Origin of the sequence: Tepidicaulis marinus (genome assembly GCF_000739695.1) — a bacterium.
Taxonomy (GTDB): Bacteria; Pseudomonadota; Alphaproteobacteria; order Parvibaculales; family Parvibaculaceae; genus Tepidicaulis; species Tepidicaulis marinus.
Genome location: NZ_BBIO01000015.1, coordinates 1 through 55,860 on the forward strand (window position 1 = coordinate 1; position 55,860 = coordinate 55,860).

Consider the following 55,860-nt stretch of genomic DNA (forward strand, 5'->3'; position numbering starts at 1 on the left):
CAGAGCCCGTCTTCGGCCGCGCCGGGCGTGCCTTCGTGGCCTTCGTCCAGCAGCACGGCCACGGCGTCGTTCCCGCTTTGATCCGCAAGCTCCACTTTGGCGCGCAGTTTGTAGAAGAAGAGGCGTTTGAGAATCTCCTTGGCGCGGGCCGCTTCGCAGTCGGCCAGATAGCCGTCCCCGTCCTTGATCAGGAACAGATCGAAGAGAAACTTGCCCTGCGGCGTTTGCAGCAAGGTGTAGATAGCGCGGTCTTCGCCCACGATATCCATGTTCTGCGTCAAAAGCCCTTGCAGGAAGGAATGGGCATCCGGTCCGGATATCCGCAGAATACCGCGCTCCGGCAAGAGGCAGGCACGAGAAGCCATAAGTGTCACCTTTCCGTTGGCCTTCAGATTTAGGCTCCCTTGCGCCCGGGCGCAACGGGGTGACCGGATTGTGAGTGCTATCGCAGCGCTTGGCACATGTTCTGCGACTTCGTATAACCGGTGAGCTTCTGGGGGTGAAAGAAGTCGATGCGTATACTCTTTATCAGCTCGAGTTACTTGGGCGATGCGGTTCTGACCACCGGCGTGCTGGCTCATTTGATGGCGCAGTATCCCGGTGCGCGCTTCACCGTGGCTTGCGGGCCGGGGCCGGCGGATCTTTTCCGCGCCAATCCCCGGGTCGATCATGTTCATGTGATGCGCAAGAAGCGCCGCTCGGGTCATTGGATCGACCTTCTGAAGGAGGTCTGGGCGCAGCGTTGGTCCATGGTGGTAGACCTGCGCGGCTCGGCGACGTCCTATGTGCTGCGCACCTGGCGCCGCCGGGTGCTGCGGCCCAATCATTCGCTTCACCGGGTGCCGCATATCGGCTCGGTTCTGGGGCTCGATCCGCCGCCATGCCCCACGGTCTGGCTGACGAAGGAGGCCGAGGCGCGCGCCGCCGAGCTGATTCCGGACGGGCGCACGGTGCTGGTCATCGGCCCGACGGCTAACTGGCCGAAGAAAATGTGGCCTTCGGAGCGCTACGCGCAATTTGCGCTGCAGATCACGGCGCCGGGCGCCCCGCTCGAGGGCGCGGACATCATGCTTCAAGGCGGGCCCGGTGAGCAGGATCAGATCGGCCCGATTTATGAGGCGATCCCGCAAGAGCGGCTGATCGATCAGGTGGGCTCGGACCTTGTGACGGCAGCGGCTTGTTTTAAGCGCGCGGCGCTTTATGTCGGTAATGATTCCGGCCTGATGCATCTGGCAGCGGCGGCGGGCGCCCCGACCTTGGGTCTTTTCGGTCCGACGCAGGAAAATCTCTATGCGCCTTGGGGCGAGCATGCCGCTTTTGTTCGCGGGCCGCGCTGCCTGGAGGAAATCGAGGCCGACCCCGCCTTCGACCGCAACAGCCCCGATTGCGCGATGGGCGATTTGACCGTCGAAGCGGTCTATGATGCGGCAATTGCATTGCTTGAGAAGACAACAGGAAAGGCCGGCCCCCGATGAGCAAAAGCTACGATCTCGTGATCCGCGGCGGAATTATCGTCAATCATGACGGGCAGGGCCCGGGCGATGTGGCGGTCAAGGATGGGAAGATCGCGGCGATCGGCCAGCTTGGCGCGGTGGATGCGGGCGCTGTGATCGACGCGCAGGGCCTGCATGTGCTGCCCGGGGTCATCGACAGCCAGGTGCATTTGCGTGAGCCGGGAGCGGCCCATAAGGAAGATTTGGAATGCGGCGGGCGCGCCGCCGTCAAAGGCGGGGTGACGGGCGTCTTTGAAATGCCCAACACCAAGCCGCCGACGACGACGCCCGAAGCGCTGGCCGACAAAGTCTCACGCGCCCGCCACCGCATGTATTGTGATTTCGCCTTCTATGCGGGCGCAACGACGGAAAACGCCAAAGAGCTTCCGGAGCTGGAGCGCCAGCCGGGCTGCTGCGGCATCAAGGTTTTCATGGGTTCGTCGACCGGCAATCTGCTCGTGCCGGACGATGATCATGTGCGTGAGGTGCTGCGCAATCTGACCCGCCGCGCCGCCTTTCACTCCGAAGACGAGTTCCGCCTGCGCGAGCGACGCCCGCTTGCCGAAACCGGCAATGTGCACACCCATCCGGTTTGGCGCGATCATATCGCCGCCATCCAGTGCACCGAGCGCCTCGTCCGCCTGGCGCGCGAGGAAGGCAAGCGCATTCACGTCCTGCATATTTCAACGGCCGAGGAAATGGACATTCTCGCTGCCCATAAGGACATTGCGACGGTGGAAACGACGCCGCAGCATCTCACCCTTGTGGCGCCCGATTGTTATGACGAAATCGGCACGCTCGCGCAGATGAACCCGCCGATACGCGATGCCCATCACCGGGAAGGCATCTGGCGGGGCGTGGCCGCGGGCATTGTCGATGTCATCGGCTCCGACCATGCGCCTCACACGCTGGAAGAAAAGGCCCACACCTATCCCAATTCGCCCTCCGGCATGCCCGGCGTGCAAACGCTGGTGCCGATCATGCTCGATCACGTAAATGCAGGCCGGCTGACGCTGGAACGTTTCGTCGATCTGACCTCGCACGGGCCGAACCGGATTTTCGGCATCGCCGGCAAAGGCCGTCTTGCGGTCGGCTATGATGCCGACATCACCATTGTCGATATGAAGAAAAAGCACACGATCGAGAATAAGTGGATCGAAAGCCGCGCCGGCTGGACGCCGTTCGACGGCAAGACCGTCACGGGCTGGCCCATCGGCACCATCGTGCGCGGCCACAAGGTCATGTGGGAGGACGAGATTCTGGGCACGGCGCCGGGCGAGCCCATGCGCTTCCTCGAAGCGCTGGGCGCGTGAGTTAGGCCAAGACAACACCTATCACTGTCATTACCCGCATGAAGCGGGTAATCCAGGCGGCCTTTCCTGGTTACGGGCAATGACAGAGGAAAAGTGTAGTGTTTGCGGCGTTCAACCGGCCTCAGCCGTCATAGCCCGGGCCGAGCGGCTGGCCGTAGGAAAATTCGACCACGCGTCCGTCAGGGTCTTTAAGCGCGCAGAAATAGCCCACCGGCGGGGGAAGGTCCCGGGGCTCCCAGAAAAGATGCGCCTTGCCTTTCTCGGCAATCTTATCGACCGCCTTCCGGCTTTCCAGCGCAAAGCCGAGATGGCTCATATCGTGCTCGGGCTGAGGATCGGGCTTGCCGCCCGCAATAAGCACGAACACGAATTCATGTTCCTTGCCGGGCTCGGCCAGCCAGATCACGCGGATGCCGTCATTTTCACGCTCATGCACATTCTCCATGCCGCAAAAGCGCATGTAGAAGGCCGCCGTTTTGTCGATATCGGCGGTATGAAAGGCCATATGGGTGAAGGCCGGGCGGAAAAGGGCGCGTGTTCCTGAAGTTTCGGTTTCATTCATGAAGATGCCTCCGGGTTTGAGGAATCCCCTGCCGCCTATAGTCTAACAGCCCCTGGCAGGTCCGGCCATTCCAGGGGGCGGGGAAGACCCAAAACGCAAGGCGCTTTGCGTGACTTGACCGTGGCGGCGTTTTGGGGTCGTGTGAGGGCCAAATTCGCGGGGGAATCCCCGTAAAACGGGGGCGTGAAGACCCCCAGCATATAAGTCTAGAGGGATGGCATTGATGAGCGAGACGTTCCGCGCGCTGCTGGTGACGAAAACCGATGACGGGCAAAAATCCGAGATCGTGGATTTCAATGAAGCCGATTTGATGGACGGCGATGTCTCCGTCGATATTGCTGCTTCCACGATCAATTTCAAAGACGGGTTGGCGCTGACCGGCGCCTCGCCCATCATCCGCAAGCCCGCCCTTATTCCGGGCATCGATTTTTCCGGCACCGTGACCGCCTCGGACAATCCGGGTTTCAAGCCGGGCGATAAAGTCGTGCTCAATGGCTGGGGCGTCGGCGAAGGCCATCATGGCGGCTATGCGGAAAAAGCGCGCGTCAAAGGCGACTGGCTGGTGAAACTGCCGGAGGGTCTTTCCCTCGAGCAGGCCATGGCCATCGGCACCGCCGGGTATACGGCCATGCTCTCCGTGCTCGGCCTTGAAAAACAGGGCGTTAAACCCGGTGACGGCGATGTCTTGGTGACGGGCGCGGCCGGCGGCGTCGGCTCCGTTGCGATCGCGCTTCTCTCCAAACTCGGCTACCGGGTTCTTGCTTCCACGGGCCGCGCGGCGGAAGCCGATTATCTGAAAGGCCTCGGCGCGGCGGAGATTATCGACCGCGCGGAGCTTTCCGAAAAAGGCAAACCCCTTGGCAAGGAGCGCTGGGCGGCGGCGGTGGATGCCGTCGGTTCCCACACGCTCGCCAATGTGCTCGCGCAAACCGCTTATGGCGGCACGGTGACGGCGTGCGGTCTGGCGCAAGGACCGGACCTGCCCGCCACCGTCATGCCTTTCATCTTGCGCGGGGTGAAGCTCATCGGCATCGATTCCGTTATGGCGCCGAAAGCCAAACGCGAGGAAGCCTGGTCGCGGCTTGCCAAGGACCTCGATCTGAAAAAGCTCGACGCGATGACGGCGAAGGCCGGGCTTGCCGATCTGCCGAAACTTGCCGGGGATATTCTGGCCGGCAAGGTGCGCGGGCGCATGGTAATCGACGTCAAGGCGTAAGGCATTCAACAACAAAGAAACGAACCTTGGGAGGAAGAGGCCATGAACAAACCGGCCTTTCGCGATCCGCGATATTTGGAACGGCGGGTGGAAGTGACGCGCCGCGCAGACGGCTCGATCATTCTGGTCAATCCTCATGAGCTGAAGCCGCGCGCGGCAAATCTGATCGAGCCCTTGCGCCGCTGGGCCGAAGAGCGCCCGGATCAAACCTGGCTCGGCAAACGCAAAGCGCCTGCGGCGGGGGAGAAGTACGGCCCCTGGGAACTGCTGTCCTATAAGGATGCGAATGCCAAGGTAAACGCAATCGCCCAGGCGCTGCTCGACCGCGGTCTCGACCAGACGAAGCCGGTGATGATCCTTTCGGCCAACTCCCTCGAGCATGCGCTTCTAACTTACGGCGCCATTCTGGCCGGCGTGCCGGTGGCGCCCGTCTCGCCATCCTACAGCCTGATCAGCAGCGATTTCGACAAGCTGAAATATGTGGTGAACCTCGTCGAGCCGAAGCTCATCTTCGTGCAGGAGTCTGCACCTTTCGCAAAAGCGCTGGCCGCGCTCGATTTGGATGGCGTGGAAGTCGTCAGCGTCGATGGTGAGGCGGGGACGCCTTTCGCCTCGCTCGTTGAAACGCGCCCCTCAAACGATGTCGAGGAAAGCTATGCGCGGCTCAGCGATGACATGGTCGCGAAATATCTTTTCACCTCCGGTTCCACCGGCATGCCAAAAGCCGTCATCACCACGCAGCTCATGATGTGCACCAATGCGGTGATGCCCTCGAGCGTTGTCGATGAAGAGCCGGACCGCGTGCCCGTCATGCTCAACTGGCTGCCTTGGAACCATTGTTTCGGCGGCAACGCGATTTTGAACAATCTGCTCACCTCCGGCGGCACGATGTATATCGATGGCGGCCGGCCCGTGCCGGGGCAGTTCGAGGAAACGCTGCAGAACCTGCGCGAGATTGCGCCCACCTCCTATTCCAATGTGCCTGCCGCCTACGGCATGCTGGTGCCGGAGCTGGAAAAAGACGACGATCTGGCGCGCAATTTCTTTTCCAACATCCGCACGCTTGCCTATGGCGGGGCGGCGCTCAGCCAGGACCTTTACGACCGCATTCAGGAAGTCGCGGTGCGCATTACCGGCGAGCGGATCGTCTTTTCCTCCGGTTATGGGGCAACGGAAACCGCGCCCACCATCATGAACGTGCATTGGGAGACCGAGCGCATGGGCCTTCTCGGCCTGCCGCTGCCGGGCATCGAGCTCAAACTCGTACCCACCGGCTCCAAGCTCGAAGTGCGCGTCAAAGGCGATTGCATCACCAAGGGCTATTACAAGAACCCGGAAAAGACGGCGGAGGCGTTCGACGAGGAAGGCTTCTACCGGTTGGGCGATGCGGCGAAATTCGTCGATGAGAACCGGCCCGAAGAAGGGCTCGTCTTCGACGGGCGTGTGGCCGAGGACTTTAAGCTCTCCACCGGCACCTGGGTAAGCGCGGGGCGCCTGCGCGTGCAAGCCATCGAGGCGGCGGGCGGCCTGTTGCAGGACGCGCTCGTGACCGGGCTCGACAAGGAGTATATCGGCATTCTGGGTTTCCCCAATATTCCCGCCTGCCGCAAATGCGCGGGCGATGAGAATCTTGCGCCGGAAGAGCTGATCACCCATCAGGGCGTGCTCGAAAAACTCGGCGCAGGCCTTGCCAAGCATAACAGCACGAATCCCGGCTCCTCGACGCGGGTCAGCCGGGCCATGCTGATGAGCGAGCCGCCTAGCATCGATGCGGGCGAGCTCACGGATAAAGGCTATATCAACCAGTCCACAGCCCTTGCGCGGCGCGCCGATCTGGTCGAAAAACTCTATGCGGACCCGCCCGGCAACGACGTGGTGGTTGTCGGTAAGTAACGCCGGGCAGGGTGCGCCTGAGGGGCGGATGTAAGGCAAGAGGAAGAGACCGGGCATGGAATATCTGACGCTCCTGGTGAGCGGTATTCTGGTCGGCGTGGCGGTTGCCGCCCCCATCGGCCCGGTCAATCTCATCTGCATCCGCCGGACGCTGAAATATGGGGCGGTGAATGGGTTTGCCTCCGGTTCCGGCGCGGCGCTAGGCGACGGTGTATTTGCGACCATTGCCGCTTTCGGTGTGACGGCGGCGATTGCTTTCGTGAAGACTCATTCTTTCTGGTTGCAGGTGCTTGGCGGGCTTTTTTTGATCGGGCTCGGCATTCGCACTTGGCTGGCGCATCCGCATCTCGATGACAGCCTGCCGGAAAATGCTTTGGGCGATCTTCTGCCTGTCATCGGTACGACATTTTTCCTGACCATCACGAACCCGGCCACCATGCTGGGTTTCATGGCGATTTTCGGGGGCATTGCAGGCTTTACCGTGGGCAGCGAGGATTATGGCCGCGCGCTCTTGCTGGTGGCCTCGGTCGTTGCGGGATCGGCGCTTTGGTGGGCTCTTTTGACCGGATTTGTCGGCTTCTTCCGCAACCGGATGAGCGACCGGATGCTGGAAATCATCAATCACGTCTCCGCCGGGCTGATTATTCTGTTCGGCCTCGGCGTGAGCGGGCGTGTATTATGGGAACGGTTCCTGTGAAGAGCCGCAAGAAAACGAGGGAGCGGAACGAATGAACGGTGCGGAAAGTCTGGTACAGACGCTGGTGGATTCTGGGGTGGAGGTTTGCTTCACCAATCCCGGTACCTCGGAAATGCATTTCGTCGCGGCGCTGGACAAGGTGCCCGGCATGCGCGCCATTCTCGGCCTTTTCGAAGGTGCGGTGACGGGCGCTGCCGACGGTTACGGCCGGATGGCGGAAAAGCCGGCGGCAACGCTGCTTCACCTCGGCCCCGGGCTCGCCAACGGGCTTGCCAATCTTCACAATGCCCGCCGCGCCTCGACGCCGCTCGTGAATATCGTGGGCGATCATGCGACCTATCACGCGCAATATGACGCCCCGCTGTCCTCGGACATTAAGGGCTTTGCCGCGCCCGTTTCAGGCTGGGTGCATTCATCAAGCCATCCCAAATATGTCGCCGCCGACGCCGCCCGCGCGGTTGCAGCGGCCCGTCAGGCGCCGGGACAGGTGGCGACGCTTATTTTGCCGGCCGATACCGCCTGGCTCGAGGCGGACGGTCCGGCGCCTGCCTTGCCCGTGGCAGGTCCCGTGCCTGCCGGTGAGAAAGCCGTGGCGCGGGCGGCCGGCGCGCTCAAGAATGGCAAGAAAACGGTCATCCTCATCCGCGGCGAAGCGCTGAAGGAGGAGGGGCTGCATGCGGCAGGCCGCATCGCGGCGAAATCCGGCGCGCGGCTTTTGTGTGACACATTCACTCCCCGTATCCAGCGCGGGGCGGGGCGGGTTGCCATTGAACGGCTTCCCTATTTTGCCGAACAGATCGAGGAAAACCTCGCCGGTACCGAGCAGATGATCATTGTCGGCTCGAAGCCGCCGGTCTCCTTCTTTGCTTATCCCGGCAAGGCAAGCTGGCTGACGCCGGAAGGCTGCGACATTCTCATGCTCGCCCATGCGCATGAAGATGGGGTAGGCGCGCTTGCCGCGCTTGCCGAAGCCATCGGCGCGCCGAAAGAGCCTGCCCATGTCGCTCCGCTCGAAAAGCCGGAGCTGCCCACGGGTAATCTCGACAGCTTCACGGCGGGCCAGATCATCGGCCACTATCTTCCCGAAGGCGCGATCGTTTCGGATGAAGCGGCCACCTCGGGCATCGGCCCGGCGATCTATACCGCCAATGCCGCCCCGCACGATCACCTCTCGCTGACCGGGGGCTCCATTGGCCAGGGTCTGCCGGTGGCCACAGGCGCGGCGGTTGCCTGCCCGGACCGCAAGGTTGTGTGCCTGCACGGGGATGGCGGGGCGATGTACACATTGCAGACGCTGTGGAGCCAGGCGCGCGAAGGGCTCGATGTGACGACGGTGATCTTCGCCAACCGCTCCTATGCGATCCTCAATGTGGAACTGATGCGGGTGGGTGCGGAAAATCCGGGCCCCAAAGCGCTTTCCATGCTCGATCTGCATAATCCCGAGCTTGATTGGGTGAAGCTCGCCCAAGGCATGGGCGTCGAGGCGATGCGCGCGGAAACGGCGGAAGAATTCGCCGACCAGTTTTCCCGCTGCATGCGCACGAAAGGCCCGCATCTCATCGAAGCGGTGGTCTGAGCCAGGCATCGCCGCAAAAGAAAAGAGCGCCCTGGCCTTTGCCGGGGCGCTTTTCATTTGGGCGGATACCGCCCGGCTTAGTGATGGGTGCGCTGAAGCGTGAATTCGCCGTGGCGGATCCGGTCTGCCAGATTCTCGGCCATGTCGGCGACATTATCTTCGCCCAGCACATCGACCATGTCGCTGAAAGCGGCGTAAAGCGCGGCACTTGCCACGATGTCGGCGGAAGCGCCGGCCTGCAGCGCTTCTTCCCAGGCATCGAGCAAAAGGTCGAGCGCCAGCTGGCGTTGCTCGTCTTCGCTCGGAAAGAGCGCGTCAGCCGCTTCGGTTTCAAAATCCGCGTCGTCCAGATCGGACAGAAGGCTTACGCGCGTGGGTCGGGTCTTAGACATTAAAACGGGTGCTCATTTTTCCAGTTTGCAAGTCGGACGGGCCGCACCCTCCGTATGACACAAACGCTGCCGGGATCGAAAAGGGACCGGCAAGGCTTGCAGCTTTGTTTTGTTGTAACACAAAATTTTGGACTTGCGCGATGAAAGATAGGAGACGGTTAACCTCTCACCCGGCGGTGTGCAAGGGGCGGCAAGTGAAAATCCGTTTGAGGCCGCCCGGTTATGGTTAAGGCCGGGAGATGGCGGAGAGGCGGGCGGAGAGCTTTGCTCCCTCGTCCAGAAGCCGGTTGATTTCCGTCACCGTCTTGCCCGAGCAGCGCCCATGGGCGATCCGAGCCTTGTGATAAGCGCTATTGAAATGGCCGACCAGCAACTCGCGGGTCTGTTCATCCGGCTCGGTGGCTTTCAGGAGTTCGCGCATTTTTTCGCGCCAAACCTGGCCTTCGCTGCCATCACAGAGGTCGCGCATATAATGAACGGAGCCCAGAATCTCCGCGACGCGCAGCACATCTGCCCAATAAGCCGCCGCCCTGCCGGACTTGCCTCCCGTTTGGGCATAGGCGGCCGGCGTAGCGCCGAGAAGGGCGCAGGCAACAAGCGCCTGTGTCAAAAAGACACAGAACACACGGGCCGGTGAGCGGCCATTGGAGCCGCAATGGGACAGGGTTCGGGCGCAGGGCATGGCAGGAAACGGGCATCCTTTCCGTTTTGCGAATTCTCAAAGCTTCGTGAAGCAGGTGATGCAGAAACGGGGCCAGAGGCAGGCTGTGAGATGAGGCCCGGTCAGTTATCCTGCGGCGCGGCCATTTCGTCGGCCAGATGCGGCGAGGCCTCATAGCGGCGCGTATCGAGGAGATAGGCAAGCTCGGAGAGCGCATCGAGTATTTTTTCCATATCCCCCTCGTAAAGAAGGGTGGGCAGGAAACGGGCGAGTTCCAGCTCGAATTCGCGGTGCTTGGCCAGGCCGCTTTCGGTCAGGCGCAGTTTGACGCTGCGGGCATCGTCGGCGTCTTTCTCGCGCATGATGAGGCCGCGCCGCTCCATATCGGCAATGAGCGCGGAGGCGGTGGGTTTGCGGATCGAGGCTTCGACGGCCAGCTCGCCCGCCCGTTTCGGCCCGCGTTTCAAAAACATCAGAAAACGGTATTGCGGCACGGTGATGTCGTGCCTGCGCGCAAGCTGCTCGAATTCGCGAAAGAGAAAAACCACGGCCCGGGCCGCGAGGATGAGGCGTCTGTCGATCTGGTCTGCCATCGGCCCCGCCTTGAAGAAAGCCTGCGGTGAGGAAAGCGGGAACCGGTGCTGCCGGTCCCCGCGTGTTTGTTAGAAAATCGAATAGCCGCCGTCGATGATCAGCGTCGTGCCGGTGTGATAGGCTGAGGCATCGGAGGCGAGATAGACGGCCATGCCGCCGAAATCTTCCGGCTCGCCCCAGCGGCGGATCGGCACGCGGGGGATGACCTTTTCGGCAAAGGCGGGGGCGGCCTGCGCCTGCGAGGTCATGTCCGTTGCGATCCAGCCGGGCAGAATGGCGTTGGCGCGGATGCCGTGACGGGCAAATTCCACTGCTGTCGAGCGGATCATGGAAATGACCGCGCCTTTCGTGGCCGCATAGGCTTGATTGCGGGCTGCCCCTTCAATGGCGGCAAGGCTGGCAATGCCGACCAGCGATCCGCCCGGATCGCCGTTCTTGGCCCGCTCGACCATGTGGCGCGTGCCCTCGCGCAGCGTCCAGAAAACCCCGTCGAGATTGACCGAGAGCACCTTGCGGTAAACTTCCGTGGACATTTCGGTGAAGGAGGGCGCACCGTAGCCGATGCCGGCGTTCGCGAAGATGGAATCGATGCGGCCCATGGCGGCAACGGTTTCCAGCATGCCGTCGACGACTTCCTGCTCGTTCGCCACATTCACTTTGCGGCCATAGGCGCGCACGCCGTGCGCTTCCAGTTTTTTCACCGCGTCCGCATTGCGCTCTTCATTGGTGCCCCAGATGGCCACATCGGCGCCAGACTGAGCCAGCGCTTCGGCCATACCGAGCCCGATGCCCCGGTTGCCGCCGGTGACGAGCGCGACCTTGCCGGTCAGATCGAAAGGTTTGTAGGTCATGAGAGCCTCCCTGATTGGCTTCTTGTTTTCATGGCAGTTCTGAAGGCAGGACTATAGCACTGCAAGGGCGCTTGCCAGCAAGGAAGGCGGGATTAACCGGCGCAAATGCCCCTTCCGCAGGGGCAGCGGGCCCTTGTGCCGTGAGGGTATGAAGCTCAGGAGGATTTCAGGAGGGCGGCCAGATCGTCCACATCTTCGCTGGCGAGCAGCGCGTCGATCTCATCCTGCTCGCAGGTCATGTTATGGCCGTTGATGATGGCGCTGGTCAGGTCGATATATTGGCGAAGCTGCCCCGTCACCGCGGAGACCGTGCTCTTGGTGCGCACCTCATCGCCCGCCGCGATCGCCGCTTCGATGGCTTTCAGACCGGCAAGTGCCGTCGCGTCCATCTGCGTGACGAGGTGATCGAAAGGCAGGCGGTAGCGTATAGGCGCGTTTTCGTAGGCCAGGATCGCCAGTTCCTTGTCCTGAAAGCAGGAATCACGGAAATGGTCTGCATAGCTTTTCGGCCGCCACTCACGCGCATCTTCCATGCATTCGGGAATATCCGCGACCATGTCGAGCAGCATGACGATTTCGTTGAAATGATTGAGGTAGTCCGTAGCCAGAAGAGTGTCTTCGTGAATGTTCTTGCCGCGCGCGACTTTGCCGAGCGTGCGCGGATAGCCGATCCCGCCAATGGGGCGGGCGGAATCCGGCTGTGCGGTGCTGGCGGTCTGTTTGTCTGTGCCGGTCAAGACGCGCGGGCCCCCGTTTTGAGCATGCCTCCTCATAGCCCGCGGCCGGCCGGTGCCGGCGCGTGCTTCCTCGCGCCGAGACTAGCGGTCAGTGGTTAACAATCATTTCGCTGAGAAATACAGGAAATAACCGTTTCAGCGGCTGTGACGGGGGCAAGGCCGGGCGCGGGCGCGGCATCCTGCCCGGCGGCCGGTGAAGAGGTGCCGGGTGGGATATTTTGGCTGATTTCTGCGCCCAGCCTGCCTTCCTCGCGCAGCTCGGCGCATTGGAAATAGGGCTTGAAAGAGAGTTTTTCGGCATCCGTGGCAAAGGAACAGGAGAAAACCGATGTGCCTTTTTGAACGAGCAGACTGTTGCCGAGGGCGGTGCGGATCTCATAACCGTTAACAATGAGATCGCTGAGGTTTTTATCCGTCAGCACGAAGGGGCCGTTGCGGGCGCCGATCTCGGCGGCCTTCGTTTCAGGCGTCAGGAGGAAAAGGGCGAGGGCGGGAAACATCGCCCGCCGGAAGGCCGAGCGGCCATAATCGTTTTTACGCATGCCGTGAAATCCGCTTCCGCTAGCTTGCTGCGCAGTCCCGGCACAGGCCGGTAATCTCGATGACGCGCTTTTCCTGTTTGAACCCTTCCGCCGCCGCCACTTTTTGCAGTGCCTCGCCGATGGCCGGGTCCGCGATCTCTTTCGCGTTGCCGCAGGACCGGCAGATCAGGAATTGGCTGTTATGGGCACCCATGCCGCCCAGGTCCTGATGGCTGCAGCCGATATAGGCATTCAATGATTCGATGCGGTGGACAAGCCCCTGTTCCAGAAGAAAGTCGAGGGCCCGGTAAACGGTAGGCGGTTTCGGATTGTCGTGCTTCTTGCCGAGGCTGGCCAGCACGTCATAGGCGCCGATGGGCTGGTGCGAACTCCAGACGATTTGCAGCACTTCCTCGCGCAGCGGCGTCAGGCGCACCCCGGCCTCGGTGCAGAGCGTGCGGGCCCGCATCATGGCGTCATCCACGCAAAGGGAATGATCGTGCGGGGTAAAAGCGGCGGCTGCCGGTTTTTTCGCGGTCGAGGATTTGGGCGCCAAAACGTCTTCCTTGCTGTTCTACCCCCTGCGGGCTGCCAGTATAGCATAAAGCGCGGTTGGCGCTTTTCAGAAGCGCCATCACAGGATCGTGGCCCGGCGGGTGCTTAGATGCGCGCTGCCGGCGAATCTCCTAATCTTGCGCCCATGTGCGGCCGCTTCGTCATCACAACCCCGCCTCAGGCGATGAAAGAGCTGTTCGGCTATGCCGAGCAGCCGAACTTTCCCCCGCGCCGCAATATCGCCCCCACCCAGCCCGTGCCCGTCATTCACACGGGCGAGGGGCACACGCGGGACGGGGCGCGGCATTTCTCGCTGATGCGCTGGGGCCTTGTGCCAAGCTGGATGAAGAAATTTCCCGATAGCGTGCTCATCAATGCGCGGGCCGAAACGATTCTCGAAAAACCTTCCTTCAGAGGGGGTATCCGCCACCGGCGCGCGCTCATTCCCGCCGATGGATTTTATGAATGGGACATACGCACCAAGCAGCCTTATTTCATTCACCTTGAAAGCGGCGGGGAAAGCGGCGGCCCCTTCGCCATGGCCGCGATCTGGGAAGATTGGATGGGCGCGGACGGCGCGCAGATCGAAAGCGCGGCGATCGTGACCGTGGCCGCCAAGGGCAGGCTTGCCCCCATTCATCCGCGCAGTCCGGCCATTTTGGATGAAAGCGCCTGGGACGCCTGGCTCGACACGGAAAATACGCGCCCCGACGAGGCCGTGAAGCTGCTTTACGAGCCCGGCGCGCCGGCCCTTGCTTTCCATCCTGTCAGTACCCGCGTCAACAAGGTCGCCAATGACGATGAAAATCTGACCCTGCCGGTGGACGCGGACAGAGGGCCGGGCCAGCTAAACCTTTTGTGACGGCTTTATGTGAGGAGCCGTTCATTCTTTAAGCGCGCGCGTGATTCTCGTTAGCCGGCTGCCATGCGCCGGGCCAAAGCACGCGAAAATGCCCGAATTGGCTTGAGGAAGCAGGGGCCGCGCGCTTCATACTCCACAGGCCTGCAGCTTTTGGGATATAGTGGAGGCGTTCCGGCCTGCCTCAACACGCCATTTTCAACGGGCGGCCGGCCTATGGAGCCTTGATGGCCGCTGATATCGTTGTCTTGCTGGTGCTGATCGTGCTGAACGGGTTCTTCTCCCTGTCGGAGATGGCCGTCGTTTCCTCGCGCCGTCAGCGTCTGCAGGCGCTCCTCTCGCGCAAGCGCGAGCAGGGCAGCGCCAATACGCAAGGCGTGGAAACGGCGCTGCAGCTTCATGCCGAACCCGGGCGCTTTTTGTCGGCGGTGCAGGTGGGCATCACCTTGATCGGTGTTTTTGCCGGTGCCTTCGGCGGCGCGACGTTGGCCGAACCTTTGGCGGCCACCATGTCGAACGTCCCCATGATCGGGGATTATGCGGGGCCCGCCGCCTTTGCATTGGTGGTTGTTGCGATCACTTATCTTTCGCTCATCGTTGGCGAACTGGTACCCAAGCACATCGCGCTGTCCAATCCCGAAGCGATCGCCTCGGCCATAGCCCGGCCCATGACGGTGTTTGCCCGTGCCCTGTCCCCCGTCGTCACGCTGCTGTCCAAATCGAGTGACGCGGTACTCAGCCTTTATGGCATAAGCGGGCGCGATACATCGGGCGTGACGGAGGAAGAGATCAAACATCTCGTTGAGGAAGGTGTCGCCACCGGCGCCATCGAGACGGTGGAACGCGACATTATGAACCGCGTTTTCGGCCTCGGCGATTTGCGCGTCGGCGACATGATGACGCCGCGCGGCTCCATGATCTGGCTCGATACGGAACTGCCTTACGAAAAGAATCTGGAACTGGTGCGCGAGCATCAGGAATTGCGCTATGGGGTGCGCAAGGGCGAGAACGGCCCGCCCGTCGGCATGGTGCGCATGGAAGATCTTTTCATCGATTTTGATGAAGGAACGAATGAGGCGCTTTTCGCCAACATGTCGCCGCCGCTTTACATTCCGCGCCGCGCTTCCGTTCTCAAAGCGCTCAGTATTTTGCAGGCGGAAAGCAAGTTCATGGCTTTCATCATCGACGAGTATGGCGAGGTGGTGGGCACGATTTCGATGCGCGATATTTTCACCGCCATTGTCGGCGATATTTCGGGCCATGCGGCGCATGAAAACAATGCGGTCGTCAAACGCATGGACGGCTCTTACCTCATCGACGGTGTCGTCTCGGCTGAAGAGGCAAAGCGCGTCCTGAAGCTGAAAAAACTGCCGGGCGACGAATCGAGCGATGTGAACACGCTTGCGGGCGTTATGTTCGACTGGTTCGGGCGGTTGCCGCGCGAGGGCGATTATTTCGCCTGGAACGGCTACCGTTTCGAGGTGGCGGATATGGACGGGCCGCGCGTCGATAAGATCCTTGTCGTGCCCGCGCAGAACCTGCCCATCGGCGCGTTCCGCGACAACCGCCAGGCCGAAGCTGCCGCAGCAGCGATAGCAGCATCGGGAAAAGAAGAGGCGGAAGCGGATGAGGAACCTTCCGCTGAAGAGGGCGGGCAACCGGAAGCCGAGATCGTGCCCTTCCGCAAGAACCCGGGCGGCAATTAAGCGCCGCTTTCTTGCCGTGCTGTGAGTATTTTACCGGGATTGAGAATGTTCTGAGGGTCAAGCGCCTGCTTCACCGCCCGCATCATTTCCATTTCCACCGGTGATTTGATCTCTGCCAGCTCATCGCGCTTCAATTGCCCGATGCCGTGCTCGGCGCTGATCGAGCCGCCAAGCTCGAGCGCGATGGCATGGACGATGCGGTTGAAGCGGTCCCATTCTTTCAAGAACGCGTCCTTGTCCATGCCCGGCGGCTGGCTCAAATTGAAATGCACATTGCCGTCGCCGATATGGCCGAAGGGGACGGGGCGGATGCCCGGCATTTCTTTTGTGACGGCCTCAAGCGCGCGCTCGATGAAGAGCGGCATTTGGGAGACGGGCACGGAAATATCGTGCTTGATGCTGCCACCTTCCTCCCGCTGCACATCGGAAAGATTTTCCCGCAGTGCCCAGAGAGCAGCGGCCTGCGCATCCGACTGGGCAATCGTGCCGTCCCGGGCAAGGCCTTCTTCCATCGCAGCGCCTAGCGTCTCGGTCAACAGCGCTTGAAGGGTCTCTGCCGTGCCGCCGGAAGAAAGCTCGATCAGCACATACCAGGGCGAGGGCGCGCTTAAAGGATCGCGTGTCCCTTCCATATGTTTCGTCACGAAGTCGATGCCGATGCGCGGCACGAGCTCGAAGGAGCTGACAAGCCCGCCGGTGCGCGCCTCGATGAAATGCAAGAGCGATACGGTTTTGGCAAGCTCCGGCACGGCGGCAAAACCAACGGCCTTTGCGCTCGGGCGCGGGAAAAGTTTCAAAACGGCGGCGGTGATAATGCCGAGCGTGCCTTCCGCGCCGAGAAAAAGCTGCTTGAGATCGTAACCCGTATTGTCTTTGCGCAGGCCCCGCAGCCCGTTCCAGATGCGCCCGTCCGCCAGCACGACTTCGAGCCCGAGCACGAGATCGCGCGCATTGCCGTAGCGCAGCACCGCCGTGCCGCCCGCATTGGTGGAAAGATTGCCGCCGATTTGGCAGCTGCCTTCCGAGGCGAGCGAAAGAGGAAAGAGACGGTCTTCTTTTTCCGCCGCTTCCTGAATGGCGGCGAGCGTGACGCCCGCTTCCACTGTCATCGTATTGTTTTCCGCATCGATAGCGCGGATTTTTTTCATGCGCTCAAGGGCAAGAATAATGCTGCGCGCATTGTCCGTGATTTGCCCGCCCACAAGCCCGGTATTGCCGCCCATGGGAATGACCGGTGTTTTCGTTTCATGGGCAAGGGTGAGAAGGCGCGAAACCTCTTCCGTGCTTGCCGGTTTGACGATGGCAGCCGCTTTTCCTTCGTAAAGTCCGCGCCGCTCGCTAAGATAAGGCGCCATCTCGAACGGGTCGGTGACGACATGGGGCGCGCCCACAATCTCTTTTAGCCGGTCTATCAAAGTGTCATCGCTCATGGCGCTTTTCATGGCTTTCGTTACGCGGTGCGGCGATAGGCGCGCACGCCGGTATGAAGATATTGCGCGCGCCCGCTCCCGTCTTCTCCCAGAAAATGGTAGCCCGCGGCAAGGGTGCGGCCAGGATCGCGCCCCAAAAAGAAATCGGGCCCCGCCGCTTCAAGCGGAATGTCGAGCGGCGGCTGCACCAGTGCATAATCGGCGGAGGGTAAGCGTTTGCAGATAAGCCCGCCATTTTTGGCGCGCACCTTCATCTCGCCGAGCCCGCAGGCATAGGTGCCCTCATAGCGGGCCGCATCGATTTTCTCCGGCACCGGTCCCACATCTTTTTCCGGCAGTTTGACGCCCGCAAGCTCCTCGAACAGCGCGGGGAAAAGCTCGTGATAAAGGCCCTTGCCGTCTCCGCCATTCGTCAAAAGCGCAATGGCCGTGCCGGAGGCAGGATGGAACCTGAGCCAGGCCGCCTGGCCGATGGTCGAGCCGTCATGACCGAAAATCTCATAGGCCCCATCCGCCCCCCGCCACATCATAAAGCCGAGGCCGAGAGCATCGATCTCCATGCCTGCCGGCAGGCGGACATTCTCCGCGCGCATGGCAAGGGCGCTTTCGTCGCTTAAAATCCGCGCGCCGTTCGCCGCTATGCCGGGCGCCGTTTCACTGGGCATGTGAAGGCGGGCAAACTCGATGACATCGCGCGCCCGCGCCATGGGCGTTGCCCCGGCGGGGCCGTTCGACTGCGCAAGAAAAGCGACAGGCGTGACGGCGAGACCTTTTTCCGGTGAACCGATATGGCCGATAGCGGTGAGATAGCGCATTGCCTGTTCCGGCAGCGTGGAAAAGGCGGACGTGCCGAGCGGCTTGATGAGCCGCGTGCGCATCGCTTTATCCCAGTAAAGCCCGCTCGCCGCTTCGATCAACCGGCCTGCAATGACAAAGCCGACATTGGAATAGGAAAACATCTCTCCCAGCGGATGCACGTTTTCCTGGGTTTCGAGCAGCGCTACGAATTTTTCGATCCGGTCTTCGCCGCGCCCGGCATTTTTAAAAAGATCGCCTTCGATGCCGCTTGTATGAGAAAGAAGATGGCGGAGCGTGACATGGGCGCTCGTCTCTTCGTCCTTCACCTTGAAATCCGGCAGGTATGTGCGCACCGGCAGATCGAGGGAAAGGCGGCCTTCTTCCACAAGCTGCATGGCAAGGGTTGCCGTATAAAGCTTGGTGATGGAGCCCACTTGAAAGAGCGCCTCCGGCGTTACCGGCACCTGCGTTTCCAGATTGAGGACGCCGGCGGCCGCCTCTTCAAGCGCGCCATCCGAAAAGACCGCGAGCGAGGCGCCGGGCACGCCGTAGCGCCGGATCAGCTCTTCAAGCCGCCCGGTGAGCGCCGGATTTGCGGATGCTTTTGCCGGGGAGCGGGACTGGGACACGCCGATCTCTCTTTTTCGCCAAGCTCTTTGCCTGAATCGCAGGCAGTTGATCCTAGCAGGCCGCGCGGGCCTTGCCTAAACTCATGCCATGATCGACATCATAGACCATATCCTCATCGCCGTGCCCGAGCTTGACGGGCCCGTCGCCGATTACACGAAACTCACGGGCCGTTTGCCCTCTTGGCGGGGCAGCCATCCGGGCCTCGGCTCGGTGAATGCGCTTTTCCGTTTTTCCAACACCTATATCGAGCTTGTCGCACCGAAAGGCGAGGGCCGCTTCGGCGATATCCTGCGCCCCCATTTGGAGAAAAACGGGGCCGGCATTATCGGTCTTGCCTTCGGGGTGGAAGATGCGGCGGGCGCCGCCGCCTTTTTGCGGGAAAAGGGCCTTAGCGCCAGCGATCCTCTGCCCGGTGAAGGGGCGGATGAAGGCGGCGCGCTTGCCCCCCGGCGCTGGAAAAACGTCATGTTGCCGCCGGAAGAAACGAACGGCCTTTTCATGTTCCTCATCGAACAGGAAGACCGGCTTGCTTTACCCTTCGCGCCTTTGGTGAAAGAGGGTGAGGGCCGGGCGGCGGCGGAAGCAATCGATCATGTGGTGATCAACACGCCGGATGCGGATAGCGTCATCGCGCTCCTGCAAGGCAAACTTGGCCTGCGCCTTGCGCTCGACAATACGGTGAAGGAATGGGGCGTGCGGCAGATATTCTTCCGCACCGGGCGCATGACCATCGAGGTGATTTCCTCGCTCGATGAGAAAAAGCGCGCCAAAGAAGACCATTATTGGGGCATCACCTTCCGCTATCCCGATTTGACCAAAGCGCGCGCACGGCTTTTGGAGGCGGGCGTGCCTGTTTCCGATATCCGCAAGGGCCGCAAGAAGGGAACGGTGGTGGCAACACCGAAAGGCGCGACCTTCGGCATCCCGACGCTCTTGCTCGCGCCGGAACGCAAAGACTGAATATCGGGCTTTAAGAGCGCGGCGCGGCGGCGCGGCGCAGCCGGTCGTTGATCGCCTCGCCGAGCCCCGTTTCAGGCACCGGCATGACGGCGATGCGTTTTCCTTCCGCCTGCGCGTCGAGCTCCTGCAAATAGCGGAAGAGATTGGCCGCCGCCTCGCGCAAATCCCCTTGGCGTGACAGGTTGAGCGTCAGCGCCGCGCCTTGCAATGCATCCGGCCCGAAGGCGAGCAGCACTTCATCGCGGTTTACCTCTTTAGCGTTCAGCCGGATCGGGGCTTCGGGCGCATAATGGCTTGCAAGCTGGCCGGGGGAAGAACGCCCGGCTTCACCCTCTTCTTCTGCGGCTTCCGCCAGCTTCATGCCGAGCACCGCCTCGATCTCCGCGCGGGCAATGGCGCCGGGGCGCAGCAAGGTGGGCGGGCCGTCTTCGGGCAGGCCGATCACGGTGGATTCCAGCCCGAGCGTGCAGGGCCCGCCATCGAGGACACCGGCGACAAGCGCGCCTGCCTCTTCCAGTGAGCGGGCGACATGGGCGGCGAGCGTCGGGCTGAGGCGGCCGGAGCGGTTGGCGGAAGGGGCGGCAAGGGCAAGCCCGCTCTCGCGCAAAAGCTTGAGCGCCAAAGGATGCTGCGGCACGCGCAAGGCGACGGTGGGAAGACCGGCGCTTACGAGAAGCGATAAGGGCGTCTCCGCCCGGCGCGGCAAAACGAGGGTAAGCGCGCCCGGCCAGAACGCTTTTGCGAGCGCCCGCGCCCGCGCGTCGAAACGGGCATGGGCCTGCGCCGCTTGCAACGAAGGTAGATGCACGATGAGCGGGTTGAAGCGCGGGCGGCCCTTTGCTTCGAAGATCCGCGCGACGGCGCTATCCTGCGTAGCGTCTGCGCCCAGCCCGTAAACGGTCTCGGTCGGAAAGGCGACGAGCTTTCCCGCGCGCAAAGCATCTGCGGCTTTTTTTATGTGGTCGGCATCCGGCGGCCAGATGGGAAGCGGCATGGGCGTATCAGGGCTTTTTGGCGTAAAGGGCTTGGCGGCGCAGAATGGCGTTCACGGCGGGAGAGGGCAAGGCCCAGGCAAGCCAGGCGATGAAACGGTTGAGGCGGCCTGGAATATGAACGGGCTTGCCCTGCATGACCGCTTTATAGCCTTCCTCGGCAACGCGCATGCTTTTCATCCACATGAAACGCGGCATGGAAGACATGGCCGCGCGCGTGCCCATGACATCGTGAAACTCGGTATAGGTGAAGCCAGGGCAAAGCGCGGTGACATGCACGTTCTCGCCCGTATATTCGAGCGCCAGCGCTTGCGACAATTTGATCTCGAAAGCCTTGGCCGGAATGTAAAGCGTGCCGCCCGGCGCCGGCGGCAGAAAACCGGCAAGTGAAGCCACGTTGAGAATGCGCCCATAGCCGCGTGCGCCCATATCCGGGGCAAAGCGGTGGCAGAGCTCGGCCACGCCCGTCATCATCACCTGGCAAAGCGCGTGCTGATCGGCCCAGCTTGTGTCCCGGTAAAAACCGGCAACGCCGAAGCCCGCATTGCAGACAAGCGCATCGATATTAAGCCCGCGCATGCGCATTTCATTATGCAGCCATTCGGCAGCGCCCGGTTCGGAAAGATCGAGCGTCACGGCATGAACGGTGACGGCAAAGCGGTGCTCGAGATCGCGGGCGATTTCATGCAGGCGCTTTTCCCGGCGCGCGACGAGCACGAGATCGAAGCCGCTGCGGGCGAAGACTTCCGCCAGATCCTTGCCGATTCCCGCCGAAGCGCCGGTGATCAGCGCATGGCGGCCCGTGCCTTCTTTTCGGGCGGTTTCATTGTCTTTTTGTCCGTTCGCCATATCTTCTCCGGTGCATCGCGGCGGGAATTTGGAGTGAATATGCGTTCACCTCAAACCCGCTTATAAGGTGTTCAGCATATACGAATTTTGTCTTGAACCGATCCTTCATCGGGCGCAAGAAACGGGCGTTTGGCCCGAGCTTGTGGGGATTTGCCGGGGTTTGAGAGCGAAATACAGGAGACAGGAATGAGCTACCGCGCGCCGGTCAAGGATATGGCCTTCATGTTGAACGATGTGGCAGGGCTCCAGTCTCTCGTCAGCAGCGGCCTTTACGAAGAGGCGACGCCGGACCTGATCGAAGCGGTCCTTGAAGAAGCGGGCAAGCTCGCCGAAAACGTCATCGCGCCCTTGAATGACGGGGTGGATGCAAATCCGGCCAAGCTGAAAGACAAAGAAGTGACGACCTCGCCCGGTTTTGCCGATGCTTACCGCCAATGGGTGGAAGGCGGCTGGGGCGCGATTGCAGGCTCGGGCGATTATGGCGGCCAGGGCCTGCCCATGGCGCTTGCCGCCGCGCTGCAGGAAATCTGGAACGGCGCCAGCCTTTCTTTCGGGCTCTGCCCCATTCTCAGCCAGGGCGCGGTGGAAGCCTTGAGCGCCCATGGCACGGACGAGCAGCGGGAAAAATATCTCACCAAACTGATCTCCGGCGAGTGGACCGGCACGATGAACCTGACCGAGCCGCAGGCAGGCTCCGACCTCAACGCGCTGAAGACCAAAGCGGTGCCGCAGGAAGACGGCAGCTATCTCATCACCGGCACGAAAATCTATATCACCTACGGCGAGCACGACATGGCGGAGAATATCATCCACCTCGTGCTGGCCCGCCTGCCCGATGCCCCGGCAGGCACGAAAGGCATTTCGCTGTTCCTCGTACCGAAATATCTCGTCAATGAAGATGGCTCGCTCGGCGAGCGCAATGATGTGGAATGTATCGGCCTTGAAGAAAAGCTCGGCATCCACGGCAGCCCGACCTGCGTCATGGCGTATGGCGAAAAAGGCGGCGCGAAAGGCTATCTGATCGGCCAGGAGAACCGCGGCCTCAATTGCATGTTCACGATGATGAACAATGCCCGCCTTCTTGTCGGCATTCAGGGCGTGGCGGTGGCAGAGCGCGCCTATCAGCACGCCCTTGCCTATGCCAAAGACCGCAAACAGGGCCGCAAAGTGGGCTCGCAGCTTGCGCCGGGTGAAATGGACCCCATCATCGATCATGCCGATGTGCGCCGCATGCTCATGAGCATGAAGAGCCTTGCCGCCGCCGCGCGCGGCATTTGCTATGCTAATGCGGTTGCCATCGACCGCTCGCATAAAGGCAAGAGCGAAGAAGAAAAAGCGGCCGGGAAGGCGCGTGCCGATCTTCTGACCCCCATCGCCAAAGCCTGGAGCACGGATGCAGGCGTGGAAGCGGCCTCCATCGGCGTGCAGGTGCATGGCGGCATGGGCTTTATCGAAGAAACGGGCGCGGCGCGCTTTTACCGGGATGCCCGCATTCTGCCGATCTATGAAGGCACGAACGGCATTCAGGCCATCGACCTTGTGACCCGCAAATTGCCGCTCGGCAATGGCGAGGTGGTGAAAGCCTATCTGGATGAGATTGCCGAGAGCGTGGAAAAGGCCCGCGCCTCCAACGACCCGGATCTGGGCATTGTCGCAGACCGGCTGGAAGAGGGCCTCTCGGGGCTCGAAGAGGCAACGGACTGGATGCTCGCCCGCCTCAAAGACGCGCCGAACGACTGCCTGGCAGGCGCGAGCCCCTATCTGAAGCTTTTCGGTACCGTGGCAGGCGGCCATTACCTGACCCGCGCCGCGCTCCTGGCAAGCGGCGAGGAAGGCCCCAAGGTGCTTGCCCGCTTTTTTGCGGAAAATTTTGCAGGCCCTGCAAAAGGGCTCGTTTCCGCCGCGATTGCCGGGGAAAGCGCGCTGATGGACCGGGCGGATTCACTTCTTGAAGCATGAAGGCCGGGCCCGGCGTGTTTGACGCTGGGCGCAAGCTTTTCTATTCAGTACGGGCCGCGTCCTTCAGGGCGCGGCCTTTGACTTTGGAAGGGATGAGAAAATGAGACAGGGCGCCGGCGGCTTGCAATATCCATTCGAGACGGTTCCGGCGCGCGGTGAACTCATCGAAGCGGCCCCCGGCATCATGTGGGTGCGCATGCCGCTGCCTTTCTCGCTCGACCATATCAATCTCTGGCTGCTGGAAGACGGCGAGGGCTGGGCGCTTGTGGATACCGGTGTTGCCAATGACGAGACGATCGATCTGTGGAATTCGATCTTCGAGGAAAAGCTCGGCGGCAAACCCATCACCCGCGTCATCGTCACCCATCTTCATCCCGATCATGTGGGCCTTGCCGGCTGGATCACGCGCAAATTCGGCGTGACGGTGGAAATGTCGCGTACGGATTATCTGATGTGCCGCACGCTTGTGGCGGATACGGGCAATGAAGCGCCGCAAGAAGCGATCGATTTTTACCGCGGCGCGGGCTTTTCCGAACGCGGGCTCGATGCCTACCGCGCCCGTTTCGGCAATTTCGGCGAGCGGGTCTACCGGCTGCCGGATATTTTCAAACGCCTGAAAGAAGGCGACACGCTGACCATCGGCGGGCGGGAATGGGAAATCATCGTCGGCTCCGGCCATGCGCCCGAACATGTCTGCCTTTATTCGGCAGAGGACAAGATTCTGATTTCCGGCGATCAGGTGCTGCCGCGCATTTCCTCCAATGTCAGCCTTCATCCGACGGAGGCCTATGGCAACCCGCTGCAGGACTGGATCGATAGCTGCGCCAAGCTGCGCGCCGCGCTGCCCGATGACACGCTCGTGCTGCCTGCCCATAATGAACCCTTCTACGGGCTCCATGCGCGCCTCACCCGGCTCATCGACGGGCATGAGAAAAGCCTGAAGCGGCTTCTGGGCGAGCTTGCCGAACCCAAACGCGCCATCGATGTCTTCAGCGCGCTTTTCAAACGCAAGATCGGGCCGGATGTTTTCTTTATGGCGACGGGGGAGAGCCTCGCGCATCTCGCCTGCCTTGTGCACCGGGGCCTGGCCCGCGCCGAAAAAGACGAAAAGGGCGTCGTCTGGTACAAGGCGGCTTAACGGGGGCGTCCCTGTTTCGCAGGCGTCACCCGGCGACAAGCTCGGGGTGACGGCCTATAAAGAGTGGCGGGTCTCTTCCTGCCCTGCTCATTGCATCGGTGCGTGCTCCGCGTCAGAGTAAACTTATGACCACACTGCTTGAAACCCACGAGGCCTGCCTCGCCCATGAGACGCCGCAGGGCCATCCCGAATGCGCCGCCCGGCTGAAAGCCGTTCTGGGCGCGCTGGAGGCGCCGGAATTTGCGGACTTAACGCGCATTGCCGCGCCAAGGGCCGAAACGAAGGCGCTGGTGCGCGTGCATTCCCAGGCCCATATCGATGCGATCCTCTCCATGGTGCCCGAAGAAGGCTTTGCCCGTATCGATGCCGATACCGCCATGTCGCCGGGCTCGGGCGAAGCGGCTTTGCGCGCGGCGGGGGCGGCCATCGATGCGGTGGACCGGGTCATGGCGGGGGAGGCGGAAAACGCTTTTTGCGCCATCCGCCCGCCGGGCCACCATGCTGAACCCAACCGGGCCATGGGCTTTTGCCTTTTCAACAATGTCGCCGTCGCCGCCCAGCATTTGCGCGCCGAATACGGCCTCTCGCGCATCGCGGTGGTGGATTTCGATGTCCATCACGGCAATGGCACCCAGGCCGCCTTCTGGGATGCGGACGGCATGTATTACATCTCCGCCCACCAGTCCCCCCTTTATCCGGGCACGGGCGCGGTGAGCGAGCGGGGCACGCACCGCAATATCCTCAATCTGCCGCTGAAACCGGCGGCGGGATCGGATGATTTCCGGCTCATCGTCTCGGAGGCGATTCTGCCGGCGCTGGAGATGATGAAGCCCGAATTCTTGCTGATTTCCGCCGGTTTTGACGCCCATGAGGCCGATCCTTTGGGCGGAATGGGGCTGAAAACCGCCGATTATTACTGGGTCACGCAGCAGCTTGCCGCTTTTGCCCGCGCCAGGGTAAAGGGGCGCATTGTCTCCACCCTTGAGGGCGGGTATGACTTGGAGGCATTGGCCGAGGCCAGCGCGGCCCATGTACGCGCCTTGATGGGCCGCTGAGACTGGACCAAGCTGAGACCAGCCTGCCGGAACGAAGGAGTTTGCCGTGGCGGAGAAGAAAACCGCAATCCCGGACGATATTGCGAAAATGAATTTCGAGACGGCTCTGAAAGAGCTGGAAGGCATCGTCGGCAAGCTGGAATCGGGCAATGCGCCGCTGGAAGAATCCATCGAGCTTTATGAGCGCGGCAATCTGCTCAAAGCCCATTGCGAAAGCCGGCTGAAAGCGGCGCAGGCCAAGGTGGAAAAAATCACGCTCGGCGCCGATGGCGCCGCCGGTACCGAGCCTGCCAATATCGATTGATCGGCCCCTTTTGCCCCCGAAGGAACGCCCCCGATGGCCAGTCTTGCCTTCGAAAAAGCATTGACCGAGACCGCCGCCGGGGTTGAGCGCACCCTTGACCATCTGCTGCCGCGCCCGCAAGGGCCCGAAGCCCGCGTCATCGAGGCGATGCGCTATGGCGCGCTGAACGGGGGCAAACGCTTCCGCGCCTTTCTGGCTCATCAGGGCGCCAAACTCTTTGCCATGGATGACGAGCGCTCGCTGCGCCTCGCCGCTGCCATCGAATGCGTTCATGCCTATTCCCTCGTCCATGACGATCTGCCCTGCATGGATGATGATGACATGCGCCGGGGCAAGCCTTCCGTGCACCGCGCCTTTGACGAGGCAACTGCGGTGCTGGCGGGCGATGCGCTTTTGACGCTGGCCTTCGAAATTCTCGCCGACCCTGCCACCCATGAAGATGCGCGGGTGCGCGCCGATCTGGTGCTCGGCCTGTCCCGGGCCGCCGGCGCGCTCGGCATGGTGGGCGGGCAGATGATCGATATGGCAAGCGCGGGAGAGGATCTTGCCATCGGGCCGCTCACCCGCATGCATCAGCTCAAAACGGGCGCGCTGATTGCCTTTTCCTGCGAGGGCGGGGCCATTTTGGGCCATGCGTCTCCCTCCGCCCGCCAGGCGCTCCATGCCTATGCCCATGATCTGGGCCTGGCCTATCAGATTGCCGACGACCTTCTGGATGAGGCAGGCGACAGCGCCGCCCTTGGCAAGACCGCCGGGAAAGATAAATCTCAAGGAAAAGCCACATTTCTGACTATTCTGGGGGAAGAGCGCGCCCGGGCGCAGGCTAGCCTCCTGGCCGATCAGGCGGTGGCGCATTTGGAAATGTTCGACGACCGGGCAGATATTTTGCGTGAGGCGGCATCATTCGTTATAAACCGCCGCGCGTGAGCCTTTTCCGGGCGGAAAAGGCAGGTAGGACAGTGACGGGCGGAAAGCTGCCCGGTAGTGAGGTTGAGCGTGACAGCGCAGAGCAAGACGCCCCTTCTCGACAAGGTTAAAAACCCTGCGGACCTTCGGGCCCTGCCGGAGAGCGAGCTGCGCCAATTGGCGGACGAGCTGCGCACCGAGACCATCGATGCCGTATCCGTCACCGGCGGGCATCTGGGCGCAGGCCTCGGTGTCGTCGAGCTGACCACGGCCATTCACTATGTCTTCAACACGCCCGAGGACCGGCTGATCTGGGATGTCGGCCATCAATGCTATCCCCATAAGATTCTGACGGAGCGGCGGGACCGTATCCGCACCATCCGCCAGGGCGGCGGGCTTTCCGGTTTCACCAAGCGCGCGGAAAGCGAATACGACCCCTTCGGCGCGGCGCATTCCTCCACCTCCATTTCCGCAGGCCTCGGCATGGCCGTGGCGCGCGATCTGGCAGGCAAGAAGAACAATGTCGTCTGTGTGATCGGAGACGGCGCCATGAGCGCGGGCATGGCCTATGAAGCCATGAACAATGCCGGTTCCATGGACAGCCGCCTTATCGTCATTCTGAACGACAATGATATGTCCATCGCTCCGCCGGTGGGCGCGATGAGCGCTTATCTCGCCCGGCTGATTTCCGGGGAGACCTATCGCGGCTTCCGCAGCTTTGCCAAGCATTTGGCCGAGAAACTGCCCAAGAGCCTGGAAAAAATCGCCAAGCGGGCGGAAGAATATGCGCGCGGCATGGCGACCGGCGGCACGATGTTCGAGGAGCTCGGCTTTTATTATGTCGGGCCCATCGACGGGCACAATCTAGACCATCTTTTGCCGATCCTGAAAAATGTGCGCGACAGTGAAGAAGGCCCGATCCTCATTCATGTCGTCACGCAAAAGGGCAAGGGCTATGCGCCGGCGGAAGCTGCCGCCGACAAATATCACGGCGTTTCGAAATTCGACGTGATCACCGGCACGCAGGCAAAAGCCAAAGCCAATGCGCCTGCCTATACGAAAGTGTTCGCGCAAGGCCTCATCAAGGAAGCGGAAGCCGACGAGAAGATCGTTGCCGTAACCGCCGCCATGCCCTCCGGCACCGGGCTCGATCTTTTCGGCAAGACCTTTCCCGAGCGCACCTTCGATGTCGGTATTGCCGAGCAGCACGGCGTGACCTTTGCCGCGGGCCTTGCCTCGGAAGGCTATAAGCCCTTCGCCGCGATCTATTCCACCTTCCTGCAGCGCGCCTATGACCAGGTCGTGCACGATGTGGCCATTCAAAAGCTTCCCGTGCGTTTTGCCATCGACCGGGCCGGGCTTGTCGGCGCGGACGGGCCGACCCATGCTGGCGCCTTCGATATTGCCTATCTTTCTTGCCTGCCCGATTTCGTGGTGATGGCAGCGGGCGATGAAGCCGAGCTCATGCATATGGTGGCCACGGCGGCGCAGATCGACGACCGGCCCTCCGCCTTCCGCTATCCGCGCGGGGAGGGGATCGGCGTCGAAATGCCCGAACGCGGCGTGCCGCTTGAGATCGGCAAGGGCCGCATCCTGAAAGAGGGCTCGAAGATCGCGCTGCTTTCCCTTGGCGGGCGCCTTGCCGAGGCGGTGAAAGCGGCCGAGGAACTGGGCCGGCTCGGGTTCCCGGCAACGGTGGCCGATGCCCGCTTTGCCAAACCGCTCGATGAAGCGCTGATCCGCCAGCTTGCAAGCCACCACGAAGTGCTGATCACGCTGGAAGAAGGCAGTGTCGGCGGTTTCGGCTCCCATGTTTTGCACTATCTTGCCAATGCCGGTCTTCTCGACAGCGGTTTGAAAGTGCGCCCGCTTTGCCTGCCCGACCGTTTTATCGATCAGGACAAGCCGGAAAAAATGTATGACGAGGCCGGGCTCAACGCGCCGCAGATCGTACGCGCGGCGCTTGGCGCGCTTGGGGCGGAGAACGTCATTGTCGATCTGACGGCAGCCCATCCCCGCAAGCCCTGACCGGCGCCATGACGGAACCTGGCGAACGGCTCGATATGGCTCTGGTCTCCCGGGGCCTTGCTCCTAGCCGCGCGCGGGCGCAGGCGCTGCTGCGCGAGCGAAAAGTGTCGGTGAACGGGGAGGCGGTGTCCAAAGCTGCCCGCATGGTGGCGCCGTCGGACGAGGTAAGTCTGAGCGCGCCCGACCATCCTTGGGTCTCGCGCGCCGCTTTGAAGCTGGTGCATGGGCTTGCCCATTTCGGCATTAAGCCTGAAGGCCTCAGAGCGCTCGATCTCGGCGCCTCGACCGGCGGGTTCACGCAGGTTCTGCGCGCGCATGGCGCAGCGCATGTGATCGCGGTGGATGTTGGCCACGGGCAATTTGCCGGGAGCCTGCGGGAAGATGACGGCATCAGCGTGCTGGAAGGCACGAATGCGCGGGATCTGAGCGTAGAGATGACGGGCGGCGCGGTGGATCTCATCGTCTGCGACGTCAGTTTCATCAGTCTGGAAAAGGCTTTGCCGGCAGCGCTTGCGCTTGCAAAGCCCGGCGCTTTTCTTCTCACGCTGATCAAGCCGCAATTCGAGGTGGGCAAGGGCCGCCTCGGCAAAGGCGGCATCGTGAAAGATGCGGGCCTCCACGAAGAGGTTTGCGTGAGGCTTGAGACATGGCTTGCCGCGCAGCCGGGCTGGCGCGTTTTAGGGCTTTGCCCGAGCCCCATCACGGGCAGTGACGGCAATAAGGAATTTTTGATGGCAGGGCGTTTTGATGGCTGAAGAAGTGGAAATCCTGCGCATGGGGCACCAGGGCGAAGGTGTGGCAGAGCGCACGTCGCCGCTTTTCGTGCCCTATACGCTGCCCGGTGAGCAGGTGCGCGTGGCAACGGATGAAAGCGATCATGGCAGCCTCAAAGGCATCCTCACGCCCTCGCCCGAGCGCATCAAACCGGCCTGCGCGCATTTTACCCGCTGCGGCGGCTGCGCTCTTCAGCATTGGCAGGAAGAGGCTTATGCAAGCTGGAAGGAAGGCCTCGTTGCGCAGGCTTTTTCCCAGCAGGGCATCAGCGCGGAAATTTCTCCGATCATCCGGGCGAAACCCGGCACACGGCGGCGGGCGAGCTTTGCCGTCACGCGGACAAAATCCGGCGCCGTGGCAGGTTATTATGCCCGCGGCACCCATCAGATCGTGCCGGTTTCCATGTGCCCGCTGGTGCGCCCGGAAATCGAGAGCGCGATGCAGCCGCTTGCCGATCTCGTGGCGGGCGGTCTTTCGCGCAAGGGCCGCGCCTCGGTGCTCGTCACCGTCACGGCCTCCGGCCTCGATGTCATGGTCAGCGGCGGCAAGCCGCTCGATATCGATCTGCGCATGTATTTGAGCGAAGGCGCTGACCGGCTGGACCTTGCCCGTCTTGCCTGGGAAGGGGAGATCGTGGCCGAGCGGCGCTTGCCGATACTTTCCCTTTCCGGCATTCCCGTCACGCTCGCCCCCGGCGCTTTTTTGCAGGCGACGGCGGATGGGGAGGCTGCGCTCGTCCAATCCGTTCTTGAGGGGATGGAAGGGGCGGGCGATGTCGCCGATCTTTTTGCCGGCTGCGGCACCTTCACCTTTGCGCTTGCCCGGAAGGCCAATGTCCTTGCGCTGGAGGGTGAGGCAGGCCAGGTGGAGGCCTTGGAGCGGGCCTATCACCGTGAAGGCCCGGCCCATCATCTAAAGCGCATCACGGCGGAGCGGCGTGATCTTTTCCGCCGCCCGCTTCTGACCCCGGAAATGAAAAAGCTGGACGGCATCGTTTTCGACCCGCCTCGCGCCGGGGCGGCGGCACAGGCCGCTGAAATCGCCAAAAGCGCGGTGCCGCGCCTTGTTGCCGTTTCCTGCAATCCGGCGACCCTTGCCCGCGACCTGCGCGCGCTTTTGGACGGGGGTTATGACATTTCCCGGGTCCAGCCGGTGGACCAATTCCTCTGGTCGCCCCATATTGAAGTGGCGGTGCATCTGACGCGCCGTTGAGAGGGTGTAAGAGAGGCGCATATGGCACGGATGCTGGAAAGCTGGCGGCATGGCCTGTCCCAGACGGCGCGGATCGGTTGGTACGCTGCCCATTATCTGGCGGTGAACCGGATGCGCGGGCCGCTGACGCCGCCCGGCGAAGCGCCCTTCAAGCCGCAAGGCGCCTTCCCGAAATGGCAGGGCATGCTCGGCGAAATCCGCAAGCTGATCGAGAAGGATGCGGCTCATGTGGCGCGCGGCACCTACCGCGCTGCCGATCCGCTTTTACCGCTCGGAGACGCGCTCGAAAAGTCCCGCCGCTTCTTTGCCGATATGCCGGCCCTCGATGAGCGCCGCCTCTCGCGCGGCCATAGCGAGGTGCGCGAGAAATTGCGGGGTCAGCCAGGCGCGCGCGCCTATCCGCGTTATTATCTCCAGAATTTTCACTACCAGACCGATGGCTGGCTGTCCGAGGATAGCGCGCGGATTTACGACACGCAGGTCGAAATTCTCTTCTCCGGCACCGCCGACATGATGCGCCGCCAGGCGCTCGTGCCCCTTGCCCGCTGGATGGAAGGAAAGGACCAGCGCGAGGTCTCCTTCCTTGATTTGGCCGCGGGCACGGGGCGCTTTCTGCGCGATCTTAAAGCGAGCTGGCCGCGCCTTTCCGTCCTCGCGCTCGATCTGTCGCATGCTTATTTGGGGGAGGCCCGGCGCAATGTGAAGCGCTGGCGCGGCGTGCAGCCGGTGCAGGGATTGGCCGAGAGGTTGCCGCTGGCCGATGCAAGCCTCGATGTCGTCAGTTCCATCTATCTCTTTCATGAGCTGCCGCCCAAAATCAGGCGCGCGGTGATCGGCGAGGCGGCGCGGGTTTTGAAGCCCGGCGGGCTCTTCGTGCTGACGGATTCGCTGCAGCAGGGTGACAGAGAAGATTATGACGGGCTGCTCGAGTTTTTCCCCGTCGGCTTTCACGAGCCTTATTTCACGTCTTTCCTCACAGAAGATTTTGGCGCGCTCTGCGCCGCGCAGGGGCTCAAGCTTGTGAGCGCCGAGACGGCGTTCTTAAGCAAGGTCATGGCGTTCGAAAAAGAGGCTTAGGCGCGGTCCGCTTTGCGCGCTTCCGCAATCCGGGCACGGATGACATCGCCGAGCTGTTCGGGAGAAACCGCCAGCGGTTCGAGCTTCACCGTAAGTTCGCCTTCCGATACCGGCTTCCATACCGAATACATATAACGCCGCCAGCTTTCAGGTTCGCGCTCTCGCACCACTGCCTTTTCGATGGGCGCGTGCAAGATGAGATAGAGCTCTGCATTGCGGATATTGCGCACGGCTTTGTTATAGATGCGGATGCCGGCAATCTTGCTCCAGGGCAGGAGCCCCAGGCCTTCGATATAAAACCCTTCCGGGGAGACCTGCAGCGGCGGATGGCGGCGGAAGGTGAGAGGCGCGTAATAATACGCAACGCCGAATGCGGCAATCGCGGCAAGCAGCAGAATGCCGTCGAAGCGCGTCACCGCCAAGGAGAGCAGAAAGAGGCCGAGCAGGCTGCCGCCATAGACCATCATTTCGCCGTTGCCGCTTTCATAGCGAATGGGAATGATTGTGCCGCTGTCGTTTTTCAAAGCCGGTTCCGCCTCGCCTTTTGCTACCCCCCGCATACGCACCTTGAGCATATACGCAAAGCCCGTGCCGGTCGGCGCTTTTTGCAAAAGGGAGAATGCGGGGCTTTCGAGGGGAAGGCGCCGGAAAAACGACCGGATTTTCAGCACCCCGCGCGGCGGCTGCACAGATATGCGGCACAGCGCTTCTGATAAGCACGCGGCAAGGAAGGTTCAGAGACCGCCCACTTGGCCCCGGTGGCGCAGCAAATGATCGGCAAGGACGCAGGCCATCATCGCCTCGCCTACGGGCACGGCGCGGATGCCGACGCAAGGATCGTGGCGGCCTTTGGTGCGCACATCCACCTCTTCGCCCTTGCGCGTCACGGAACGGCGCGGGGTGAGGATGGAAGAGGTGGGCTTCACCGCAAAACGGGCGATGACATCCTGGCCCGTCGAAATACCGCCCAGAATGCCGCCGGCATGGTTCGTCAGGAAGGAGGGCTTGCCTTCTTCCATGCGCATTTCATCGGCGTTTTCTTCACCGCTTAGGGAAGCGGCTTCAAAACCATTGCCGATCTCCACACCCTTGACGGCATTGATGCTCATGAGGGCAGCGGCAATCTCGGTGTCGAGTTTGGCATAGATGGGCGCGCCCAATCCGGCGGGCACGCCTTCGGCCGCCACTTCGATCACGGCGCCGCAGGACGAGCCTGCCTTGCGCACCTCGTCGAGATAGCTTTCCCAAAGTTTGGCGGCTTTGGCATCCGGGCACCAGAAATCGTTGCGGGCGGTTTCGTCCCAGTCCCAATTGGCGCGGTCGATCTTATGCGGGCCGACCTGCACCAGCGCGCCGCGCACCTTGATGCCGCCGATCACCTTGCGGGCAATGGCCCCGGCGGCCACGCGCGCCGCCGTCTCGCGCGCGGACTGGCGCCCGCCGCCCCGGTAATCGCGAATGCCGTATTTGGCTTCATAGGTGTAATCGGCATGGCCCGGCCTATAGCGGTCTTTGATCTCGCCGTAATCTTTGGAGCGTTGATCGGTGTTTTCGATGATCAGCGAAATCGGCGTGCCGGTCGTCACCTGCTCGCCCGTTTCCGGGTCTTCGAAAACGCCGGAGAGAATGCGCACCTGGTCCGCCTCGCGGCGCTGGGTCGTGTGGCGCGACTGGCCGGGGCGGCGCTTGTCGAGAAAGGGCTGGATATCGGCTTCGGTCAGCGGAATGCGCGGCGGCACACCGTCGATGACGCAGCCAAGCGCCGGCCCGTGGCTTTCGCCCCAGGTCGTCACGCGGAAAAGATGGCCATAGGTGTTATGCGACATAAACCCGCTCCGGATTGCGGCGGCCCCGCGCCCCGCGCCATGCCTGAGGTTCTATCCTCACGCGCAGAACCCGTCAAATCGCGGTTTTCGGGACAGGCGGCCCTTAAACGATGCTCATGTCCGGGGCGTCTTCCGCCTTCATGCCCACCACATGATAGCCCGCATCCACATGATGCACTTCGCCGGTCACGCCTGTGCCGAGGTCGGAGAGGAGATAGAGCGAGGTCTTGCCGACCTCTTCGATGGTCACGCCGCGCTTCAGGGGCGAGTTCAGCTCGTTCCATTTCAGGATATAGCGGAAATCGCCGATGCCGGAAGCGGCCAGCGTCTTGATCGGCCCGGCGGAAACGGCGTTGATGCGGATGTTCTTGCGGCCGAGATCCACGGCGAGATAACGCACGGAAGCTTCCAGCGCCGCTTTCGCCACGCCCATGACGTTGTAATGGGGGATGACTTTTTCCGCGCCGTAATAGGTCAACGTGATAATCGAGCCGCCCTCGGTCATCAGCTTTTCCGCGCGCTGGGAAACGGCGGCAAGCGAATGGCAGGAAACGGCCATGGCAGTGGTGAACTGCTCGAGCGAGGTATCGACATAGCGCCCGGTCAGCGCTTCTTTGGGCGCATAGGCGACCGCATGAACCAGAAAGTCGATGGAGCCCCAGGCTTTCTCGATTTCGGCGAAGGCCGCGTCCATGCTCGCCGGGTCCGTCACATCGCAGGGCATGACGAGATTGGAGCCCACTTCGGCGGCCAGCGGCTCAATGCGCTTTTTCAGCGCGTCGCCCTGATACGTGAAGGCAAGCTCGGCCCCTGCATCGGCGCAGGCTTTGGCGATTCCCCAGGCGATGGACCGGTTATTGGCGACGCCCATTACGAGGCCGCGTTTGCCCGTCATCAATTGCCCGGTTCCGCTCATGATTCTGTCCTTGGATAACTGCTCGCTGGGTGCCCGCGCCGCGCGTTCACCTTTCGGGCGGGCATCCTACACAAAAGACGAAGGTGGTCTAGGGAAAAGGTATGGGGGAATTGGCGGAAAAGCGGGATAAATCAGAGCATTAGCCGTTTGCAATGCAGCATGGCAGCGCCTTAAGCGTTTTCCCTGCCGCCTTTTCCTTGCGCCCATCCGGCGATGAAGCTTTTTAGCGCCGGGTCGATTTCATCGGGCAGCACGATCTGCAAGGTGGCGAAATGATCGCCCGCCTTGCCGCCGCCCGCAGGGCGGACGCCCTGGCCCTGCAGGCGCAGCCGCCGCCCGCTGGAAGAGCCCGGCGGCACGGTGACGGCGACGGAGCCATGCAGCGTTTTCACGCGGATTTTTGCGCCCAGAATAGCCTCGGCCAGGCCGATGGGCACATTGGCGGAAATATCGAGCCCGTCGCGCTCAAATTCCTCGTGCGGCTCGATCGTCACGGTGATGAGCGCATCGCCCCGCGTGCTGCCGAAGCGGCCGGGTTCGCCCTGGCCGCGCAGGCGGATCTGCTGGCCCTCGGAAAGCCCGGCGGGGATTTTCACATCCAGCACCTTGCCGCTTGCCAGTTTCACCCGTTTCGTCGCGCCGAGCGCAGCGTCGGTGAAGGAGACGGTGAGTGTGTAATCTTCGTCTTCCCCGCTTGCCCCGCCCACAGCCTGCTTGCCGGCGCGGCGCAGGCCAGAAAAGAACCCGGCAAAGGCCGAGGCGCTTTCCCCTTCCGGTTTGGCGCGGCTGACGGTTTCGGGTTCTTCCGTGCGGGGGCGATCGGCGGTTTTCTCCGCACTTCTTTGTGCGCCTTCGCGGGCTTTGTTCAGCTCGTCCTGAAAATCGCTCTTGCGGCTTTGGGCAGCGCGCTCGCGCTCGCGGTTTTGATTTTGAGCGCGTTCCTGCTTCGGCGCTTCCCGGCGGGGGGCTTCCTGTTTAGGGCTGGCTTTTGCATCCGCGCTGCCGGACTTGTTCTCATTGGCGTCCTGATAGGATTTGCGTTGGCGGAACCCGGCGCGGCTGTCCCCCTCCTTTTGCGCGCCGGCAAAGGGGCCGCTGCGCCCATTGGGCTGGGCTCTGCCGGGCTGCGGGCGCGGGCGGTCCATGCCCAGGGGCTCGGGCTTCGGCGCGCTCATCTGCTGATAGGCGTTGGTGACTTCCTTGAACCGGGCCTCGGCAATCGTATCGCCGCCGTTGAAATCGGGATGATAAAGCTTGGCCAAGCGCCGGTAGGCGGCCTTGATCTGATCTTTCGAGGCATTCCGGGGGACGCCGAGGATTTCATGGGGCTGACGCAACGCCGCTGATCCTGCGCATATGGTTAATAATCTCTTCTCAAATCATAAAGGCGCTTGGATACCAAAAGGTTAAAGTTGCCATCACGGGCGCGTCAGTCGCCGGAAATGTGGGATACGGCACTCTTACCCGGCATTTGAGGGCGCGCGGACCTCATCGAGGCGGGTTTCGAGCCCGATGCGCGCGCGGGCCTTTTCATGGCCGAGAAACGCGGCAAGGCGCATCAGCCGGTCCGCTTTCGCCGGGTCCTTGCCGGTCCCGTCACCGGCTTCGGTCAGAAGGGCAAGCTGATAAAGCGCTTCCGGATAGCCGTCCTGCGCGGCCTGCATGAAATAGCCGGCGGCATCTTCCGTATCCCGCTCGATGCCCTCCGCGCCCAAAAGCAAGGTCCCGGCATTGAGTGCGGCAGCATTCAGCCCCGCATCGGCAGCGCGCTCGTAAAAATAAAGCGCGCGCGGCAAATCCTGCGCCGTGCCCCGCCCGAGGCGCAGCAAATGGCCGACATTGCGCTGGGCGGCCAGATCGCCAAGCTTTGCAAGCGGCAGCCAAATTTCATAGGCGCGCGTGTAATCGCCTGCGTCATAGGCGGCAACCCCTGCCTGAAAGGCCGTGATGCGTTCCTTCTCCGCCAGCACTTGTTCGCCGGGCGCAATGGCCTGAGGGTTTGCAAGAGCGGGCAGGGCGGGCAGGTGCACCAGCGCAGCGCTTAAGAGAGCGGCGCGGATGAGCGGCGCGCAGGCCAATGAGAGCGGCTTATGCAGCATTGATCCCCCAAGAAGCGCCTGCCGTACCGCCTTGATATGGATTAAAGATCGGGGCATTGGTGGGACAAGCGCTCATCCAGCCTATATAAAACGCAGACCCGGCGATTGGCCAGCGGAACCGGCCTTCGGGCGTTGAGAAGGTCCTGGGCCGGGCGATGACAGGATGTAAGGAAGATGACGGCAAAGACGGAAAATTCAGACGGCGCCAAAAACGATGAGGATATTTTCGCTTCCGGCAATCCTTTTGAGCTTTTCCGCGAATGGCTGGCGCTTGCCGGTGAAAAAGAGCCGAACGACCCCAATGCCATGGCGCTGGCAACGGCGGATGAAGACGGATTGCCGGATGTGCGCATGGTGCTGCTGAAAGGTTTCGATGAGGCGGGCTTCGTTTTCTACACGAACCTTGAAAGCGACAAGGGCCGCGAGCTTGCCGCCAATGCCAAGGCCGCGCTCTGTTTCCATTGGAAGAGCCTGCGCCGCCAGGTGCGTGTGCGCGGCCAGGTGGAACGGGTGAGCGATGCGGAGGCCGATGCCTATTTCGCCACGCGCGCCAAGGACAGCCAGATCGGCGCCTGGGCCTCGCGCCAGTCCCGCCCGCTTGAAAGCCGTTTTGCGCTGGAAAAGGAAGTGGCGAAATATGCGGCGAAATATGCGCTGAAGGAAGTGGACCGCCCGCCGCACTGGTCAGGATTCCGCATCGTGCCGGAGCGCATCGAGTTCTGGCGTGACCGGCCGTTCCGTTTGCATGACAGGCTGGTTTTCCTGCGCGAAGGCGCCCAGGGGCACTGGCGCACCGAGCGTCTCTTCCCGTAAGTTGCCTTCATGAACGCACCGCAAAACCCCGCCGCCGGGAGCCCGGCCTCCGGCCCGGTTCTGATGAAACGGGCAACCTATGCCGCCGTTGCCGTGGCGCTTGCGCTTGTCCTGATGAAGGCGGGCGCCTTCTGGCTCACGGGCTCCGTGGCCATGCTCGGCACACTGCTCGATTCTCTCCTCGACGGCACGGCGTCTCTGGTCAACCTTTTTGCCGTGCGTTTCGCGCTGGAACCGGCGGACCGCGATCACCGTTTCGGCCATGGCAAGGCCGAAGCGCTGGCCGGGCTCGGTCAGTCGGTCTTCATTTTCATTTCCGCCGGCTACATCACTTATGAATCGGCAAGCCGGCTTATCGCGCCCGAGCCGCTGTCGCGCTCGCTTATCGGCATCGCGGTGACGGTTGTTGCGATTGCGCTCACCCTCGCGCTCGTCGCTTATCAGCGCAAAGTGGTGCGGGAGACGAACTCGCTTGCCATCGAAGCGGACTCGATCCATTACCGCGGCGACTTGCTGATGAACCTCTCGGTCATCGCCGCGCTGCTTCTCTCCGGCGTTTTCGGGTTGACTTGGGCGGACCCGATTTTCGGTTTCGTTATTGCCGGCTTCATCGCCTGGAGCGCCCTGCAAATCGTGCGCAATGCGGGCGATCAGCTCATGGATAAAGAGATGTCCGAGGAGGATCGCGACCGGATCAAGCAGGTCGTGGCCGCCCATGAAGAGGCCATCGACATGCATGATCTGCGCACCCGCATGTCCGGGGCCAATCTCTTCATCCAGTTTCATCTGGAGCTCGACGGCTCGCTCAGCCTGATGAAAGCGCACCGCATTACCGACGATATCGAGAAGGAAATCGAGGCGCTTTTTCCTGGCTCCGAAGTGCTCATTCACCAGGACCCGGCAGGGCTGGAGCGGGTGCCGAAGCTCCTGCGGACGTGAAGCGGCGTGAATTCTCCTGCGTCTTCTTTGCCATTGTGATTGCCCGAAAGGCGGATAGACTGCGCCCATGACACAAATCCCGAACCATGAGCGCAAAACCCTGATCCTGACCGGCGCCAGCCGCGGCATCGGCCATGCCACCGTGAAGCGTTTTTCAAGCGCAGGCTGGCGGGTGATCACCTGTTCGCGCCATCCTTTCCCGGAAAACTGCCCCTGGGATGCGGGGCCAGAGGATCATATTCAGGTCGATCTGGCGGACCCGGAAAACACCGCCGAGGCGATCAAGGAAATGCGCGAGCGGCTGAAAGACCAGGGCGGCCGTTTGAACGCGCTCGTCAATAACGCGGCCATCTCGCCGAAGGGCGAGGGTGGCGCGCGGCTCGGCATTCTGGAAACCGCAGACAGCGCCTGGCGGCAGGTCTTTCAGGTGAATTTCATGGCCCCGGTCATGCTCGCCCGCGGCCTTTTGGAAGAGCTGAAGGCGGCGCAGGGTTCCATCGTCAACGTGACCTCGATCGCGGGCACGCGCGTGCATCCCTTCGCAGGCTCCGCCTACGCAACTTCCAAAGCCGCGCTTGCCGCGCTGACACGGGAAATGGCCTCCGATCTCGGCCCGCTCGGCATCCGCGTCAACGCCATCGCGCCGGGGGAAATCGACACGGCGATCCTCTCGCCCGGTACGGACAAGATCGTGGCGGAAATTCCGCTGCGCCGTCTCGGGCTTCCGGAAGAAGTGGCGAAGACCGTTTATTATCTGTGCACGGAGCAGTCGTCTTATGTGACGGGCTCGGAAATCCACATCAATGGCGGCCAGCACGTTTAAGGCTGCGCGTACCGCATGGACCCCGGCTCGGAGGCCGGGGTGACGCTTTTGATTTGAAGCACCGCCTTACCACTCCCTCAGGCTGTCACCCCGGCTTTATGCCGGGGTCCATAAAGAAGCTGCGGCCGGTAAAGGCGCCTCAATCCGGCAGGAAAACCACCGCGGCCTGGCTGTCCCTCACCTTTGCCTCGTCCGAGACGGTGAAGTTCGAGAGAATGAACCCGCTCGCCCCGGCAAAAGCGCCGCTGCCGCCTTCGATGATCCAGCTCACGCGGCCATGCTGCTTGGCTTCATCCGCGCTGGGTGTGATGAGGCCGTAGCCTTCGGTTGAAAAGCGCAAAGTTCCGTCAGGGAAGACGATTTCGCCCGTTTCGGTAAAGCCCGTCTCGCCTTCCGTTTCAACGCGGGAGGAAAAGCGGGCCGTGCCGGAAAAAGGCGCGGGCGCGCCTTCCGCTTCCCCTTCGATCAGCATGACCATGCCCATTTCATCTTCAGGCCGGGCCGTGCCGGTAAAGGTCAGGTGGTAGCGGTATTCGCGCGCCATCAGCCTCGAAGCCCTTCTTTGCGGACATGGGCTTCCACATCGTCGAGGGCGCGGGCCATGCGGTCGAACATTTCTCCGATCTCATCTTCCTTGATGATGAGCGGCGGACAGAAGGCGATAATGTCGCCTGCCAGCGCCCGCACGATCAGCCCGTGCTTTTGCGCTGCGCCCATGGCCACCGCGCCGATAGCGGCGGCTTTGTCGAAGCTCTTCTTCGTTCCTTTGTCGGCGACGAGTTCGATCGCCCCGATCAGTCCCTTGGCACGTGCATTGCCCACGAGCGGATGATCGGCAAAGCCCATCACGCGCTTTTCGAAGGTAGGCGCGACGGCGCGCACATGCGAAAGGATGTCGCGTTTTTCGTAAATCTCCAGCGTCTTGCAGGCAACGGCGGCAGCGACGGGATGGGCGGTATAAGTAAAGCCGTGGCCGAACGTGCCGATCTTTTTGCTTTCATCGATCATCGCCTGATACATGTCCTCGCCGATCGTGACGGCGCCGATGGGCACATAGGCCGAAGAAAGCGCTTTGGCGACGGAAATGGAATCCGGTTTCATGCCGAAAGTTTCCGCCCCGAACATGTTGCCCGTGCGCGCAAAGCCGCAAATCACTTCATCGGAAATGAAATAGATGTCGTATTTGTCGAGCACCGCCTGAATTTTTTCAAAATAGCCTTGGGGCGGCATGACGACGCCGCCCGCGCCCATAATGGGCTCGGCAATGAAGCCGGCAATCGTCTCCGGCCCTTCACGCAGGATCAGCTCTTCCAGCTCCTGCGCGCGGCGTGTGGAAAACTCTTCCTCGCTCTCGCCCACTTCCCCCTGACGGTAATAATGGGGGCTGCCGGTATGGAAAATCCGCTCGATGGGCAGATCGAAATCCATATGGTTCGCGGGCAGGCCCGTCAGCGAGCCCGAGGCAATGGTGACGCCATGATAGCCTTGCAGGCGCGAGATGATCTTCTTCTTCTCCGGCCGGCCCTTGGCGTTGTTGTAATACCAAAGGAGCTTGATCTGCTGATCGTTCGCCTCCGAGCCCGAGCCGCAAAAAAGCACTTTCGAGGCATCGTGGGGGGCAATGGCTTTCAGCTTTTCGGCAAGCTCTGCGGCGCGCTCATGGCTGCGCCCGCCAAAGACATGACCGAAGGGAAGCTGGCGCATCTGCTCCGTCGCCGCATCGATGAGTTCGGCCTCGCTATAGCCGAGCGAGGTGCACCAGAGCCCGGCCATGCCTTCGATATATTCCTTGCCCTCGCTGTCGAAGACATGAATGCCTTCGCCGCGCTCGATGATCAGCGGCCCTGTGCTGCGGAACGTGTCGAGATTGGTGTAAGGGTGCAGGACCGTTTCGATGTCCCGCTTGGCGGCGTTGGAAAGACCAGTCATGAAATACTCCTAGATGAACCGGGCCGCTTTTAGGTGGGCCTTATTGCATCATTATTAAAGGCGCGGCGGGCTTAAAACCCCTTCGGCGGTTTGAAACCGCCCAGCGCCTGTTCCAGCATGCCGGCAACGGCAATGGTCGTATAATCTTCCAAATGCGGGCCGATGATCTGAATGCCGACGGGCAGGCCCTTTTGGGTGAGGCCGACAGGGGCAACGCTTGCAGGCAAATGGCAAAGCACCGCCGGTCCCGCCCAGATCAGCACATCCATATAAGGCCGGCTCTTGCCATTCACCTCCAGCGTGCGCGCATGCCAGTTCGAGGTGTGGTCATGGGCAAAGGCCGGGCGCATCAAGACCGGGGCGAGCACCACATCATAGCGGGTGAAGAACTCCGCCCATTTGGCGCGCAGCTGCTCGCGCTTTTCATGCCAGATCAGCCAGTCGGCATAGGAAAGCGTGCCGCCGCGCGCCTGCAGCATGGCGTGGCTCTTGTCGGCGGGATCGCCTTCCGCTTTCAGCTTTTCCCAGCGCTCTTTCACATGGGCCGGCATGCGCGAGGCGACATTGGCATGAAGCAGCATGAGATAGGCTTCGGTGATCTCGGCCAGCGTGAAATCCGGCCGCGCTTCCCAATCGATGATCGCGCCGTCGGCTTCCAGCGCCTTTGCGGCTTCGGTGAAAAGCGCGGTGCTCTCTTTGTCGATCTCGCAGAACGGGTCCTCGAACCAGGTCGCAACGCGCAGGCCTTTGGGCGAGGTGGCGCGCGGGCGCGGCAGGTTCAGCGTAAAGCCTTTGGACTGCGCTTCGTTCGGTCCCGCCACGATGCCGAGCAGCAGGGCAAGGTCCTGGGCGGAAAGGCCGAGCGGGCCGACGACGGAAAGATCGCCTTCGCCAAGCGCGCCGGGTTCGGGCGGAATATGCCCGCGCTTCGGCACGATGCCGAAAGTGGGCTTATGGCCGAAGACACCGCACAAGTGAGCAGGCGTGCGGATCGAGCCGCCGATGTCGCTGCCAAGCTCGAGCGGCGTCAGCCCGCCGGCCAGCGCCGCCGCCGCCCCGCCCGAGGAGCCGCCCGGCCCGCAGGAAAGATCCCAAGGATTGTTCGTCGTGCCATAGACCTCGTTATAGGTCTGAAGATCGCCGGAAAGGAACGGCACATTGGTCTTGCCGAAAATGATGGCGCCCGCATTCACGATGCGCTGAACGGCCTCGGCATGGCGCGCAGGGCGGTGACCGGCAAATTGCGGCGCCCCGCCCACGGCTTTCATGCCCGCCACTTCCAGCGCGTCCTTGATGGTCATGGGCAGCCCGTGCAGCGGCCCCCAGTTTTGCCCGCGCTTGCGGGCGGCGTCCGCCGCCTCGGCCTGGGCTTTGGCGGCGCCGAAATCCTGATCGACAATGGCGTTGAGGGCCGGATTATGGGTTTCCGCGCGGGTCTGAAAATAATCCACAAGCTCGGCGGAGGAGGTTTGGCCCCGCTCCAGCGCTTGGAGCAGCCGGTAGGCGGGTTGAAAATGCCAATCGCTCCGTGATGCACCCATCTGTGATGCGCCCATAATCCGTTCCTCCTCATTTCTCTTTTTCACAAGAGTTATCGGGGTTTTGGGAGGCTCACAAGGCAAAAGGGACCGAATTTAGGCCGCCCGGGCGGCGCGGCAAGCGTTGTTTGACGCTGCGGTTCACTCTAAACTCAGGCCCAACAAGGGGTAAAAGCCACACGAAACAGGCGAGGGACATGCCATGCAGGGCTTGATGCAAGATTGGCCGCTTACGGTCGACAGAATTATCGATCACGCGAACCGTTTTCACGGCGACCGCGAAATCGTCACACGGACGGTCGAAGGGCCGATCCACCGCTGCACCTATAAAGACATTCACTTGCGCGCGCGCAAGCTTTCCCAGGCGCTGAAGAAGCTGGGCGGCAAGAAGGGCGATATCATCGCCACCATGGCTTGGAACACCTACCGGCATCTGGAAAGCTGGTACGGCATTACCGGCATGGGCGGTGTCTATCACACGCTGAACCCGCGCCTTTTCGCCGAGCAGCTCGTCTATATCATCAACCATGCCGAAGACCGCTTCATCCTGCTCGACACGACCTTCGTGCCGGTGATCGAGGCGATCGCCGATCAGCTTCCCAACGTCAAAGCCTTCATCCTGATGACGGATAAGGCCCATATGCCGGAGACGAAGCTGAAAAACGTCTATTGCTATGACGAGATCGTGGAAGCCGAGGACGGCAACCATGTCTGGGAAAAGATGGACGAGAACGACGCCTGCGGTCTTTGCTACACCTCCGGCACGACTGGCAATCCGAAGGGCGTGCTTTATTCGCACCGCTCCAACGTGCTGCATTCACTGGCCGCCAATAATGCCGATGCGCTGGGCGCGCGCTCGCGCGATAGCATTCTGCCTGTGGTGCCGATGTTCCACGCCAATGCCTGGTCGCTGGCTTTCTCGGCGCCCGCCGTTGGCGCCAAGCTCGTCATGCCTGGCGCGCAGATGGACGGGGAGTCGATCTTCGAATTGCTCGACAAGGAAGGCGTGACCATCACCGCCGCCGTGCCCACGGTCTGGCTCATGCTGCTGCAATATCTGGAAAAGACGGGCGCCAAACTGCCCAAGCTCGACCGCGTGGTGATCGGCGGCTCGGCGGCGCCGCGCTCCATGATCCAGGCTTTCGAGGACAATTACGGCGTGCAGGTCTTCCATGCCTGGGGCATGACCGAAATGTCGCCCATCGGCACGATCGGCTCCTTGAAGGCGGGCAATGAAGATCTCAGCCGCGAACAGCAGCTCGACCTGAAATGCAAGCAGGGCCGGGCGATCTTCACGGTGGAAATGAAAATCACCGATGATGACGGCAACGACCTGCCCAATGACGGCAAGGCCTTCGGCCATCTGATGGTGCGCGGGCCCGCCATCGCCAAAGCCTATCTGAAAGGCGAGGGCGGCGAGATTCTGGACGCCGATGGCTGGTTCGATACCGGCGATGTCGCCACGATCGATGCGGACGGCTATATGCAGATCACCGACCGCTCGAAAGACGTCATCAAATCGGGCGGGGAATGGATTTCTTCCATCGAGCTTGAAAACCTCGCTGTCGGCCATCCCGATGTCGCCGAAGCCGCGGTCATCGGCATCACCCATCCCAAATGGGACGAGCGCCCCCTGCTTGTCATTGTCCCGAAAGAGGGTAAGTCACCGACCCGTGAAGACATTCTGGGCTATATGGAAGGTAAGATCGCCAAATGGTGGATGCCGGACGATGTGGTCTTCGTCGAGGAAATTCCGCACACGGCAACGGGCAAAATCCAGAAGCTGGCGCTGCGCGAGCAGTTCAAGGGATATAAATTGCCGACCGCCGATGCGGCCGAATAAGCGGGCGCCGGACAGTCAAGAATACCGGTCAGGGGTATAAGGGGTACGGATTATGAACGAACGCTCGGCTTTCGCGCGTTGGAGTTTCAGGCTTGCGCTGCTTGCCGCCGTTGTCGGTGTGCTCGCGGTGCTGGGCCACAGGCTCGGGGTGATGGATTTCAGGCTGGCAATCTTCGGCCTGATGGGCAGCACGCTGATCGGCCTTGCCGCCGCGCTTTCGGGCATTGCCGGTATCGCCATCACGCTGATGGGCCGCAAGGGCGGCACGGTCTTTGCCGCCGCCGGTCTCGTGCTCGGCCTTGTGGTCGCGGTGCCGGTGCTGCTGGCCGCGCAGGCAGGTTCTGCCGTGCCGCGCATTCACGACATTTCGACGGACCTGCAGGACCCGCCGAAATTCGTCGCGGTGCGGGCCCTGCGCACCCCGCAGCACAATTCCCTGGAACGGGAAGAACCGGGAAATCTCGGTGAGCTGCAACAAGCAGGCTATCCGGACCTTGGGCCTGCGCTCATCGAGCGTCATCCGGGCCAGGTCTTTGAAGAAGCGCTGGCGCTGGTCAAAGAGCGCGGCTGGGAAGTCGTCGCCGTCTCTGTCGAAAACGGCACGATCGAGGCGACGGATACGACCGCGCTGATGGGCTTCAAGGACGATGTGGTGATCCGCGTGCGCGAGGAAGCGGGCAAGGCGCTCGTCGATATGCGCTCCGCCTCCCGTGTCGGGCAAAGCGATCTCGGCGCCAATGCCAAACGCATCGAAGCGTTTTTGAGCGATCTGAAAAACGCGGGCTGACAGGCTATTGCTTTAATCGAAGTGCCCCGGTCTTGAGAAAGGCCGGGGCGTTTTCGTTCAGGAAAGCCGGTATTGGTTCTCGATACCGGGCGCCCCGTCAGTTGCAACGCGGCCCGTTTCGACCATGTGGATGAGATGGGCAAGCACCGAGCGGCGCGCGGCCGGGTGCAGGCGCTTGTCGATATCGGCATACATGGCCTCGACCATGGCCGGAATGGTCGTGTGGCCTTCCTCGATCTGGCGCAGGATCTGCGCCTCGCGCTGGCGCCGGTGCACGAGATAGGCCCGCACGAAGGATTGGGGATTGGTGATGGCGGGCCCATGGGTCGGCCAGTAGATTTCGTCGTCCCGCTCCAGCAGTTTTTTCAGCGAATTGAAATAATCGCTCATATTGCCGTCGGGCGGGCTCACCACGCTGGTCGACCAGCCCATGACATGATCGCCTGTGAAAAGCGCTTTTTCTTCCTGAAGCGCAAAGCACATATGGTTGGAGGTATGGCCGGGCGTGAAGATCGCCTCGAATGTCCAGCCATCCCCTTCGATGATGTCGCCGTCTTCCAGTTTGATGTCGGGCTGAAATTTCCAGTCCGCGCCTTCCTCGCGCGCGCCGTCGTCTTTCTTCTCTCCGCCATGGGGGCCGAAGGCGAGGGTCGGTGCGCCGGTCAGCTTTTTCAGCGGCTCGGCGGCGGGCGAGTGGTCCATATGCGTATGGGTGATGAGGATATGGCTGACGGTTTCCCCTTCGATCGCCGCGAGCAGCGCCTCGACATGATCGTTCATCAGCGGGCCGGGGTCGATCACCGCTACCTCACCCTTGCCGACGATATAGGTGCCCGTGCCTTTGAAAGTGAAGCCGCCCGGATTATTGGCGGTCACGCGGCGGATCAGCGGCGATACCTGGTCGCAGCGGCCATATTCGATATCGATGTCGCGCACAAAAGGGATCTCGCTGCTCATTCGGGCCTCCCGTCTTCAACTGGCGCGCAGCATTCATGATTGAGCGCCGCCGCGCAAGGGCCGATGGGGAAGATAAATTTGCAGAAAAGGCGGGCGGTCAGGCCGCGATGTCGCGATCGGCAATGGGGCTGACAGGTTTGCGCTTCGGGCGGGTGGTGCGCAGAATGCGGCCCATTTTCCCCGGCGCGCGCTTTTCCAGCATGATGACGCTGATATTGAGCCAGTGGTAGCGCCGCCTTGCCTTGCGCAGGGTCCGCCGCACGGAAGAAGAATAAATCAAGAGGATCACCAGCCCCGGCATCATCATGAAGAGGCCGAAGGCGAAAGGCGGCGGCAGCGGGGTCAGCACCAGGCCGGGCACGAAGAGGCTCCATCCGAGTGCGATCATGAAAGTACGGAACACGGGGCGCGCCAGCCTGCCTTTGGGGTTTCAACTCGGTAAGAGATAAGCGCTTCTTTGTGGCAAGACAATGGTGCGGTGAGCGCCGCGCCGATAATGGAACTGTGTCGCTCCAGGCCCCCCAAACAGCAAAGCGGCGCGGAAAGCCGCGCCGCCCACATTTTCGGGCCAAAAGGCCGTGTCTTAGTAGACCGTGGCGATATTCGCGATCATCGCGACCGTATAGACGCCGACGGCGGTGTAACCCAGAGCCGTCACAACGTCGGACACGCGCCACGCTTTCATCCCCTGATACGCCATGCGGATGCCATAGCTAATGTCGCTGGGATGGAAAACTTCCGAAGAATTAACTTTATCGGTGGCAGCCATGATGTCTCTCTCGGAGCCAGAGGTTTCAATTGATCCTTGCAGAAGGGCGGGGGAGGAGAGGCCGCTTTCCGCAAGGCCAACAAGGCTAACGCCCTGTTAAGCGTCAATTTATGGTGCGCTGCACAATTAATCAAGGGTGGATATGTAAAAATTTTGCAACGCAACATGAAAGGCTGAAGTGCCAGGCCACATAAACGGAACCCCGGCGCGGGCAGGCCCGGCCGGGGTGCGTAAGTGCTTGAGATAAAAGGAATTAACTGTAGCGCGCCTCGCGCTTCTCTCCGGCATTCCCGGCCCGGATTTCCGCCATCCCGGCCTCGATATCGGCAAGATACTGGTCCGCCACTTCCGCATGGAAGGGGGAAAGCATGAGGTGGAGGGAGGGCGGCTCGGTGGTGATGGAGGTAAACCAGCCCCGCTCGAGTAATTTTCCCCACAGCGCATAGGCATTCACTTCCGGGTGGCGGAAAGCCAAAAGCCCGAGTTTGGGATCGCCCAGGATCTCGAAGCCGAGCTTTTTGACCCCCTCCTGGATTTTCGCCCGCGTGGCGCAGACCGCGCCTTGCTTTTCCTTATAGCCCTCGACGCCGAGGAAATTCATCACCGCCCAGGCCGCGGCAATCGCCCCGCCGGGCCGTGTGCCGGCCAGAGTGGGCGTGATCATGCGCGCGCCCGACCAGTCATCGGTGTCGAACGGCATATATTGGTAAAGCTCGGCGGAGCGGAAAAGCACGCTCGAGGCGCCCTTGGCCGCATAGCCGTATTTGTGGAGGTCCGCCGACATGGAATGGACCGCCGGCACCTCGAAATCGAAAGGCGGCACGTCCACCCCGTTCATCCGCGCGAAGGGGGCGAAATAGCCCCCCACACAGGCATCCACATGCAGCCAGACGCCTTTTTCGGCGGCGACTTTCCCGAGCTCTGCAATGGGATCGATAATGCCGTGGGGGAAGTTCGGGGCCGAGCCCACCATCATCACGGTGTCCGCATCGATGACTTTCTTCATCGCCGCCGGATCGGCTTCATAGCTCGTCTCGTTGATCGCAACGCGCCGCACTTCGATATCCATCATATGTGCGGCTTTTTCGAAGGCGGGATGCGCCGAGCGGGGCAGCACGATATTGGCCTTCGTCTTCGCCCGCCCGCTCGCGCGGGCATAATCGCGCGCCGTTTTGAGCGCCATGGTGATGGAATCGGTGCCGCCCGAGGTGATCGCGCCCGTTGCCCCCTCCGGCCCGTGCAAGAGCGAAAGGGCCATGGAAATGACTTCCTCTTCCATCTGCTTGAGGCTCGGGAAGGCGAGCGGTCCGAGGCCGTTCTCGGACATATACATCGTGTAGGCTTCTTTTTGGACCTTGGCGACCTCGGGCCCGGCATTGAAGACATAGACGGCGGTCTTGCCCTCGCGCCATTTGGCGTCATGGGCGCCGCGCTCTTCCATTTCTTTTTTCAGCTCGTCCCAGGCGCGGCCTTTTTCCGGCATTGTCACGCTCATCGCATCCTCCCTCTTGGCCGTTTCAGGCGGCCTGCCTTAAAGGTTTTGCCTAGCAGACCCGATCATGACGCTGGCGTCAATTTCCCAGGCAATTTCTAGACTATTCGCCTTTGAATTCGGGCTCGCGTTTCTCGAAAAATGCCTTCACACCTTCGCGAACATCCTTGGAGGGGTTGGCGATCATTACCGAAAGCGCCGCATCGCCGAGCGATTGCTCGAGGCTCATGTTCCGCCCGCGCAGCATCATGGACTTGGCAAGGCGCACGGCAAGCGGCGCGCGTTTGGCGAGCGCTTCGGCAAGCGTCAGCGCGCGGGTCTGTACCTCTGCGTCCGGTACGACTTCCGTCAGGAGGCCGAGCGCCAGGGCTTCATCGGCGCTATAGGTTTCGGCAAGCAGTGTCATCTTCAAAGCCCGGTCGAGGCCCATGGCGCGCGGAAAAAGCCAAGCGCCCCCTTCATCCGGCAAAAGCCCGAAGCGTCCGCTCGTATCGCCGAGCTTGGCGCTTTTTCCCCCGATGCGCATGTCGCAGGAAAGGGCGAGCGTCAGCCCGCCGGCAACGGCCGCCCCGTTCACCGCCGCGATCACCGGTTTGTCGAGGCGGGAGAGCGCTAGAATGACCTTGTGCATCCCGTCGCGCATTTCCCGCCCGTGGGAAAGCTGCGCTTTCATGAGCGCGCCGTGCTCGTCGTCCGCGCCGCTCACATCGCCGCCCGCGCAAAAGCCGCGTCCCGCGCCGGTCAGAATAAGCGCGCGCTGGTCATCATCGCGCAGGTAAGCATCGAGCGCTTCCACCAGCTCCTCGCAGAGCCGTGTCGTATAGGCGTTCATCGCCTGCGGCCGGTTCAGCGTGATGCGCGTGACGCGGGGCGCGGGCGTTTCGACGATAATCTCCTGAAAAGAGCTGGCCATTTTTCCTCCCATTCCGGTCCTTTTGGCCGCTAGTCTAGCAGCAATAAGATATGCAGCAGCAAGGACCGGCAGGAAGGCCAGCCAGGGAGAATGAGAGGGAGGATAAAGATGTCGGAAGCAGTAAGAGCAGAGGCGCCCGGCGCACAGGCGCATATGAGCTATGAGGTGAAAGACGGTATCGGCCTTATCACGCTGAACCGGCCCGACAAGCTCAATGCCTGGACGGGCGAAATGGAAAAAGGCGTCAAGCGCGCGGTGGGCGCGGCGGCGAAGGACGACAAGGTGCGCGTTATCGTCTTGACCGGCGCCGGACGCGGCTTTTGCGCGGGCGCCGATATGAACCTCCTGCAATCCATCGAGCCGGAAGGCGGGCGGCGCAATATCGTCAGCAAAGAGGAAGAGGAGGCGGTAGACCTTTCCTACGATCACGGGCCTTCCGTGATCGAGCATTTCCATGGCCGCTTCGGCTATCTTTTCGAATGCCCCAAACCCGTCATCGGCGCGGTCAACGGCGCCTGCGCGGGGCTCGGCCTGGTGGTCTCGCTCTTTTGCGATCTGCGTTTTGCGAGTGAAGAGGCGAAGTTCACCACTTCTTTTGCCCAGCGCGGCCTTGTTGCCGAGCACGGCATTGCCTGGCTGCTGCCGCGGCTCATCGGCTCGGCCCATGCGCTCGATCTTCTCATGTCCGCGCGCAAGATCGACGGCAGGGAAGCGGCCCGCCTCGGCCTCGTCAATCAGGCGTTTCCTGCAGATGAGTTCATGGAAGAGGTCATGGCCTATGCCCGTCATATGGCCGCAAACGTTTCCCCGCGCTCCATGGCGGTGATGAAGCGGCAGGTCTATAAGTCGCTCTTTCAGGATTTCAATCAGTCGACCGACATGGCCGACAAGGAAATGCAGGCGAGCTTTAAAAGCGCAGACTTCAAGGAAGGCGTCGCGCATTTCGTGGAAAAACGTTCGGCGCACTTCACTGGCCGTTGAGTGAGAGCACGACACAAAAGTGGGCGCCTCTTCTTGCGAAGAGGCGCCCGGGCAGAGAGGCGGAAGGCTGGAGGACCCGCCGCCGGGAGGAGAGCCTTGGTAGGCAGGCTCTTCGGGTCTTAGTCGGCGGCGGTGCCTGAGAGCTGGATCAACGCTTCGTTCTTGCGGTTGATTTCCTTGAGCTTGGCGATCCCCGCCGCCGCGATCGCATCGCCCACCATTTCGTCGCTTTCGGCATGCAGCACTTTCATGTCGATATAAGCGGCGTAATTGCCGGCGGTGCGCTCGGTGATGATGCCGGTCATGGCCAGGGTTTTCACCAGCACGCGGAAGATGTTCGCCGATTCCTGCATGTTGGTGCGGATTTTCTCATCCGTCATGCCTTCCATGAAGGCGCCCTGCACCCATTCCCAGTCGAGGCCGACTTGCTCGTAGATATGCTGTTTCTGCGAGGGGGCGCCGATATTGAAGAGCAGCGTCTGGAAGACTTCCCAGGCCCAGTCTTCGATCTTGTTATGCTCTTCCTTGGAAAGCTTCGGCACCGTGCGGTCCGCCCAGATCTTGCCGAACTTGTGGTGGAAGGCTTCGTCCGTCATGGCAAGCTGCGACAGACGCACGATCAGCGGGTCGCGGCCCTTATTGTAGAAAGTCGCAAAGGCGCCCATGGCGAGGCCTTCGACGAGGAGCTGCATGCCGACGATCTTCTTCCAGGCGAATTTCGACGTCACGAGCTCCGTGAGCACATCGCGCAGCACCGGGCCGCAAGCCATCGGGCGGCCGAAACGGGCTTTCACGATATTGGTGAAGGCGGTGACGTGACGGGCTTCTTCGCGCGCCTGATTGGCCGCATATTCCTGTGCGCCCGGATCGCGCAGGATGTGGCAAAGGCTTGCCGACAAGGCGAGCGCGCCTTGTTCGCCGTGCAGAATGTTCGACAGGCTCCAATGGGTTTCCAGGTTCGTCAGTTTCACCCGGCCTTTTTCGTCGAGCTTGTCCCAAACGGCGGTGCCGTAGCCCACCGTCATGGTCGGGTCGACCATATATTCGTTTTCGATATCGAAGGGCTCGCTAAAGTCGATATAGCGCGCGTCGTTCGGGTCCCAGAAATGGTCGTGGGTTGCCGAAATGATCTTGTCGAAGGCGCTGGTACGATCGAGATAGCGCTCGCAATCCATCATGGCGGCGAAATCGGTCGGCTCTACGGTGTTGTAGATATTGTCCTTCGTGATCTGACCAGCGGCTTCTTTGTGGGGTACTGCCTGCGTCATCGGTAATCTCCTCCGGTCTTCGAGGCTCAGGGTCTGTGGGTGCTTTTGGGTGCCTCAAACTGGAAAAATGATGACGCCTGCGTCATTTTTGGTCTTTGATCTGAATCAAAGAAAAGGGCCGGCGCTGAAAACACCGGCCCCGCTGCGAGGGGCTCTCATGAAAAGAGCCCGAAAACCGCTTGTTTCTGCGGGTTTTCCCCCGCACCGTCTCTCCGGAAAGAGGATCAGAACGTCACTTTCACCCCCATCAGGAATTCCCGGCCCGGCGCTTCGAACCCGTCTGCGGGCTCGTAGGCGGCGTCGAAAGCATTGTTCACCCGGCCGAAAACCTGGAAATGCGGGCCGATATCTTTCGAGCCCGTCAGGTCGACCACGGTGTAATTGTCGCCTTCGATGAGACCGCCGCTCACCCGGTCCACATCCCGGTAAAGATCGACCCAGGTAACGGCAAGCCCGAGGCGCGCGTCTTCCATCGCCTGCCAGTCGAGCGTGCCATGCACCTTGTGGCGCGGCCGCCGGCTCTGCCCGCCGCGCAGGGGCTGCGTATCGACGACGGTGAAGGTGTAATCGGCGCGGGCCGACAGCGCGTCGCTGATCTCCACATCGATGAAGCTTTCGACCCCATGCGCGTTGAACTCGTTCACATTCGTTGTCGTCGAATCGAACGAGGGCAGGAACACCGTGATGATGGCGTTTTCATAATCGGTATCGAAATAGGTGAGGCCCGTTTGAATGCGCCCGCCAAGGAAGCCCTGTTCGAGGCCGACTTCCCAGCCTTCGCTTTCCTCCGGCTCCAGATTGGGGTTGCCGCGGAAAGCATTGCCGAAGGAGTTCGGGGTAAAGCCATAGCGCTCGAAGAGCGAGGGCACTTTGAAACCCGTGCCGTAGCTCGCCGTCAGCCGCGTATCGGTTTCGGGATGATAGTAACCCGGCGTCAGCGTATAGGTGACCTCATCGCCGAAATTTTCCGGATTGTCGTAGCGCACGCTTGCCGAGGCAAAGAAGCGCTCGCCGAACGTTACCCGGTCGCTCAGCCAGAAGGAGGTGGTGTATTCATCCGCCTCGGAGCGCAATTGCTGCACGAAGCCGAAGCCGAAATCGCGGAAACCCCGTGCTTCCAGTTCCTCGTACTTGTATTCACCGGCAAGGTTCAGCGTGTGATTGCCGAGCGTGACGAAATTTTCCAGCTTGGCGACGCTGCGCGTGCCTTCATTCGCCGATTCCTGGTTGGTGTTGAGGTTCGCCGCATCCGGATGGTCGATGATGACGCGCGTATAATCCGTATAGGCAAGTGTGAGCACGGGCCGGTAGGCGCCGCCATAAAAATTCCCATTCAGCCCGCCGCTCAGGAAAATTTCCTGGTTCTTGGCAACGGCGTTGAAATCCTGCGGCAGGGAATTGTCCGTATCCGCATTGGAATTGATATATTGGCCGAAGGTGAAGGCCGAGAGCGTGTCGCTCAAATCCGTATCGAGCTGCAGGCTGAGGGCCGTGTTCTCGTTACCGTCCTCTTCTTCGGCAAAGCCGCCGCGCAAATGTTGCGGCGTGATGTCACTGCCGTCCGTTGCCTGACGCGAGAGCGAGAGCGCATAGCCGATGCCCGCATAAGAGCCATCCGCAAGCGCTGCGGTATTGAACGTGCCGAGCGAGCCGAGCTCCGCGCGCACGCTGGTGCGCAGCGCGCCTTCGCCTTTTTTGGTGATGATGTTGATGACGCCGCCCAGCGCCGCGCTGCCGTAAAGCCCGCTCTGGGGCCCGCGGATAACCTCGATGCGCTCGACATTCTCCGTCGTCAGCGTGGAGAAGTCGAAGGCGCCGGCAGGCGCGCCCGGATCGTTGATCTCGATCCCGTTCAAAAGCACGAGCGTGTGGTTGGAATTGCCGCCGCGCGAAAAGACGCTGGTGACGGAGCCTTTCGAGCCCGATTGCACGATGTGAAGTCCCGGCACGCCTTGCAGCGCTTCGCCCACCGTGCGGTATTGCCGCCGCTCGATATCATCGGCGGTGATGACGCTGACGGAGGAACCCACTTGCTCGATGGGCGCGGGCCCCGCCGGCGCGCTGACGAGAATGTCCGGCGCGATGATTTGCCGGTCCGCCTGCGCAAGGCCTGTCCAAAGTGTGGTGAAAAGGGCCGTGCTGCCCAATAGCGCCGCTATGCGGCGCGCCTCATTGAAATGAACCATTAGTCCAATCCCCTCAAAAAACGGTCCGCCCGACCGCAGGGCGCCGAGGGACGGGATGAGGGAACGGAAAGCTCGAATGCGCGCGGCTTTCATGCATGGGGAGGAGGGAACGCCCGCCGAGCCGCATGCTAAAGCCGCGTCACCGACGGAAAATCCGCTCCGTTGGCACACCCCGGCCAGCGGCAGATGACGCGCGATGCGGCAGGTCTCCTGGCTTGCGGGTCTTAAACCGGTTCCGGTCTTCCCAGAGCAGATGCCCCAGTGACGTGAATGGAACCGATCTCGCCGCTTACAGTTGCGGGGGCAGCCAAGGAATGGCCCTTATGAAAAGCGGGCGTCACCTTGTTCCCTTTTATCCCGGATATCCGGGACCGGATCGCGGCGCGAGTATAGGCGCGCGCCCCAATTTGTCAAAAGCGGGGAAAAACGAAAGAGAAGCGGTGCTTTTGCGCGCCGCTTCCTCTTCGCTTCAATCATGGATATGTCTTTTCTTCAATGCCGCCGTGTCGAGACGGGCAGGGCCGTCAGGGACATCTGCGCGGGGCATTGCGGGTCTTTGAGAACATGCTCGGCAATCACGTCGAGCAGCGCGCCGTGCAATGTCTCCACCCGTTCGTCATGGGCATGGCCGGCGCCGGAGCGCACCAGATAAAGCACGGCTTTGACAAGCCCTTCGATATGCGCATCCGCGTTTTGCGGCAGGGCGCCTTCTTCTTGTTCCGGTTTGGTTTGAACACTCACGCTGCAACCTCTTCTTCATGCTCGTGGATATCGATCACGGAGCCTTCGATGCCGAACACATCGCGGATGCGCTGCGAGGAAGAAGGCGCCGTGGAGTAATGCCCGGCGAGAAACTCTTCCTCGCCGATGCGGATGGCAGGGCCGTAAATGGTGGGCTTGAGGCCGAGCTGTTCGAGCGCCCGGGCCTTGGAGGGATAGGTGACGAAAACGAAATGCTCGATGCCGTGCGCCCAGGCCCATTCCATGCCGGCCAGCGTGCAAAGGGCATGGTGATAGGTATGCGCGCCTTTCGGCAGATCGGGGTCGACGCACATGCGGCTGCCTTCGGCAACGCGCGCGCTTTTCGGCAGCTCATGGCCGTGGGCAAGTTCCGGCCAGAGCGCTTCGAGCATGTAAGGATGATCCGTGCGCACCATCCGCCCGCAGGCCCGCACCACCTCATTCTCGTCCCGGATCGTGAAGTAATGGGTCCAGAGCGGATGATCGAACTGATCCGCTTCGCGGTGATTGAGGTTGGGGATGACCCAGCCTGCCCGCTCGACGAATACCTTGTGCCGCAGGCGCAGCATCGAATCGAACGCGTTGCCGAAACGGTGGGCGGTAAGAATGGTGAAGTGATCGACTTTCATGGGGGGCCTCTCTCCTTGATGACGGAGAAAGGCTTTCATGAGGGCGCGCCGGCCCGCACCTACCCTTAAGGGGAGGTTTGGAAAATAGATTTATATATCAATGGCTTATGGCGGGGTCAGGTGAACTGAATGTCTTCCGGGTCGATGGTGATGAGCCCCAGATAGAGTGCTTTGACGATGGCGATGCGGCCATAGGCGCCGAGCTTCGTGTAGCAGTTCTTCAGATGGAACTTCACCGTCTCCTGGGAAACGTTGAGAAGCTGGGAAATCTCCCAGGCGGTTTTGCCCCGCGCCCACTGCGTCAGCACTTCCTGCTCACGCGGGGTGAGCGGCTGGGCGGGCGCCATTTCCACGGCCAGGTGGTCCATGAAGACCTTGTGGAGGACAGCGGTGCGCGCATGAATTTCCGCCAGCACGCGCTCGCAGTTCACATCCGGCTCCTCGGAGGCGACGGAATAAACGGCGCTGATGCCGGGCGCGCTGGTCAGCGCGGAGGAAATGCCTTGCTTCAGCCCAAGCTCCGATGCCTCCCCGTAAAAGCGCCGCTGCACGGCGGTGAGTTCCTGGCGCTGCAGCAGCTGGTCCCAGGCGAAGGGCCCCGAGCCCTGGCCGGCCCGCTGCAACGTCAGGTCCGCTTGCGCATAGCCTTGCTCTTCGTAATGGCTCAGCCATT

General features: G+C 61.8%; 55 protein-coding genes and 1 riboswitch (1 of these 56 only partly in view). Of the genes, 24 read left to right on the forward strand and 31 right to left on the reverse strand.

Annotated elements, in window-relative coordinates; translation table 11 throughout:
* Positions 1 to 365: YgfZ/GcvT domain-containing protein (locus tag M2A_RS18205; RefSeq protein ID WP_045448354.1), on the reverse strand; the 365-nt coding region annotated here is incomplete at its 3' end.
* A 147-nt stretch (positions 366 to 512) separates the two neighbouring features.
* Between M2A_RS18205 and M2A_RS12980 the strand changes: the two genes are divergently transcribed.
* Together M2A_RS12980 and M2A_RS12985 are read left to right on the forward strand one after the other, a co-directional pair.
* On the forward strand, positions 513 to 1,475 hold the full coding sequence (locus M2A_RS12980) for a glycosyltransferase family 9 protein (protein WP_045448356.1): 963 nt from the start codon (positions 513 to 515) through the stop codon (positions 1,473 to 1,475).
* Positions 1,472 to 2,806, forward strand: coding sequence for a dihydroorotase (locus M2A_RS12985; protein ID WP_045448358.1), 1,335 nt, complete (start codon positions 1,472 to 1,474; stop codon positions 2,804 to 2,806). Before M2A_RS12980 ends, M2A_RS12985 begins: the two co-directional genes overlap by 4 nt.
* A 121-nt stretch (positions 2,807 to 2,927) precedes the next feature.
* On the opposite strand, the gene M2A_RS12990 is transcribed toward M2A_RS12985, so the two are convergent.
* Positions 2,928 to 3,368 (reverse strand): VOC family protein, encoded by a 441-nt coding sequence (locus M2A_RS12990; protein WP_045448359.1) that lies wholly within the window; start codon positions 3,366 to 3,368, stop codon positions 2,928 to 2,930.
* Between the two features lie 223 nt (positions 3,369 to 3,591).
* On the opposite strand from M2A_RS12990, the gene acuI reads away from it, so the two are divergent.
* The 4 genes from acuI to M2A_RS13010 are packed head-to-tail and all read left to right on the forward strand — an operon-like array spanning position 3,592 to position 8,750.
* A complete protein-coding gene (gene acuI, locus M2A_RS12995) occupies positions 3,592 to 4,584 on the forward strand; it encodes an acrylyl-CoA reductase (NADPH) (protein WP_045448481.1) in 993 nt (330 codons plus the stop codon).
* A 42-nt stretch (positions 4,585 to 4,626) separates the two neighbouring features.
* Positions 4,627 to 6,477, forward strand: a complete 1,851-nt coding sequence (locus tag M2A_RS13000) for an AMP-binding protein (protein ID WP_045448361.1) — start codon at positions 4,627 to 4,629, stop codon at positions 6,475 to 6,477.
* Between the two features lie 55 nt (positions 6,478 to 6,532).
* Positions 6,533 to 7,174 carry a LysE family translocator gene (locus M2A_RS13005; RefSeq protein WP_045448363.1) on the forward strand — a complete coding sequence of 214 codons (642 nt, stop codon included), beginning with the start codon at positions 6,533 to 6,535 and terminating at the stop codon, positions 7,172 to 7,174.
* Between the two features lie 31 nt (positions 7,175 to 7,205).
* Positions 7,206 to 8,750, forward strand: a complete 1,545-nt coding sequence (locus M2A_RS13010) for an acetolactate synthase large subunit (protein WP_045448365.1) — start codon at positions 7,206 to 7,208, stop codon at positions 8,748 to 8,750.
* Positions 8,751 to 8,827: 77 nt separating this feature from the next.
* Here M2A_RS13010 and M2A_RS18390 read toward each other — a convergent pair whose 3' ends face one another.
* The 7 genes from M2A_RS18390 to M2A_RS13045 all read right to left on the reverse strand — a co-directional run bounded on the left by M2A_RS18390 (position 8,828) and on the right by M2A_RS13045 (position 13,062).
* Entirely contained in the window at positions 8,828 to 9,142 is a 315-nt protein-coding gene (locus M2A_RS18390) for a hypothetical protein (RefSeq protein ID WP_244444455.1), read from the reverse strand.
* A 226-nt stretch (positions 9,143 to 9,368) separates the two neighbouring features.
* On the reverse strand, positions 9,369 to 9,824 hold the full coding sequence (locus tag M2A_RS17500; RefSeq protein WP_081875617.1) for a TIGR02301 family protein: 456 nt from the start codon (positions 9,822 to 9,824) through the stop codon (positions 9,369 to 9,371).
* Positions 9,825 to 9,925: 101 nt separating this feature from the next.
* Positions 9,926 to 10,396 (reverse strand): MarR family winged helix-turn-helix transcriptional regulator, encoded by a 471-nt coding sequence (locus M2A_RS17505; protein ID WP_052379475.1) that lies wholly within the window; start codon positions 10,394 to 10,396, stop codon positions 9,926 to 9,928.
* Between the two features lie 69 nt (positions 10,397 to 10,465).
* A complete protein-coding gene (locus tag M2A_RS13030) occupies positions 10,466 to 11,248 on the reverse strand; it encodes an SDR family NAD(P)-dependent oxidoreductase (RefSeq protein WP_045448367.1) in 783 nt (260 codons plus the stop codon).
* Between the two features lie 155 nt (positions 11,249 to 11,403).
* Entirely contained in the window at positions 11,404 to 11,985 is a 582-nt protein-coding gene (locus M2A_RS13035; RefSeq protein WP_197052933.1) for a hypothetical protein, read from the reverse strand.
* 95 nt (positions 11,986 to 12,080) lie between these two features.
* A complete protein-coding gene (locus M2A_RS13040; RefSeq protein ID WP_045448369.1) occupies positions 12,081 to 12,527 on the reverse strand; it encodes a hypothetical protein in 447 nt (148 codons plus the stop codon).
* Positions 12,528 to 12,546: 19 nt separating this feature from the next.
* Positions 12,547 to 13,062: a Fur family transcriptional regulator gene (locus M2A_RS13045; RefSeq protein WP_045448371.1), complete on the reverse strand. Its 516-nt coding sequence runs from the start codon at positions 13,060 to 13,062 to the stop codon at positions 12,547 to 12,549.
* Between the two features lie 108 nt (positions 13,063 to 13,170).
* Here M2A_RS13045 and M2A_RS13050 point away from each other — a divergent pair, with 108 nt between their 5' ends.
* Both M2A_RS13050 and M2A_RS13055 read left to right on the forward strand, forming a co-directional pair.
* Positions 13,171 to 13,923 (forward strand): SOS response-associated peptidase, encoded by a 753-nt coding sequence (locus M2A_RS13050; protein WP_052379476.1) that lies wholly within the window; start codon positions 13,171 to 13,173, stop codon positions 13,921 to 13,923.
* A gap of 224 nt (positions 13,924 to 14,147) precedes the next feature.
* Positions 14,148 to 15,626, forward strand: coding sequence for a hemolysin family protein (locus M2A_RS13055; protein WP_052379477.1), 1,479 nt, complete (start codon positions 14,148 to 14,150; stop codon positions 15,624 to 15,626).
* Here M2A_RS13055 and M2A_RS13060 read toward each other — a convergent pair.
* Both M2A_RS13060 and M2A_RS13065 read right to left on the reverse strand, forming a co-directional pair.
* Complete coding sequence (locus M2A_RS13060; protein ID WP_045448373.1) at positions 15,623 to 17,056, reverse strand: FAD-binding oxidoreductase; 1,434 nt, start codon at positions 17,054 to 17,056, stop codon at positions 15,623 to 15,625. The two genes, M2A_RS13055 and M2A_RS13060, sit on opposite strands and share 4 nt — an antisense overlap.
* Before the next feature lie 20 nt (positions 17,057 to 17,076).
* Positions 17,077 to 18,483, reverse strand: coding sequence for a serine hydrolase domain-containing protein (locus tag M2A_RS13065; RefSeq protein ID WP_045448375.1), 1,407 nt, complete (start codon positions 18,481 to 18,483; stop codon positions 17,077 to 17,079).
* Positions 18,484 to 18,571: 88 nt separating this feature from the next.
* On the opposite strand from M2A_RS13065, the gene M2A_RS13070 reads away from it, so the two are divergent.
* Positions 18,572 to 19,444 carry a VOC family protein gene (locus tag M2A_RS13070; protein WP_045448376.1) on the forward strand — a complete coding sequence of 291 codons (873 nt, stop codon included), beginning with the start codon at positions 18,572 to 18,574 and terminating at the stop codon, positions 19,442 to 19,444.
* A gap of 10 nt (positions 19,445 to 19,454) precedes the next feature.
* On the opposite strand, the gene M2A_RS13075 is transcribed toward M2A_RS13070, so the two are convergent.
* Together M2A_RS13075 and M2A_RS13080 are read right to left on the reverse strand one after the other, a co-directional pair.
* Complete coding sequence (locus M2A_RS13075) at positions 19,455 to 20,438, reverse strand: L-threonylcarbamoyladenylate synthase (RefSeq protein ID WP_045448378.1); 984 nt, start codon at positions 20,436 to 20,438, stop codon at positions 19,455 to 19,457.
* A 7-nt stretch (positions 20,439 to 20,445) separates the two neighbouring features.
* Positions 20,446 to 21,285, reverse strand: coding sequence for an SDR family NAD(P)-dependent oxidoreductase (locus M2A_RS13080; RefSeq protein WP_045448380.1), 840 nt, complete (start codon positions 21,283 to 21,285; stop codon positions 20,446 to 20,448).
* A gap of 186 nt (positions 21,286 to 21,471) precedes the next feature.
* Here M2A_RS13080 and M2A_RS13085 point away from each other — a divergent pair, with 186 nt between their 5' ends.
* The 9 genes from M2A_RS13085 to M2A_RS13125 all read left to right on the forward strand — a co-directional run bounded on the left by M2A_RS13085 (position 21,472) and on the right by M2A_RS13125 (position 31,738).
* Positions 21,472 to 23,244: an acyl-CoA dehydrogenase gene (locus M2A_RS13085; RefSeq protein ID WP_045448382.1), complete on the forward strand. Its 1,773-nt coding sequence runs from the start codon at positions 21,472 to 21,474 to the stop codon at positions 23,242 to 23,244.
* Between the two features lie 100 nt (positions 23,245 to 23,344).
* Complete coding sequence (locus tag M2A_RS13090; RefSeq protein WP_045448384.1) at positions 23,345 to 24,382, forward strand: MBL fold metallo-hydrolase; 1,038 nt, start codon at positions 23,345 to 23,347, stop codon at positions 24,380 to 24,382.
* A 125-nt stretch (positions 24,383 to 24,507) separates the two neighbouring features.
* Complete coding sequence (locus tag M2A_RS13095; RefSeq protein WP_045448386.1) at positions 24,508 to 25,437, forward strand: histone deacetylase family protein; 930 nt, start codon at positions 24,508 to 24,510, stop codon at positions 25,435 to 25,437.
* Positions 25,438 to 25,483: 46 nt separating this feature from the next.
* Entirely contained in the window at positions 25,484 to 25,741 is a 258-nt protein-coding gene (locus M2A_RS13100; RefSeq protein WP_081875620.1) for an exodeoxyribonuclease VII small subunit, read from the forward strand.
* Positions 25,742 to 25,774: 33 nt separating this feature from the next.
* Positions 25,775 to 26,668, forward strand: a complete 894-nt coding sequence (locus tag M2A_RS13105; protein ID WP_045448388.1) for a polyprenyl synthetase family protein — start codon at positions 25,775 to 25,777, stop codon at positions 26,666 to 26,668.
* Positions 26,669 to 26,737: 69 nt separating this feature from the next.
* On the forward strand, positions 26,738 to 28,675 hold the full coding sequence (gene dxs / locus M2A_RS13110; protein ID WP_045448390.1) for a 1-deoxy-D-xylulose-5-phosphate synthase: 1,938 nt from the start codon (positions 26,738 to 26,740) through the stop codon (positions 28,673 to 28,675).
* Complete coding sequence (locus M2A_RS13115) at positions 28,672 to 29,430, forward strand: TlyA family RNA methyltransferase (RefSeq protein WP_439645678.1); 759 nt, start codon at positions 28,672 to 28,674, stop codon at positions 29,428 to 29,430. Before dxs ends, M2A_RS13115 begins: the two co-directional genes overlap by 4 nt.
* The gene (locus M2A_RS13120; RefSeq protein WP_045448394.1) at positions 29,423 to 30,661 is read left to right on the forward strand and encodes a class I SAM-dependent RNA methyltransferase; all 1,239 of its coding nucleotides are present in this window, start codon (positions 29,423 to 29,425) and stop codon (positions 30,659 to 30,661) included. The genes M2A_RS13115 and M2A_RS13120 overlap by 8 nt, the downstream gene beginning before the upstream one ends.
* 21 nt (positions 30,662 to 30,682) lie before the next feature.
* Positions 30,683 to 31,738 carry a class I SAM-dependent methyltransferase gene (locus tag M2A_RS13125; RefSeq protein ID WP_045448396.1) on the forward strand — a complete coding sequence of 352 codons (1,056 nt, stop codon included), beginning with the start codon at positions 30,683 to 30,685 and terminating at the stop codon, positions 31,736 to 31,738.
* Here the strand turns inward: M2A_RS13125 and M2A_RS13130 are convergent.
* From M2A_RS13130 to M2A_RS13150, 5 genes are all read right to left on the reverse strand, one after another.
* Entirely contained in the window at positions 31,735 to 32,262 is a 528-nt protein-coding gene (locus tag M2A_RS13130) for a hypothetical protein (protein WP_197052934.1), read from the reverse strand. The two genes, M2A_RS13125 and M2A_RS13130, sit on opposite strands and share 4 nt — an antisense overlap.
* A gap of 210 nt (positions 32,263 to 32,472) precedes the next feature.
* Positions 32,473 to 33,564 carry a chorismate synthase gene (gene aroC / locus M2A_RS13135; protein WP_045448400.1) on the reverse strand — a complete coding sequence of 364 codons (1,092 nt, stop codon included), beginning with the start codon at positions 33,562 to 33,564 and terminating at the stop codon, positions 32,473 to 32,475.
* A gap of 103 nt (positions 33,565 to 33,667) precedes the next feature.
* The gene (gene fabI, locus M2A_RS13140; RefSeq protein ID WP_045448402.1) at positions 33,668 to 34,480 is read right to left on the reverse strand and encodes an enoyl-ACP reductase FabI; all 813 of its coding nucleotides are present in this window, start codon (positions 34,478 to 34,480) and stop codon (positions 33,668 to 33,670) included.
* Positions 34,481 to 34,650: 170 nt separating this feature from the next.
* Complete coding sequence (locus M2A_RS17510) at positions 34,651 to 35,817, reverse strand: DnaJ C-terminal domain-containing protein (protein ID WP_052379479.1); 1,167 nt, start codon at positions 35,815 to 35,817, stop codon at positions 34,651 to 34,653.
* Between the two features lie 123 nt (positions 35,818 to 35,940).
* Entirely contained in the window at positions 35,941 to 36,579 is a 639-nt protein-coding gene (locus M2A_RS13150; RefSeq protein ID WP_052379480.1) for a tetratricopeptide repeat protein, read from the reverse strand.
* A gap of 174 nt (positions 36,580 to 36,753) precedes the next feature.
* Between M2A_RS13150 and pdxH the strand changes: the two genes are divergently transcribed.
* The 3 genes from pdxH (at position 36,754) to M2A_RS13165 (ending at position 39,154) form a co-directional block, all read left to right on the forward strand.
* Positions 36,754 to 37,392: a pyridoxamine 5'-phosphate oxidase gene (pdxH, locus tag M2A_RS13155; protein ID WP_045448404.1), complete on the forward strand. Its 639-nt coding sequence runs from the start codon at positions 36,754 to 36,756 to the stop codon at positions 37,390 to 37,392.
* A gap of 9 nt (positions 37,393 to 37,401) precedes the next feature.
* Positions 37,402 to 38,331, forward strand: a complete 930-nt coding sequence (locus tag M2A_RS13160; RefSeq protein WP_147446250.1) for a cation diffusion facilitator family transporter — start codon at positions 37,402 to 37,404, stop codon at positions 38,329 to 38,331.
* Between the two features lie 67 nt (positions 38,332 to 38,398).
* Positions 38,399 to 39,154 carry an SDR family NAD(P)-dependent oxidoreductase gene (locus tag M2A_RS13165; RefSeq protein ID WP_045448406.1) on the forward strand — a complete coding sequence of 252 codons (756 nt, stop codon included), beginning with the start codon at positions 38,399 to 38,401 and terminating at the stop codon, positions 39,152 to 39,154.
* Between the two features lie 139 nt (positions 39,155 to 39,293).
* On the opposite strand, the gene M2A_RS13170 is transcribed toward M2A_RS13165, so the two are convergent.
* From M2A_RS13170 to M2A_RS13180, 3 genes are all read right to left on the reverse strand, one after another.
* On the reverse strand, positions 39,294 to 39,698 hold the full coding sequence (locus M2A_RS13170) for a hypothetical protein (protein WP_045448409.1): 405 nt from the start codon (positions 39,696 to 39,698) through the stop codon (positions 39,294 to 39,296).
* Entirely contained in the window at positions 39,698 to 41,083 is a 1,386-nt protein-coding gene (locus M2A_RS13175; RefSeq protein WP_045448411.1) for an aminotransferase, read from the reverse strand. Before M2A_RS13175 ends, M2A_RS13170 begins: the two co-directional genes overlap by 1 nt.
* A gap of 71 nt (positions 41,084 to 41,154) precedes the next feature.
* The gene (locus M2A_RS13180) at positions 41,155 to 42,639 is read right to left on the reverse strand and encodes an amidase (RefSeq protein WP_197052935.1); all 1,485 of its coding nucleotides are present in this window, start codon (positions 42,637 to 42,639) and stop codon (positions 41,155 to 41,157) included.
* Between the two features lie 184 nt (positions 42,640 to 42,823).
* Between M2A_RS13180 and M2A_RS13185 the strand changes: the two genes are divergently transcribed.
* Both M2A_RS13185 and M2A_RS13190 read left to right on the forward strand, forming a co-directional pair.
* Complete coding sequence (locus tag M2A_RS13185) at positions 42,824 to 44,464, forward strand: 3-(methylthio)propionyl-CoA ligase (RefSeq protein ID WP_045448415.1); 1,641 nt, start codon at positions 42,824 to 42,826, stop codon at positions 44,462 to 44,464.
* A gap of 52 nt (positions 44,465 to 44,516) precedes the next feature.
* A complete protein-coding gene (locus M2A_RS13190; RefSeq protein WP_045448417.1) occupies positions 44,517 to 45,251 on the forward strand; it encodes a DUF1499 domain-containing protein in 735 nt (244 codons plus the stop codon).
* 57 nt (positions 45,252 to 45,308) lie between these two features.
* Here the strand turns inward: M2A_RS13190 and M2A_RS13195 are convergent, their stop codons facing one another.
* The 5 genes from M2A_RS13195 to M2A_RS13215 all read right to left on the reverse strand — a co-directional run bounded on the left by M2A_RS13195 (position 45,309) and on the right by M2A_RS13215 (position 49,382).
* A complete protein-coding gene (locus M2A_RS13195; protein WP_045448419.1) occupies positions 45,309 to 46,208 on the reverse strand; it encodes an MBL fold metallo-hydrolase in 900 nt (299 codons plus the stop codon).
* 97 nt (positions 46,209 to 46,305) lie between these two features.
* Positions 46,306 to 46,611, reverse strand: a complete 306-nt coding sequence (locus tag M2A_RS13200) for a hypothetical protein (RefSeq protein WP_147446251.1) — start codon at positions 46,609 to 46,611, stop codon at positions 46,306 to 46,308.
* 180 nt (positions 46,612 to 46,791) lie between these two features.
* The gene (locus tag M2A_RS13205; RefSeq protein WP_045448422.1) at positions 46,792 to 46,977 is read right to left on the reverse strand and encodes a hypothetical protein; all 186 of its coding nucleotides are present in this window, start codon (positions 46,975 to 46,977) and stop codon (positions 46,792 to 46,794) included.
* A 253-nt stretch (positions 46,978 to 47,230) separates the two neighbouring features.
* Positions 47,231 to 48,472, reverse strand: a complete 1,242-nt coding sequence (locus M2A_RS13210) for a pyridoxal phosphate-dependent decarboxylase family protein (RefSeq protein ID WP_045448424.1) — start codon at positions 48,470 to 48,472, stop codon at positions 47,231 to 47,233.
* 100 nt (positions 48,473 to 48,572) lie between these two features.
* Complete coding sequence (locus M2A_RS13215) at positions 48,573 to 49,382, reverse strand: enoyl-CoA hydratase/isomerase family protein (protein WP_045448426.1); 810 nt, start codon at positions 49,380 to 49,382, stop codon at positions 48,573 to 48,575.
* A gap of 108 nt (positions 49,383 to 49,490) precedes the next feature.
* On the opposite strand from M2A_RS13215, the gene M2A_RS13220 reads away from it, so the two are divergent.
* Positions 49,491 to 50,363: an enoyl-CoA hydratase gene (locus M2A_RS13220; RefSeq protein WP_197052936.1), complete on the forward strand. Its 873-nt coding sequence runs from the start codon at positions 49,491 to 49,493 to the stop codon at positions 50,361 to 50,363.
* A gap of 119 nt (positions 50,364 to 50,482) precedes the next feature.
* Here M2A_RS13220 and M2A_RS13225 read toward each other — a convergent pair whose 3' ends face one another.
* From M2A_RS13225 to M2A_RS13245, 5 genes are all read right to left on the reverse strand, one after another.
* The gene (locus tag M2A_RS13225) at positions 50,483 to 51,631 is read right to left on the reverse strand and encodes a ferritin-like domain-containing protein (RefSeq protein ID WP_045448429.1); all 1,149 of its coding nucleotides are present in this window, start codon (positions 51,629 to 51,631) and stop codon (positions 50,483 to 50,485) included.
* A gap of 224 nt (positions 51,632 to 51,855) precedes the next feature.
* Positions 51,856 to 53,817 (reverse strand): TonB-dependent receptor plug domain-containing protein, encoded by a 1,962-nt coding sequence (locus tag M2A_RS13230; protein WP_045448431.1) that lies wholly within the window; start codon positions 53,815 to 53,817, stop codon positions 51,856 to 51,858.
* 183 nt (positions 53,818 to 54,000) lie between these two features.
* Positions 54,001 to 54,208: riboswitch (cobalamin riboswitch) on the reverse strand.
* A gap of 101 nt (positions 54,209 to 54,309) precedes the next feature.
* Positions 54,310 to 54,558, reverse strand: a complete 249-nt coding sequence (locus tag M2A_RS13235) for a hypothetical protein (RefSeq protein WP_045448433.1) — start codon at positions 54,556 to 54,558, stop codon at positions 54,310 to 54,312.
* On the reverse strand, positions 54,555 to 55,187 hold the full coding sequence (locus tag M2A_RS17515) for an acyl-homoserine-lactone synthase (protein WP_052379481.1): 633 nt from the start codon (positions 55,185 to 55,187) through the stop codon (positions 54,555 to 54,557). The genes M2A_RS13235 and M2A_RS17515 overlap by 4 nt, the downstream gene beginning before the upstream one ends.
* A gap of 116 nt (positions 55,188 to 55,303) precedes the next feature.
* Positions 55,304 to 55,860, reverse strand: partial view of a helix-turn-helix transcriptional regulator gene (locus M2A_RS13245; RefSeq protein ID WP_052379482.1) — the 3' portion only. The gene runs 181 nt beyond the window's last position; 557 of the gene's 738 nt are visible here — the last part of the coding sequence; its start codon lies off the right edge, out of view; the stop codon is at positions 55,304 to 55,306.

Bases quoted from the DNA above. Each gene is read 5' to 3' on its own strand.
- M2A_RS18390 (WP_244444455.1), bottom strand. From the start codon at position 9,142: ATGTCTAAGACCCGACCCACGCGCGTAAGCCTTCTGTCCGATCTGGAC.
- M2A_RS13165 (WP_045448406.1), top strand. From the start codon at position 38,399: ATGACACAAATCCCGAACCATGAGCGCAAAACCCTGATCCTGACCGGC.
- M2A_RS13185 (WP_045448415.1), top strand. From the start codon at position 42,824: ATGCAGGGCTTGATGCAAGATTGGCCGCTTACGGTCGACAGAATTATC.
- M2A_RS13105 (WP_045448388.1), top strand. From the start codon at position 25,775: ATGGCCAGTCTTGCCTTCGAAAAAGCATTGACCGAGACCGCCGCCGGG.
- aroC (WP_045448400.1), bottom strand. From the start codon at position 33,564: ATGTCGCATAACACCTATGGCCATCTTTTCCGCGTGACGACCTGGGGC.
- M2A_RS13170 (WP_045448409.1), bottom strand. From the start codon at position 39,698: ATGGCGCGCGAATACCGCTACCACCTGACCTTTACCGGCACGGCCCGG.
- M2A_RS13225 (WP_045448429.1), bottom strand. From the start codon at position 51,631: ATGACGCAGGCAGTACCCCACAAAGAAGCCGCTGGTCAGATCACGAAG.
- M2A_RS13120 (WP_045448394.1), top strand. From the start codon at position 29,423: ATGGCTGAAGAAGTGGAAATCCTGCGCATGGGGCACCAGGGCGAAGGT.
- M2A_RS13080 (WP_045448380.1), bottom strand. From the start codon at position 21,285: ATGGCGAACGGACAAAAAGACAATGAAACCGCCCGAAAAGAAGGCACG.
- M2A_RS12990 (WP_045448359.1), bottom strand. From the start codon at position 3,368: ATGAATGAAACCGAAACTTCAGGAACACGCGCCCTTTTCCGCCCGGCC.
- acuI (WP_045448481.1), top strand. From the start codon at position 3,592: ATGAGCGAGACGTTCCGCGCGCTGCTGGTGACGAAAACCGATGACGGG.
- M2A_RS13190 (WP_045448417.1), top strand. From the start codon at position 44,517: ATGAACGAACGCTCGGCTTTCGCGCGTTGGAGTTTCAGGCTTGCGCTG.
- M2A_RS13210 (WP_045448424.1), bottom strand. From the start codon at position 48,472: ATGAGCGTGACAATGCCGGAAAAAGGCCGCGCCTGGGACGAGCTGAAA.
- M2A_RS13040 (WP_045448369.1), bottom strand. From the start codon at position 12,527: ATGCGTAAAAACGATTATGGCCGCTCGGCCTTCCGGCGGGCGATGTTT.
- M2A_RS13060 (WP_045448373.1), bottom strand. From the start codon at position 17,056: ATGAGCGATGACACTTTGATAGACCGGCTAAAAGAGATTGTGGGCGCG.
- M2A_RS13005 (WP_045448363.1), top strand. From the start codon at position 6,533: ATGGAATATCTGACGCTCCTGGTGAGCGGTATTCTGGTCGGCGTGGCG.
- M2A_RS17515 (WP_052379481.1), bottom strand. From the start codon at position 55,187: ATGAAAGTCGATCACTTCACCATTCTTACCGCCCACCGTTTCGGCAAC.
- M2A_RS13150 (WP_052379480.1), bottom strand. From the start codon at position 36,579: ATGCTGCATAAGCCGCTCTCATTGGCCTGCGCGCCGCTCATCCGCGCC.
- M2A_RS13000 (WP_045448361.1), top strand. From the start codon at position 4,627: ATGAACAAACCGGCCTTTCGCGATCCGCGATATTTGGAACGGCGGGTG.
- pdxH (WP_045448404.1), top strand. From the start codon at position 36,754: ATGACGGCAAAGACGGAAAATTCAGACGGCGCCAAAAACGATGAGGAT.
- M2A_RS13125 (WP_045448396.1), top strand. From the start codon at position 30,683: ATGGCACGGATGCTGGAAAGCTGGCGGCATGGCCTGTCCCAGACGGCG.
- M2A_RS13075 (WP_045448378.1), bottom strand. From the start codon at position 20,438: ATGCCGCTTCCCATCTGGCCGCCGGATGCCGACCACATAAAAAAAGCC.
- M2A_RS13160 (WP_147446250.1), top strand. From the start codon at position 37,402: ATGAACGCACCGCAAAACCCCGCCGCCGGGAGCCCGGCCTCCGGCCCG.
- M2A_RS12980 (WP_045448356.1), top strand. From the start codon at position 513: ATGCGTATACTCTTTATCAGCTCGAGTTACTTGGGCGATGCGGTTCTG.
- fabI (WP_045448402.1), bottom strand. From the start codon at position 34,480: ATGAGCGGAACCGGGCAATTGATGACGGGCAAACGCGGCCTCGTAATG.
- M2A_RS13050 (WP_052379476.1), top strand. From the start codon at position 13,171: ATGCGCGCTGCCGGCGAATCTCCTAATCTTGCGCCCATGTGCGGCCGC.
- M2A_RS17505 (WP_052379475.1), bottom strand. From the start codon at position 10,396: ATGGCAGACCAGATCGACAGACGCCTCATCCTCGCGGCCCGGGCCGTG.
- M2A_RS17500 (WP_081875617.1), bottom strand. From the start codon at position 9,824: ATGCCCTGCGCCCGAACCCTGTCCCATTGCGGCTCCAATGGCCGCTCA.
- M2A_RS13180 (WP_197052935.1), bottom strand. From the start codon at position 42,639: ATGGGCGCATCACAGATGGGTGCATCACGGAGCGATTGGCATTTTCAA.
- M2A_RS13055 (WP_052379477.1), top strand. From the start codon at position 14,148: ATGGCCGCTGATATCGTTGTCTTGCTGGTGCTGATCGTGCTGAACGGG.
- M2A_RS13070 (WP_045448376.1), top strand. From the start codon at position 18,572: ATGATCGACATCATAGACCATATCCTCATCGCCGTGCCCGAGCTTGAC.
- M2A_RS13030 (WP_045448367.1), bottom strand. From the start codon at position 11,248: ATGACCTACAAACCTTTCGATCTGACCGGCAAGGTCGCGCTCGTCACC.
- M2A_RS13205 (WP_045448422.1), bottom strand. From the start codon at position 46,977: ATGGCTGCCACCGATAAAGTTAATTCTTCGGAAGTTTTCCATCCCAGC.
- M2A_RS13220 (WP_197052936.1), top strand. From the start codon at position 49,491: ATGTCGGAAGCAGTAAGAGCAGAGGCGCCCGGCGCACAGGCGCATATG.
- M2A_RS13010 (WP_045448365.1), top strand. From the start codon at position 7,206: ATGAACGGTGCGGAAAGTCTGGTACAGACGCTGGTGGATTCTGGGGTG.
- M2A_RS13215 (WP_045448426.1), bottom strand. From the start codon at position 49,382: ATGGCCAGCTCTTTTCAGGAGATTATCGTCGAAACGCCCGCGCCCCGC.
- M2A_RS13095 (WP_045448386.1), top strand. From the start codon at position 24,508: ATGACCACACTGCTTGAAACCCACGAGGCCTGCCTCGCCCATGAGACG.
- M2A_RS13175 (WP_045448411.1), bottom strand. From the start codon at position 41,083: ATGACTGGTCTTTCCAACGCCGCCAAGCGGGACATCGAAACGGTCCTG.
- M2A_RS13230 (WP_045448431.1), bottom strand. From the start codon at position 53,817: ATGGTTCATTTCAATGAGGCGCGCCGCATAGCGGCGCTATTGGGCAGC.
- M2A_RS13090 (WP_045448384.1), top strand. From the start codon at position 23,345: ATGAGACAGGGCGCCGGCGGCTTGCAATATCCATTCGAGACGGTTCCG.
- M2A_RS12985 (WP_045448358.1), top strand. From the start codon at position 1,472: ATGAGCAAAAGCTACGATCTCGTGATCCGCGGCGGAATTATCGTCAAT.
- M2A_RS13085 (WP_045448382.1), top strand. From the start codon at position 21,472: ATGAGCTACCGCGCGCCGGTCAAGGATATGGCCTTCATGTTGAACGAT.
- M2A_RS13195 (WP_045448419.1), bottom strand. From the start codon at position 46,208: ATGAGCAGCGAGATCCCTTTTGTGCGCGACATCGATATCGAATATGGC.